Annotated in this window: 55 protein-coding genes (1 of these 55 only partly in view); 28 read left to right on the forward strand and 27 right to left on the reverse strand. The window is 66.8% G+C overall.

Annotated elements, in window-relative coordinates; genetic code table 11:
- From NO347_RS05705 to NO347_RS05715, 3 genes are all read right to left on the reverse strand, one after another.
- Positions 1 to 455, reverse strand: partial view of an energy-coupling factor transporter transmembrane component T family protein gene (locus NO347_RS05705; RefSeq protein ID WP_256288679.1) — the 5' portion only. Its footprint begins 262 nt before the window's first position; the window shows 455 of its 717 coding nt (coding positions 1-455); the start codon lies at positions 453 to 455; its stop codon lies beyond the left edge, outside the window.
- A complete protein-coding gene (locus NO347_RS05710) occupies positions 449 to 1,207 on the reverse strand; it encodes an energy-coupling factor ABC transporter ATP-binding protein (RefSeq protein WP_256288680.1) in 759 nt (252 codons plus the stop codon). Before NO347_RS05710 ends, NO347_RS05705 begins: the two co-directional genes overlap by 7 nt.
- 83 nt (positions 1,208 to 1,290) lie before the next feature.
- Positions 1,291 to 1,872, reverse strand: a complete 582-nt coding sequence (locus NO347_RS05715; RefSeq protein WP_256288681.1) for a biotin transporter BioY — start codon at positions 1,870 to 1,872, stop codon at positions 1,291 to 1,293.
- Positions 1,873 to 1,957: 85 nt separating this feature from the next.
- Here NO347_RS05715 and NO347_RS05720 point away from each other — a divergent pair, with 85 nt between their 5' ends.
- The 7 genes from NO347_RS05720 to NO347_RS05750 all read left to right on the forward strand — a co-directional run bounded on the left by NO347_RS05720 (position 1,958) and on the right by NO347_RS05750 (position 9,617).
- The gene (locus tag NO347_RS05720; protein WP_256288682.1) at positions 1,958 to 2,671 is read left to right on the forward strand and encodes a conditioned medium-induced protein 4; all 714 of its coding nucleotides are present in this window, start codon (positions 1,958 to 1,960) and stop codon (positions 2,669 to 2,671) included.
- Positions 2,672 to 2,764: 93 nt separating this feature from the next.
- Positions 2,765 to 6,448: an LAGLIDADG family homing endonuclease gene (locus tag NO347_RS05725; protein ID WP_256288683.1), complete on the forward strand. Its 3,684-nt coding sequence runs from the start codon at positions 2,765 to 2,767 to the stop codon at positions 6,446 to 6,448.
- Position 6,449: 1 nt separating this feature from the next.
- Entirely contained in the window at positions 6,450 to 6,734 is a 285-nt protein-coding gene (locus tag NO347_RS05730; RefSeq protein WP_256288684.1) for a DUF7854 family protein, read from the forward strand.
- 38 nt (positions 6,735 to 6,772) lie between these two features.
- On the forward strand, positions 6,773 to 7,111 hold the full coding sequence (locus NO347_RS05735) for a DUF7855 family protein (RefSeq protein WP_256288685.1): 339 nt from the start codon (positions 6,773 to 6,775) through the stop codon (positions 7,109 to 7,111).
- Complete coding sequence (locus NO347_RS05740; RefSeq protein ID WP_256288686.1) at positions 7,108 to 8,019, forward strand: DUF7856 family protein; 912 nt, start codon at positions 7,108 to 7,110, stop codon at positions 8,017 to 8,019. The genes NO347_RS05735 and NO347_RS05740 overlap by 4 nt, the downstream gene beginning before the upstream one ends.
- Positions 8,020 to 8,076: 57 nt before the next feature.
- Positions 8,077 to 8,952, forward strand: a complete 876-nt coding sequence (locus NO347_RS05745; protein WP_256288687.1) for a DUF7857 domain-containing protein — start codon at positions 8,077 to 8,079, stop codon at positions 8,950 to 8,952.
- Complete coding sequence (locus NO347_RS05750; protein ID WP_256288688.1) at positions 8,949 to 9,617, forward strand: MinD/ParA family ATP-binding protein; 669 nt, start codon at positions 8,949 to 8,951, stop codon at positions 9,615 to 9,617. Before NO347_RS05745 ends, NO347_RS05750 begins: the two co-directional genes overlap by 4 nt.
- 121 nt (positions 9,618 to 9,738) lie before the next feature.
- Here the strand turns inward: NO347_RS05750 and NO347_RS05755 are convergent, their stop codons facing one another.
- Positions 9,739 to 10,629 (reverse strand): transcription initiation factor IIB, encoded by an 891-nt coding sequence (locus NO347_RS05755; RefSeq protein WP_256288689.1) that lies wholly within the window; start codon positions 10,627 to 10,629, stop codon positions 9,739 to 9,741.
- Between the two features lie 163 nt (positions 10,630 to 10,792).
- Between NO347_RS05755 and NO347_RS05760 the strand changes: the two genes are divergently transcribed.
- On the forward strand, positions 10,793 to 11,314 hold the full coding sequence (locus tag NO347_RS05760; RefSeq protein ID WP_121568622.1) for a DUF7858 family protein: 522 nt from the start codon (positions 10,793 to 10,795) through the stop codon (positions 11,312 to 11,314).
- Positions 11,315 to 11,468: 154 nt separating this feature from the next.
- On the opposite strand, the gene NO347_RS05765 is transcribed toward NO347_RS05760, so the two are convergent.
- The 6 genes from NO347_RS05765 to NO347_RS05790 form a co-directional block, all read right to left on the reverse strand.
- Positions 11,469 to 12,230: an AAA family ATPase gene (locus NO347_RS05765; RefSeq protein ID WP_256288690.1), complete on the reverse strand. Its 762-nt coding sequence runs from the start codon at positions 12,228 to 12,230 to the stop codon at positions 11,469 to 11,471.
- 78 nt (positions 12,231 to 12,308) lie between these two features.
- Positions 12,309 to 12,737: an HIT family protein gene (locus tag NO347_RS05770; RefSeq protein WP_256288691.1), complete on the reverse strand. Its 429-nt coding sequence runs from the start codon at positions 12,735 to 12,737 to the stop codon at positions 12,309 to 12,311.
- Between the two features lie 49 nt (positions 12,738 to 12,786).
- Positions 12,787 to 13,455, reverse strand: a complete 669-nt coding sequence (locus NO347_RS05775; protein WP_256288692.1) for a uracil-DNA glycosylase — start codon at positions 13,453 to 13,455, stop codon at positions 12,787 to 12,789.
- A 6-nt stretch (positions 13,456 to 13,461) separates the two neighbouring features.
- The gene (locus tag NO347_RS05780; RefSeq protein ID WP_256288693.1) at positions 13,462 to 14,328 is read right to left on the reverse strand and encodes a ribose-phosphate diphosphokinase; all 867 of its coding nucleotides are present in this window, start codon (positions 14,326 to 14,328) and stop codon (positions 13,462 to 13,464) included.
- A 94-nt stretch (positions 14,329 to 14,422) separates the two neighbouring features.
- Positions 14,423 to 15,292, reverse strand: a complete 870-nt coding sequence (locus tag NO347_RS05785) for an HVO_0234 family beta-propeller protein (protein WP_256288694.1) — start codon at positions 15,290 to 15,292, stop codon at positions 14,423 to 14,425.
- A gap of 55 nt (positions 15,293 to 15,347) precedes the next feature.
- On the reverse strand, positions 15,348 to 15,713 hold the full coding sequence (locus NO347_RS05790; RefSeq protein WP_425492351.1) for a hypothetical protein: 366 nt from the start codon (positions 15,711 to 15,713) through the stop codon (positions 15,348 to 15,350).
- Positions 15,714 to 16,048: 335 nt separating this feature from the next.
- Here NO347_RS05790 and NO347_RS05795 point away from each other — a divergent pair, with 335 nt between their 5' ends.
- From NO347_RS05795 to NO347_RS05805, 3 genes are all read left to right on the forward strand, one after another.
- A complete protein-coding gene (locus NO347_RS05795) occupies positions 16,049 to 17,170 on the forward strand; it encodes a tRNA (guanine(26)-N(2))-dimethyltransferase (RefSeq protein ID WP_256288695.1) in 1,122 nt (373 codons plus the stop codon).
- A gap of 117 nt (positions 17,171 to 17,287) precedes the next feature.
- Positions 17,288 to 18,667 carry a YihY/virulence factor BrkB family protein gene (locus NO347_RS05800; RefSeq protein WP_256288696.1) on the forward strand — a complete coding sequence of 460 codons (1,380 nt, stop codon included), beginning with the start codon at positions 17,288 to 17,290 and terminating at the stop codon, positions 18,665 to 18,667.
- A 178-nt stretch (positions 18,668 to 18,845) separates the two neighbouring features.
- A complete protein-coding gene (locus NO347_RS05805) occupies positions 18,846 to 19,742 on the forward strand; it encodes a phosphatase PAP2 family protein (protein WP_256288697.1) in 897 nt (298 codons plus the stop codon).
- Between the two features lie 118 nt (positions 19,743 to 19,860).
- On the opposite strand, the gene glnA is transcribed toward NO347_RS05805, so the two are convergent.
- A complete protein-coding gene (gene glnA, locus NO347_RS05810) occupies positions 19,861 to 21,237 on the reverse strand; it encodes a type I glutamate--ammonia ligase (RefSeq protein ID WP_121568614.1) in 1,377 nt (458 codons plus the stop codon).
- Between the two features lie 126 nt (positions 21,238 to 21,363).
- On the opposite strand from glnA, the gene lrp reads away from it, so the two are divergent.
- A complete protein-coding gene (gene lrp, locus NO347_RS05815) occupies positions 21,364 to 21,822 on the forward strand; it encodes an HTH-type transcriptional regulator Lrp (protein ID WP_256288698.1) in 459 nt (152 codons plus the stop codon).
- Between the two features lie 80 nt (positions 21,823 to 21,902).
- On the opposite strand, the gene NO347_RS05820 is transcribed toward lrp, so the two are convergent.
- From NO347_RS05820 to NO347_RS05845, 6 genes are all read right to left on the reverse strand, one after another.
- Positions 21,903 to 22,817 carry an HFX_2341 family transcriptional regulator gene (locus NO347_RS05820; protein WP_256288699.1) on the reverse strand — a complete coding sequence of 305 codons (915 nt, stop codon included), beginning with the start codon at positions 22,815 to 22,817 and terminating at the stop codon, positions 21,903 to 21,905.
- Positions 22,818 to 22,854: 37 nt separating this feature from the next.
- Positions 22,855 to 23,256 carry a DUF7994 family protein gene (locus NO347_RS05825; protein ID WP_256288700.1) on the reverse strand — a complete coding sequence of 134 codons (402 nt, stop codon included), beginning with the start codon at positions 23,254 to 23,256 and terminating at the stop codon, positions 22,855 to 22,857.
- 81 nt (positions 23,257 to 23,337) lie between these two features.
- Positions 23,338 to 23,946, reverse strand: a complete 609-nt coding sequence (locus NO347_RS05830; protein WP_256288701.1) for a cysteine hydrolase family protein — start codon at positions 23,944 to 23,946, stop codon at positions 23,338 to 23,340.
- Between the two features lie 9 nt (positions 23,947 to 23,955).
- Positions 23,956 to 24,768, reverse strand: coding sequence for a YqcI/YcgG family protein (locus tag NO347_RS05835; protein ID WP_256288702.1), 813 nt, complete (start codon positions 24,766 to 24,768; stop codon positions 23,956 to 23,958).
- Positions 24,769 to 24,858: 90 nt separating this feature from the next.
- Positions 24,859 to 26,361, reverse strand: a complete 1,503-nt coding sequence (locus NO347_RS05840) for a sodium:solute symporter family protein (RefSeq protein WP_256288703.1) — start codon at positions 26,359 to 26,361, stop codon at positions 24,859 to 24,861.
- Positions 26,354 to 26,587 carry a DUF3311 domain-containing protein gene (locus NO347_RS05845; RefSeq protein WP_121568607.1) on the reverse strand — a complete coding sequence of 78 codons (234 nt, stop codon included), beginning with the start codon at positions 26,585 to 26,587 and terminating at the stop codon, positions 26,354 to 26,356. Before NO347_RS05845 ends, NO347_RS05840 begins: the two co-directional genes overlap by 8 nt.
- 362 nt (positions 26,588 to 26,949) lie before the next feature.
- On the opposite strand from NO347_RS05845, the gene dnaG reads away from it, so the two are divergent.
- The gene (gene dnaG / locus NO347_RS05850) at positions 26,950 to 28,593 is read left to right on the forward strand and encodes a DNA primase DnaG (RefSeq protein ID WP_256288704.1); all 1,644 of its coding nucleotides are present in this window, start codon (positions 26,950 to 26,952) and stop codon (positions 28,591 to 28,593) included.
- Between the two features lie 31 nt (positions 28,594 to 28,624).
- Here dnaG and NO347_RS05855 read toward each other — a convergent pair whose 3' ends face one another.
- From NO347_RS05855 to NO347_RS05865, 3 genes are all read right to left on the reverse strand, one after another.
- Entirely contained in the window at positions 28,625 to 29,071 is a 447-nt protein-coding gene (locus NO347_RS05855; RefSeq protein WP_256288705.1) for a GNAT family N-acetyltransferase, read from the reverse strand.
- A gap of 3 nt (positions 29,072 to 29,074) precedes the next feature.
- Entirely contained in the window at positions 29,075 to 30,331 is a 1,257-nt protein-coding gene (locus NO347_RS05860) for a DUF92 domain-containing protein (protein ID WP_256288904.1), read from the reverse strand.
- A 139-nt stretch (positions 30,332 to 30,470) separates the two neighbouring features.
- Positions 30,471 to 31,214 (reverse strand): potassium channel family protein, encoded by a 744-nt coding sequence (locus NO347_RS05865; RefSeq protein ID WP_256288706.1) that lies wholly within the window; start codon positions 31,212 to 31,214, stop codon positions 30,471 to 30,473.
- Between the two features lie 208 nt (positions 31,215 to 31,422).
- Between NO347_RS05865 and NO347_RS05870 the strand changes: the two genes are divergently transcribed.
- On the forward strand, positions 31,423 to 32,031 hold the full coding sequence (locus NO347_RS05870) for an undecaprenyl diphosphate synthase family protein (RefSeq protein ID WP_256288708.1): 609 nt from the start codon (positions 31,423 to 31,425) through the stop codon (positions 32,029 to 32,031).
- A 41-nt stretch (positions 32,032 to 32,072) separates the two neighbouring features.
- On the opposite strand, the gene uppS is transcribed toward NO347_RS05870, so the two are convergent.
- Positions 32,073 to 33,014 carry a polyprenyl diphosphate synthase gene (gene uppS, locus NO347_RS05875; RefSeq protein WP_256288709.1) on the reverse strand — a complete coding sequence of 314 codons (942 nt, stop codon included), beginning with the start codon at positions 33,012 to 33,014 and terminating at the stop codon, positions 32,073 to 32,075.
- 151 nt (positions 33,015 to 33,165) lie between these two features.
- Between uppS and serS the strand changes: the two genes are divergently transcribed.
- From serS to NO347_RS05890, 3 genes are all read left to right on the forward strand, one after another.
- A complete protein-coding gene (serS, locus tag NO347_RS05880) occupies positions 33,166 to 34,548 on the forward strand; it encodes a serine--tRNA ligase (RefSeq protein WP_256288710.1) in 1,383 nt (460 codons plus the stop codon).
- 305 nt (positions 34,549 to 34,853) lie between these two features.
- Entirely contained in the window at positions 34,854 to 35,153 is a 300-nt protein-coding gene (locus tag NO347_RS05885) for a HalOD1 output domain-containing protein (RefSeq protein WP_256288711.1), read from the forward strand.
- Between the two features lie 187 nt (positions 35,154 to 35,340).
- Positions 35,341 to 35,841 (forward strand): DUF367 family protein, encoded by a 501-nt coding sequence (locus NO347_RS05890; protein ID WP_256288905.1) that lies wholly within the window; start codon positions 35,341 to 35,343, stop codon positions 35,839 to 35,841.
- Between the two features lie 23 nt (positions 35,842 to 35,864).
- On the opposite strand, the gene NO347_RS05895 is transcribed toward NO347_RS05890, so the two are convergent.
- On the reverse strand, positions 35,865 to 36,227 hold the full coding sequence (locus tag NO347_RS05895) for a DUF5518 domain-containing protein (RefSeq protein WP_256288712.1): 363 nt from the start codon (positions 36,225 to 36,227) through the stop codon (positions 35,865 to 35,867).
- A 146-nt stretch (positions 36,228 to 36,373) separates the two neighbouring features.
- Between NO347_RS05895 and NO347_RS05900 the strand changes: the two genes are divergently transcribed.
- Together NO347_RS05900 and NO347_RS05905 are read left to right on the forward strand one after the other, a co-directional pair.
- On the forward strand, positions 36,374 to 37,348 hold the full coding sequence (locus NO347_RS05900) for an NOG1 family protein (protein WP_121568598.1): 975 nt from the start codon (positions 36,374 to 36,376) through the stop codon (positions 37,346 to 37,348).
- Positions 37,349 to 37,399: 51 nt separating this feature from the next.
- Complete coding sequence (locus NO347_RS05905) at positions 37,400 to 38,659, forward strand: MgtC/SapB family protein (RefSeq protein ID WP_256288713.1); 1,260 nt, start codon at positions 37,400 to 37,402, stop codon at positions 38,657 to 38,659.
- A gap of 12 nt (positions 38,660 to 38,671) precedes the next feature.
- Here NO347_RS05905 and NO347_RS05910 read toward each other — a convergent pair whose 3' ends face one another.
- Positions 38,672 to 39,439, reverse strand: coding sequence for an SIMPL domain-containing protein (locus tag NO347_RS05910; protein ID WP_256288714.1), 768 nt, complete (start codon positions 39,437 to 39,439; stop codon positions 38,672 to 38,674).
- 121 nt (positions 39,440 to 39,560) lie between these two features.
- Positions 39,561 to 40,880 (reverse strand): TIGR00341 family protein, encoded by a 1,320-nt coding sequence (locus NO347_RS05915; RefSeq protein ID WP_256288715.1) that lies wholly within the window; start codon positions 40,878 to 40,880, stop codon positions 39,561 to 39,563.
- Between the two features lie 291 nt (positions 40,881 to 41,171).
- On the opposite strand from NO347_RS05915, the gene NO347_RS05920 reads away from it, so the two are divergent.
- The 3 genes from NO347_RS05920 (at position 41,172) to NO347_RS05930 (ending at position 44,334) form a co-directional block, all read left to right on the forward strand.
- Positions 41,172 to 41,876 (forward strand): rhomboid family intramembrane serine protease, encoded by a 705-nt coding sequence (locus NO347_RS05920; RefSeq protein ID WP_256288716.1) that lies wholly within the window; start codon positions 41,172 to 41,174, stop codon positions 41,874 to 41,876.
- 40 nt (positions 41,877 to 41,916) lie between these two features.
- Positions 41,917 to 43,983, forward strand: a complete 2,067-nt coding sequence (locus NO347_RS05925) for an ATP-binding protein (protein WP_256288717.1) — start codon at positions 41,917 to 41,919, stop codon at positions 43,981 to 43,983.
- Positions 43,984 to 44,097: 114 nt separating this feature from the next.
- Positions 44,098 to 44,334 carry a DUF7385 family protein gene (locus NO347_RS05930; protein WP_121568593.1) on the forward strand — a complete coding sequence of 79 codons (237 nt, stop codon included), beginning with the start codon at positions 44,098 to 44,100 and terminating at the stop codon, positions 44,332 to 44,334.
- Positions 44,335 to 44,361: 27 nt separating this feature from the next.
- On the opposite strand, the gene NO347_RS05935 is transcribed toward NO347_RS05930, so the two are convergent.
- On the reverse strand, positions 44,362 to 45,699 hold the full coding sequence (locus NO347_RS05935; protein ID WP_256288718.1) for a ribonuclease catalytic domain-containing protein: 1,338 nt from the start codon (positions 45,697 to 45,699) through the stop codon (positions 44,362 to 44,364).
- 161 nt (positions 45,700 to 45,860) lie between these two features.
- Here NO347_RS05935 and NO347_RS05940 point away from each other — a divergent pair, with 161 nt between their 5' ends.
- The 5 genes from NO347_RS05940 to NO347_RS05960 all read left to right on the forward strand — a co-directional run bounded on the left by NO347_RS05940 (position 45,861) and on the right by NO347_RS05960 (position 51,798).
- Positions 45,861 to 46,571: an AzlC family ABC transporter permease gene (locus NO347_RS05940; RefSeq protein WP_256288906.1), complete on the forward strand. Its 711-nt coding sequence runs from the start codon at positions 45,861 to 45,863 to the stop codon at positions 46,569 to 46,571.
- Positions 46,571 to 46,906, forward strand: a complete 336-nt coding sequence (locus NO347_RS05945; protein ID WP_256288719.1) for an AzlD domain-containing protein — start codon at positions 46,571 to 46,573, stop codon at positions 46,904 to 46,906. Before NO347_RS05940 ends, NO347_RS05945 begins: the two co-directional genes overlap by 1 nt.
- A 66-nt stretch (positions 46,907 to 46,972) precedes the next feature.
- Positions 46,973 to 47,725, forward strand: coding sequence for a hypothetical protein (locus NO347_RS05950; RefSeq protein ID WP_256288720.1), 753 nt, complete (start codon positions 46,973 to 46,975; stop codon positions 47,723 to 47,725).
- Between the two features lie 92 nt (positions 47,726 to 47,817).
- Positions 47,818 to 49,800 carry an AMP-dependent synthetase/ligase gene (locus NO347_RS05955; protein ID WP_256288721.1) on the forward strand — a complete coding sequence of 661 codons (1,983 nt, stop codon included), beginning with the start codon at positions 47,818 to 47,820 and terminating at the stop codon, positions 49,798 to 49,800.
- 129 nt (positions 49,801 to 49,929) lie between these two features.
- Positions 49,930 to 51,798 carry a cation:proton antiporter domain-containing protein gene (locus NO347_RS05960; protein WP_256288722.1) on the forward strand — a complete coding sequence of 623 codons (1,869 nt, stop codon included), beginning with the start codon at positions 49,930 to 49,932 and terminating at the stop codon, positions 51,796 to 51,798.
- A 33-nt stretch (positions 51,799 to 51,831) separates the two neighbouring features.
- Here NO347_RS05960 and NO347_RS05965 read toward each other — a convergent pair whose 3' ends face one another.
- The gene (locus NO347_RS05965; RefSeq protein ID WP_256288723.1) at positions 51,832 to 52,965 is read right to left on the reverse strand and encodes a thiolase family protein; all 1,134 of its coding nucleotides are present in this window, start codon (positions 52,963 to 52,965) and stop codon (positions 51,832 to 51,834) included.
- Positions 52,966 to 53,167: 202 nt separating this feature from the next.
- Here NO347_RS05965 and NO347_RS05970 point away from each other — a divergent pair, with 202 nt between their 5' ends.
- Positions 53,168 to 54,541: an ATP-binding protein gene (locus NO347_RS05970; RefSeq protein WP_256288724.1), complete on the forward strand. Its 1,374-nt coding sequence runs from the start codon at positions 53,168 to 53,170 to the stop codon at positions 54,539 to 54,541.
- Between the two features lie 34 nt (positions 54,542 to 54,575).
- Here NO347_RS05970 and NO347_RS05975 read toward each other — a convergent pair whose 3' ends face one another.
- Complete coding sequence (locus NO347_RS05975; protein WP_256288725.1) at positions 54,576 to 55,826, reverse strand: outer membrane protein assembly factor BamB family protein; 1,251 nt, start codon at positions 55,824 to 55,826, stop codon at positions 54,576 to 54,578.
- Positions 55,827 to 55,921 lie beyond the last annotated feature (95 nt).

Here is a 55,921-nt window from a genome sequence, read left to right on the forward strand (position 1 = left end):
AAGAACCGGAATACGAGCGCGACGCCGACACCCAGGAGGTGGCCGACGCGACCCGGCACGAGCCGCTGGATCGCCGCACGCGAGTCCCGAACGGGCGTCGTGTGGAGGTACACGGCCGAGACGAATAGGATGAGGAGCACCCGATAGCTCGCTAGCAGCGGGTCGACCGCCGCGTTCGGCTCGATCCCGAGCGAGAGCGCGCTGACGTCGAGATTCACCGTAGCAATCAGCGGCCCCGCAGCCAGAAACGGGAGCGCGGGGAGGTAGCCGCGGATGGCGCGCGCAGGCGACAGCCGTCCGGCCGCGAGAAACGCGGCTGTGAGGACGGTGAGCACGGCGAGCCCCCGCGGCGCCGTGTGCGCGAACGCCGCGGCCGCGAACGCCGCCTGCGCGAGCAGTTTCGTCCGCGGATCGAGTCGATGAGCGAGCGAGTCGCCGGGGTGGTAGGTCAGCATCGGCGCTGGGGGGCCTGGTGGTTGGCGCTCCGCCGCTCGGCGTCGACTGCGCTGTCGGGCACGCGGACGTCGTGCTCGGGTAGCGACGCGAGGGCGTCAGCGGGGGCGGCGTCGATGACGACGCGACCGTCAGCCATCGCGACCACGCGGTCCGCCAGCCCGAGGACGTCGCGGAGGTCGTGAGTGACGATCACCACGCCCGTTCCCGAGTTGGTGAGCGTCCGCAGTCGGTCGAGCACGGACTCGCGGGCCGGTGCATCGAGGCCGGTGAACGGTTCGTCGAGGACGAGATGGTCCGGCTCCATCGCGAGTGCGCCGGCGATGGCGACGCGCTCGCGCTCGCCGCCGGAGAGTTCGCCGACGCGCTCGTCCTCGCGGCCCTGCAGATTCACGGCCGCCAGCGCGTCTTCGACGCGGCGATCGATCTCCGCGCGCGAGAGGCCGAGATTCTCCGGTCCGAAGGCGACGTCCGCGCCGATCGTGGCCGCGACGAGTTGATCTCGGGGGTCCTGAAACACCATCCCGATCGCGGTCCGGGCGGCGACGAGGTCGTCGCTCACTGGACGGCCGTTCACTTCCACGGTCCCCTCGTCCGGTTCCAGCAGGCCGTTGAAGTGGCGGACCAGCGTCGTCTTTCCGGACCCGTTCGCGCCCGCCAGCACGACGCACTCGCCGTCCGGAATCGTGATCGAGACGTCGTCGACAGCGACGACGTCTCCGTAGCAGTGGCGGAGTCCGTCCGTGTGGATCATCGTTTGTTGGGGGTCATCGTTTGCTCCGAATCATCGTTTGCTGCGGGTCGTTGCCGCCGAGACTCGACATCTTCCATCGCGACTCAGGCCGCTGCAGCGGCATCACTGCGGACGACGCCGACGGCCGCGGCGATCTTCACGGCCTCGAAGGGGACGAACGCGAGCGCGCTCACGGTGAACGCCTCCACGAGACCGACGTTCTGGACGACGGCGAAGCCGACGGTCCCGAGCGCGTAGATGACGACCGTCCCCGCCAGCATTCCAGCGACGAGACGGGTCGTGGCGACCACTTCGGGGTCGTCGAGGCCGTCGAATCCGTGGACGACGGCGCCAACGAGCGCCGCGGCGATCGGGTACGACCAGAGGTAGCCCGCGGTGTAGCCAACCAAGGGGCCGATTCCGGCCGACCCGCCGGCGAAGATCGGCGCGCCGGCGGCCCCGGCGGCGAGATAGAACACGATCGATACGCCGCCCCAGACCGGTCCGAGGAAAATCCCGGCGAGGAAGACGCCGAGGACCTGGAGACTCACCGGGACGGGCGAGATCGGATTCGGAAACGATACGTACGCGAACGCGCCGGTGAGCGCCGCGAACAACGCCGCCCGCGCGACGTTGCCGACGACGTCCTCGCCGACGAGTTCGACTGATTCCGTCTCTGCTGCCATACCCGCCACTGTCTCGTAAACCTGTATGAAAGATTCGGTTTACGACGCCACGCTTTAGTACGCCGGACGCTCTTAGGAACGCCTGATGGACGATAAGACGGCCGAACTCCGGGACATCTTCGTGGAGACGACTGGCGAGGAGAGCGTGACCGAGTCGCAGTCGGATTCACGGGGCTCCCTCTCGTCGACGACCGACGACGCGACCGTCGAGGAGCGACTCGCGGAGTTGGTCACGACGATGCGCGAGCGCTACGACTTCGCGTCGTCGCTGTCGGACGCGGACCTCCGCCGCGTCGTTCGTGGCTTCTTCGACCCCGACGCGGTGGGTGCAGACGCCGACTCGTGGTCGTCGGCCGCTGACGCCGCGCTCGCGGAGTCGCTGTCGGCGGACGTCGACGCCGACGAGGTGTTCCGCGCGCGGATGGACCTCCACCTCGTCGCCGACGCGGACCGCGCCGCGCCGTTTTCGTTCGATCGGTTGCGGAGCCTCCTCCAGCAGCGCTCCGCCGAGGCCGTCGACGACGACGCGGTGGCCGCCGAACTCGCGCGCGATGCCGACGCCAAATCAGACGCTGACGCTGCGGCGGACGCGGATACCGACCTCGACGCCGAAACGGTCCGCCGCTACCGCCGCGTCGCCGAGTCAGATCTCGCGTCTCGGCAGGTGAATCACCGCTTCCGCGACGCGTTCTCCGATCTGCTTACCGACGCCGACCTCTCGGCGCGACTCGCCGAAGACGCCCGTCGCGACGGCCTCGAAGAGGCGACCGAGGACATCGAAACCGACGTTTCGCTGTAGACGCTTCTTCCTGCGGGCCGTCGTCTTGGAATCCGATCACTTTCGCTCCGGGTGGCGAAGACTCTTACCCGATGAGAACCCTACTCCGGTGCGATGGCGCAGGCCCCCCAGGACTCACGCGACCTCACCGACCGGTTCATCCAGTTCTACCGCAAGTACTACCGCGACGAGATCGGCAAGCTCGCCCAGCAGTACCCGAACGAACAGCGGTCGCTGTACATCGACTACGAGGACCTCTACAAGTTCGATACGGAACTGGCCGAAGACTACAAGAAGAAACCCGACCAGATCCGCGAGTACGCCGAGGAGGCGCTCCGCCTCTACGACCTCCCGGCGGACGTCAAACTCGGCCGCGCGCACGTCCGGCTCACGCACCTCCCGGAAACGGTTGACATCCGCAGCATTCGCGTTCACGACGATCACATCGGGCGGATGATCGCGGTCCAGGGGATCGTCCGCAAGGCGACCGACGTCCGACCGAAGATCACCGAGGCCGCTTTCGAGTGCCAGCGCTGCGGGACGATGACGTACATCCCGCAGTCCGACAGCGGCTTTCAGGAACCGCACGAGTGTCAGGGGTGTGAGCGCCAGGGACCGTTCCACGTCGACTTCGACCAGTCCGAGTTCATCGACGCACAGAAGGTTCGCGTCCAGGAGAGCCCCGAGGGCCTGCGGGGCGGCGAGACGCCACAGAGCATCGACATCGACCTCGAAGACGACGTCACCGGCGAAGTCACGGCCGGCGACCACGTCACTGTGACGGGCGTCCTCCACATCGAGCAGCAGACCTCCGGCAACGAGAAGACACCTATCTTCGACCTCTATATGGACGGCGTCGCGGTCGAAATCGAGGACGAGGAGTTCGAGGATATGGACATCACCGAGGAGGACGTCGCGGAGATCGTCGACCTCTCGAACGACCCCGACATCTACGAGAAGATGGTCGGCTCGGTCGCGCCCTCGATCTACGGCTACGAGCAGGAGAAACTCGCGATGATCCTCCAGCTCTTTTCGGGCGTCACCAAACACCTCCCGGACGGCTCGCGGATCCGCGGCGACCTCCACATGCTCTTGATCGGGGACCCTGGTACGGGTAAGTCCGCGATGCTCCAGTACATCCGGAACATCGCGCCCCGATCGGTGTACACCTCCGGGAAAGGCAGTTCGTCCGCCGGTCTCACGGCGGCCGCCGTCCGCGACGACTTCGGCGACGGCCAGCAGTGGACGCTCGAAGCCGGCGCGCTCGTGCTGGCAGACAAAGGAATCGCGGCTGTCGACGAGCTAGATAAGATGCGATCGGAGGACCGGAGTGCAATGCACGAAGCGCTGGAACAACAGTCATACCATCCGAAATCGGAGGTTTTACTCTCAGACGGCCGTCGCGTCGAGATCGGTCCGTTCGTGGACTCGATGATGGACGAGCGCGAGGGGGACGTCGTCGACGGCGTCGACTGCGAGATCCTCCCGGTCGAGGATGTCGGCGTCCACACTGTCGATCTCGACACGAACGACACCGAGAAGACCTCGGTCGATCGCGTGAGCAGGCACGAAGCCCCAGAGGAGTTCGTTCGGGTGTCCTTCTCGAACGGTCGCTCGGTTCTCGTCACTCCCGAACATCCGATGTTCGTCGACGACGACGGAGCGGTCGGAACGGTCGATGCCGCGGCGATGTCTGTGGGCGATTTTGTCCCTGCGCCGCGAAAACTCCCGAACTCTGCAGCCCCACGGCCGCTCACTGACGGGGAGCACCGCGGCAAAGAGCGCGACGTCGACCTCCCGGACGAGATGTCGCCTGACCTCGCGGAGATGCTGGGGCTCTTGACGGCCGAAGGACACTCGTACTCCGGCGGTCGCACGCACGAAATCGGGTTCTCGAACCAAGACGACAGGCTCCTCGATCGGGCAGCGCAGTTGATGGCCGACATCTTCGGTCTCGAAAGCACGGACGCGGTGAACGGTGCTGGGACCACGACGAAGCGATGGGTATCGACGAAACTGTACCGGTGGTTCGAGTCCAACTTCCCGGGCGTGATGCGGAAATCGAGGGACAAACGGATGCCGGACGCCGTCCTCGGTGCCTCCGAAGAAGAGATTCGCCGGTTCCTCGTCGGTGCGTTTGCGGGCGATGGCGGCGTCGAGAGTGAAGCGATGTCGTTTTCGACCGCTTCCGAAGGTCTCGCAGCGGATTACGCCGATGCGCTCGCGAAGCTTGGTATCGGGTCGCGAATTCACTATGATTCGGCCGAAGACGCCTGGAAGACGTACGTGATGGGCGACTCCACCGAACGGTTCGTGTCGGCGGTCGTCGATCCTGCCGACGACCGTCACGAGAAGGCCCAAGCGTTCGCCGAGCGGAGCAACGAGACCGAACGGCACCACGACGTTCTGCCGACGAGCGCAGCGCGAGAGATCAGATCGCTCAAACGACTGCTCGGTGTCCCTCTCGACGGTCGATTCCGCCCCGCACTCGACGAGGGCTACGGCGTCCAAATTAGCACTGTTCAGGCAGAAGTCGAGTCGCTCCGAGATCGCATCGAAACAATCCGAAACGAGCTCGATTCGGCAGCGACGCTCGCAGAAGCCAGAGATCTTATCGGCTGGTCCGGCAGACAGCTCGCCGAGCAGCTCCCGGACGCGACGACGAGCGCGGTTCACTACGCTGAAGACGGCGGCTACACCGCTGCGAGACGGGCATCGCTCCGCACAGGTGCCCTGGACGCGATCGCGGAGGCGCTCGACGAAGCGGACGAGCGGCTCGATGCCCTCGAATCGCGATGCGACCTCCGATACTACCGCGTGACCGACGTCGAGACTGTCCCGAACGAGGGGGAACACGCCTGTGAGTGGGTCTACGACGTGACTGTCGAACCGACGAACACGTTCGTGAGCAAGGGCGTCGTCCTCCACAACTCTATTTCGGTATCCAAGGCCGGAATCAACGCGACCCTGAAATCCCGGTGTTCGCTGCTCGGCGCGGCAAACCCGAAGTACGGCCGCTTCGACCAGTACGAGCCGATCGGCGAGCAGATCGACCTCGAACCCGCGCTCATCTCGCGGTTCGACCTGATCTTCACGGTGACGGACAACCCCGACCCCGAGAGCGACGCCGAACTCGCAGAGCACATCATCAACACGAACTACGCGGGCGAACTCCACACCCAGAAGTCGAAGGTGCCGAGTTCGGAGTTCACCGATGGCGAAGTCGAGGACGCGACCGAGGAAGTCACGCCCGTCATCGACGCCGAACTCCTGCGGAAGTACATCGCCTACGCGAAGCGCAACTGCTACCCGACGATGACCGACGAGGCGAAAGCGGTCATCCGCGACTTCTACGTCGACTTCCGCGCGAAGGGGGCCGACGACGACGCGCCGGTGCCGGTCACGGCCCGGAAGCTCGAAGCGCTCGTCAGGCTCTCGGAGGCGTCGGCGCGGCTCAGACTCTCTGACACCGTCGAACGCGAGGACGCGGTCCGAGTCACCGAAATAGTCGAATCCTGTCTCCGCGACATCGGGATGGACCCCGAGACCGGCGAGTTCGACGCCGACATCGTCGAGACCGGGACCTCGAAGAATCAGCGCGACCGCATCAAGGACATCAAGCACCTCATCGAAGAACTCGAAGACGAGTACGAGGAGGGCGCGCCGGTCGACGAGGTCATCGAACGGGCAGGCGGTGATCTCGGACTCGAAGAGTCGAAGGCCGAAGACGAGATCGAGAATCTCAAACGAAAGGGAGAGCTCTACGAACCGCGGCAGAACTACCTGCGGACGACGTAGAATGGACCGCATCTCTGCCCTCCGGAACGTCGAGGAGGCCCTCAGCGACTTCGAGGCCGGCGAATCGGACCTCGCCGCGACCGAACAGCGCGTCGTGACCGTCCTGCGGACGTACGCCACCGACTTCGAGGGCGAAGGTGGGCTCCGTGCGTATCAGGCGACCGGCTCGGGCCGTGCGCACGGACTCGTCGTCGTCGCCGAGAGCGAGAACGATGCGCGCGAGCGGATCGCCGACCTCCTCGACGAACGACCGGACCACATCGACGCCGACATCTCGCCGGTGTAAGTGGGTTTTTACCGCCGCCCGGAAATTGAGGCGTAGTCGTGTTGTTGGTAGTGACGTATTCGCGTCGGGCACGCGAGACGCTGCGAAACGCCTGTCGAGCACACGAAGAGACCGTCGTCCGGAAATTCGGTCGCGCCGCGCTCCTGCGGGAAACGGAGTACGGCGCCTTCTTGGCCTGTCGGCTTCGCGAGCGACACGCCGCCGACGTGCAAGTCGAACGCACGGAACCGTTCAACGAGTTCGCCGACGCGCCCGACGCGGTGCGAGAAGCCGCTGCCGCATACGAAAACCGGGAGTCGCCGAGCACGCCGTACGACCGATTTGCCGCCGGAACCGACCATCCGGAGTCGGACGCGATGCGCGAGCGGGAACTGTGAGCGGCCGGTTCGATGCCGTCGCCGACACCGCTGTCCGTCTTCCCGACGGTTCGACGCGTGATGGGCCGATCGTCGACCTTCGTGACGTTGAACTCGGTCCCTCACGCGGTGCGCTCGATCGCGTGGTCTGCGCTGGCTGCCCGACGACGAGCGGCACGCTGGCCGTTCACTCGCCGCCTCCGCAGTCGGTCCACCGGCACGTGTCGCCACTCACGCCCGCAACGACGCTCGATCGTCGCGCTGCGCTGGCGGCGCTCGCTGCGGCGCGCGGTGTCGAGACGCCCTACGACGACGATCTTCGAACTGCGAGACGGTCGCTTCGCTCCGCGGCGCCCGCGGCGGTCGGCGTCGCAGAACTGCGTACCGCCCGTCGCCGCGCCGCAGAGGCCGGTGCCGAAACCGAACGGCTTCGGGAACGGGTCGCGACTATCCGCGGCCGGGTGAACGCGCTTCGCGACGCGGATCACGGGACGAGTGACGACGGACTCGCAGAAGCCGAAGCGTCGCTCTCGGAGACGACCCGGCGGCTCTCCGAGGTCGCGACCGAGCGCGTCGCCGCCGCCCAGCGGCTGGAACTTCTCGAACGCAACGCACGGTCCGCACGCGACACCCGGGACGCACGACTGCGACTCGAAGACCGCGCCGGAAACCTCGAACGAGCCGTTCGTGACGCTCGTATCGCGGCCGTCGAGGACGACTTTCGAGCCGCGCGCCGAACGGTTTCCGCTCGACTCTCGCGGACCCGACCCCCTGACCCCGCCGTCTCGACCGGCGTCTGCGACGCCCTCGCGGTGGCCCGGGGCGCGCCGATCCGCGCACCGGTGGTCGTCGCGCCGGACCTCGTCGGCGCACTCGGCGGACCGACGTCGACACACGACGTCCTCGACGCGCCCATCCTGATCTGCTGACGAGTCATACCCATTCTGAGACGACAGTTTATGTACCTGCCCGCGGCCAGACCGCGCGTGCAGACCGACGCTCACGCCGCACCCGCCGATACGCCGCCAGTTCGAACGACGACCACCACCTCTCGCGTCGCGGGCGTGACGCTCGTGCGCGTCGAACTTCGTAGCGACCTCGCCGTCGAGATGCGCGTACGCGTCTCGAACGAACTCGATGGGCCCGTTCTCCCGCCGCGTCGTGCGGGCGTCCCGTCTGCCGGCTGGGATGCGGACGGATTCTCGGGGACGATCCCCGCCTCGGGACGACTCGGCATCGGATACGCCTGTCCGGCGGTGAACGATCCGGATCGCTCGCCGGCTGCATCTGCAGACGACCCGGGAGAATCCTCGGACGAATCCCCGGGCGTATCCTCGGATAATCCGGACGCGTCTGTCGTCTCCGTCGACCTCCTCGGCCCCGCGGACGCCGACACCGACGAGCGTGACCTAGTCAGTTCGGCCGTCCGGACGCTCGGGCGTGCGACTCCGCCCGCCGACGCCGTGCCGACTGAGACGGCCGCTGCGCCGCATCCGGAGCATTCGCACGGTGAACCGGATGATGATGGCGGGGCTGACGCTCCGCTTCCCGACGCCCTCGACGCGTGGCTCGACGCGGTCGAAACGCGCGTGGAACACGCCGAGCGACTGACCGACGCGTCTGTTTCCGAGGCGACTGCGGTGCTCGACGCCTGCGGCGGCATCGATCCGGTTTCAGAGCTCCCCGATTCGCTCGCTGCCGATAGAAGAGCACTCCGGACCGTCGCGGCGCGGATCGACGACCTCGCCGCTCGTGCGGCTGTTGCTGACCCCGACCCAGTCGTCTCGGCGCTGGCAGAGGCTGCCGAGGGGTCAGCGGTGCGAGAGACCCCGACGGCGTCGCCGTCCACGGAGGACCGATGATCCTCGCCGTCACCGGCGGCAAAGGCGGCGTCGGCAAGTCGACGCTCTCGGTCGAATGCGGTGCGGCGCTCGACGCGACGGTCGTCGACGCCGACCTCGGGATGGCCGATCTCCCGACCGGTCCCGGCCCGGACCTCCACGACGTGCTGGCCGGTCGTGCCGATCCCCTCGAAGCGGTTCGTGAGGGGCGCGGTCCGGTACGCTTGCTCCCTTGCGGACGATCACTCGCGGGCGCTCGGGCGGCGGACGTCACGGCTCTCGACGAGACGCTTCGCGCCGTCGAGCGTGCGTACGGCGACGTCGTAGTCGACTGCCCGGCGGGAATGAAAGCCGACGCGGGCGTTCCCCTGGCGGTCGCAGACGCCTGCGTCGTCGTGGCGTCACCGCAGTCGTACGCGCTCGCCGACGCCGTTCGCTCGCGGGAGCTCGCCCGCGAACTCGACGCGGGACTCGTCGCCGTCGTGATCAACCGTGCCGTCGACGACCCACCGGAGCGAGCCTTCGAGGAAGTGCTCGGCGCCCCCGCGGTCACCGTGCCCGCCGATCCACGCATCGGAGCGACGATCGAGTCGTTCAGTCCCGTCGTCCGATCCGCGCCGTCGACACGAGCGGCTCGCGCGGTGGTGACGGTCGCCGACGCGGTCCAGCGGGCCAAGCGAGTCTAATTGGCCGCTGATATCGCCTACGAGTCTGATCGGTCGCTGAGTCGCGTCGGCTGGTGCTCCATACCGACAGCGTCGTAGAATCAGTCGAGCGTTCGTCGTCCCATTCGTCCGCCAGACCTCGCTACTCGTCGTCTCGGAGCTTCTGGTACGTCGACCGCAGCGTGACCGGTGTGACGCCGGCGGCGTCGGCGGCCTCCCGCTGGGTCAGGTCTGCGTCGCTGTCACGGGCAGCCGTATAGAGACACGCGGCGGCGACGCCGCTTGGGTTGCGGCCGACCGCGAGACCGGCGTCGACCGCTTCGGCGACGTACTCTCGTGCCCGCCGTTCGACGTCGCCGGCGAGGTCCAGTTGCGAGGCGAATCGAGGGACGTACTCCGTGGGATCGATCGGACCGACTGGCAGTCCGAGTTCGCGGTTGATCGCGTCGTAGGCGGCCGTCTGTTCGGCTTCGGTCGCTTTCGCCGCGGCCGCGACCTCGTCGACCGTCCGCGAGACGCGGGCGACACGACAAGCCGCATAGACACAGGCTGCCGCGAATCCCTCGAGGGATCGTCCGCGGAGGAGATCCTCCGACTGCGCGGAATCGAACAGCGAGCAGGCGTGATCGCGGATCCGTTCCGGCAACGAGAGCGCGCTGGTGAGGCGGCGAATCTCGGTGAACGCGTACACCTGATTCCGCTCGCGCTTCGTCGAGATCCGGGCGCGGTTGTGCTGGCGGCGCATCCGAGCAAGCCGGCGTCGCTTCCGTCCTTTCACGCGGGTCGAGCGGCCGATCTCAGTCGAGAGGCCGCGGTCGTGTCGCGAGCGCGTCAGCGGCGCGCCCGTCCGTTTCGGGTCCGTGTCGTCGTCGGCGAACGAGCGCCACTCGGGCCCGTGGTCGATCCGGTACTCCGAGAGCACGAGTCCGCAGTCGCCACACACCGTCTCCCCGCGCGTCGTCTCGGGGCGACCCTCGCATTCGGGGCAGGCGTTCGTCGTCGTACTGGCGTCGGCGGTGGGTGCTTCACTCATCACAATTGAAACTCGGTCGCGAAGGCATATTTAAAGACGGGAGAATACGGGGTATTGAGCCCGCTTCCGCCGCGTAGTACCTACCGGTAAACGATAGGTAGTGCTATCGAATCTGATATTTAGGTCGAAACCTCTTATTCGGGCTGGCGGAAACGTCTCGACGATGGGTTTGTCGGAGATCGCAGCGGGGTTGGAACTGACGACGAAGCAGACCGAGCGCGGCGTCGCGACTGTCGACGACACCGACGTCGATCTCGACGCGCGGCTCAGAACGTTCGAAGACGACCTCCCGTGTACGGCCGCGGCAGCGTCGACCGTCCTCGATCGCTACGACGCGGGCGTGAGCGTCGGCGACGCCGGAGAGGCTGCCGCGCTCGCACCGGTCACGGCCGCGAAGCTCCTCCACCGCTGCGGCGTCGAGGGCGTGACACCGATTTCACCCACGGCGCGCCGCGTGCTCCGGGACTGGCTCGACGGTCGGATCGCGCGTGCGGACGCACTCGAACTGACGAACGCTGAAGAGTCGGAGTTCGCACTCGCGGCGTACGTCGAAACGCACGAACCGATTCCCGAACTGGCCGAGGCCGTTCGACGCGACGCGTCGGCACCGATCGCTGGCGACGCGCTGGTCTCGAAGCGCGACGCGCTCGCCGAGACGATGAGCGCCGGCGCCGACTTCCAGTAGTCGTTCCGGTCGCCGCGCAGGGCCTCGCTTTCGTTTTGCGGTTCTCGGAGTGGCGCTATAGTAGCATTTGCAAGTCTTCACTCATCGGATCGTACGCTGTCGTGCGATCGGATGCACAATCAGTTGCAAATGCTACTATAGGAGTGTCTCCGCTCTACCGACCGACGTACTCGCCGACGGTACCGAGGAGCCCGCTCTGTTCGGTGTCGGTGCCCGCAATTTCACGCCCTGTCACCGCGGCCGCGACGCGCTCGATCGCCGCGGCGAATGCGCTGTCCTCGTTCGGGACCCGTGGTTCCGTCTGTACGTCGAGCGACCCCGCGTCGGGGATCGAGACGTCGGCCGTTTCGAGTTCGCCGCGCGTCGACACGACGAGCGACGCTTCTGCGCCGACGTCGGCGAGGCGCTCGTGGGTCCGCTGGATTGCGGTCGCGCCGCGGTCGCTCGCCGGTGCGACGACGGCGACGCGGTCTGCAACATTCACCGCGGCGACGGCCTGGTTCGCCGCGACCGGCGGGACGTCGAGGAGGACGTGGTCGAACCGCGACGCCGCAGTCGCGATGCGGGATTCCAACGCCTGTACGGCGCCCACGCGCTTTGCGCGAGCCAGGCGCTCGAAAGGCGCGTGCGCTGGACAGACGGCGATGCGACCGGCGACGTCGCGGCCGACGTCGAGTTCGGAGAGGCCGGTCGAGAGATCGGCGCCCTCCTCGTCGGTCACGAGCGCCGTCACGTCGGGATCGATTCGCCCCGTGAGGTAGTCGCTGAGTCCTTGCGTTCCGAACGCGGCGTCGACGACGGCGACCGTCCGGCCGTCGGTCGCGAGCGCGGCGGCCACCTCGACGACCGTTCGGGTCGTTCCCGCGCCGCCCGTCGCGCCGACGAACGCCGCAACGCCTGGCGGTTGTGCAGACATACGCCACGTGGCCGCGCACTCGGATTTAAGTGATCCGGTCCCGCAGTCGTGCGGTTCGACCGCTGTGTGCGACGCCCGCTACTCGCCGGACTCGATGGAGTCGGCGATGTCGTCGAGTTCGTCTTCAGAGAGGTCCGGTCGGTCGCCCGCGACGGCGTGGATCGGACCGCCGCCGTCGCCCTCGAACCGCGGCACGACGTGGACGTGGACGTGTGGGACTTCCTGACCGGCCGCTTCGCCGTTGTTCACGCCGATCGTCGTCGCGTCGGCATCGACGGCCGCTTCGATGCGAGGAGTCAGCTCCTGCACCGCGGCCCACAGGTCGGCGGCGATGTCCCCGGGGATCTCGTCGAGCCGCTCGTAGGGCTCTTTCGGCACGACGAGCGTGTGACCGGGCGCGAGCGGGTTCGCGTCGAGGAAGGCCGCGACGGTCTCCGTCTCGTAGACGATGCGCGCCGGGATGTCGCCGGCGATGATCTGCTCGAAGATGGTCGGGTCTCCGCTCATAGGCGTCACGTCGGACGGATCGCCGAAGTAGGTTCGGGTCTCTGAAAAATCAGTCGTCGCCGACAGCCTCGCCGATCGCCGTACGGACCGCTGCCCGGTACTCGCCGTCGTCGTAGCCGAGTCGGGCGCGCCAGACGTCTTGGTACGACGGATGGAGAACCGGGAGCAACGTCGCGTTCACCCGCTCCAGTTCGGTGGGCTCCAGCACCCGATCGACAAAGCCGTCCAGTTCCCGCCCGTCGAGTGCGAGCGCGCTCGCGGTGGCGTGTTTGCCCGTCGCGACGATTACGGCGGGATCGACGGTATCGATCTCCGTACGCAGGTGCTCGCGGCAGTTCGCGCGCTCGGCCGGCGTCGGTTCGCGGTTCGATCCCGCGCCGTCGCAGGGGAAGCACTTCACGGCGTTCGTGACGTAGGCGTCGGGATGACCGGCGTCGGCGAGCAGTTTCCGGACGCGACGCCCCGAATGCCGCGTCGTGTACGCCCGCCCCGTCCAGTTGCCGCCGCGCCACGTCTCCGCGTCCGGTTCGCCCGCGCCGGGGGCTTCGCCGACGACCAGTACTGCCGCGTCGCGGTCGCCGGTGCCCCACGAGATTCGCTCGCGACACGCGACGAGCGCGGGACATCGCGCGCAGTCGGCTTCCAGCACGTGCCGGTCGTCGGGGTAGTACGGGTCGGCGTCGGTTGTTCCGCTGGACGAAGGATCCAGGTCGCTCATCCGGCGTTACGCGGCTTCGACGGCGTCGACGGCGGCAGCGACGAGCGGCGCGACCGAGACGACGCTCACGTCGCGCTCGATGGTGTCGGTACCGATCACGCGCTCGATGCCGGCGCGTTCGAGTTTCGTTCGGGCGTTCTGTGCGAGCAGCGGATGGACGCACGCCGCGAAGACGCGGGCTGCCCCGTCGTCGTCCAGATGCGACACGGCTTCGCTCATCGTCGTCCCGGTCGCGACGATGTCGTCGACGATGACTACGTCCCGGCCCTCCGTGTCGGCATCGCTCGGCGCGATCTCGACCTCTGTCCCGGAGTGGCGCGTCTTCTCGAAGTAGTCGGTTTCGCCGCTCCCGTAGGCTTCACACGCCGCTTCGGCGAGTTCGGTTGCACCGGCGTCCGGCGACAGAAAGAGCGGGTCGGCCAGATCGTCCGGAAGCGGTTCGGCGAGTCGCCCCGCGGCGTCACAGATAGTCACGTGTGCGTCGAAAAAGTCGGAAATCGACTCCTCGTGAGGGTTCACGAGCACCACGCGATCCGCGCCGGTCGAGACGGCGCGAGCCATCGCGCGTGCGGAGACGGGTTCGCCCGCCTCGAAGGCGCGGTCCTGTCGCGCGTAGCCCATATACGGGATCACGGTGACGACCTCGGACGCACCGGCCTCGCGAACGGCGTCCTGTAACTGCAGCAGTTCGACCCACGCGTCGTTCGAGTCCGTCGTCGCGACCACGACCGCGCGCTCGGCGTCGAACTCGGGGACGGCGGCGAGCGTCTCGCCGTCCGGGAAGCGATTGTACTCTACGGCCGCCAGCGGTTCACCCAGTTCCGCCGCGAGCGCGGCCGCGAGCGCCTGTGAGGATGCGCCGGGTACGATCATACTGGTGTTCTCACGATCCGCGCTAAAACCCCTTTCCGTCTTCGCGCCGCGTGCGAGTGGGGCGCACTGCTCTGCGAACAGCCGCGATGGTCCGTCAGACCGCGGCCGCTGCGACGTCTCTCACCCCGAGTCCGCGGTGCCGCCACTCGTCGCCTTCCAGCCGCACGGCGAGCGTCCCGTCTGCCGTGACCGCGTACGAGGACTCCGCGCCGTGGGTCACGGCCACGACGTCGCTGTCGATCGGCAGGGCTTCTTCGTGCCAGGCCTCCTCGTGGGTGTCGGCATCGGGGTCCCGCGCGTACAACGTCCCCTCGCTCACGGCGTGCGCTCGGGGGCCGACGGCGTCGACGGCGTCGACCGGGTCGGAAAGCACGTCCATCCAGCCGTTCCCGAGTTTGAACAGTCCGGAGCCGGTCGCCACGAGCGGTTCGGCGTCGACGTCGCGGGCGTCGTCGAGGCCGGCGTGCGTCGCGCCCGAGTCGTCGACGCGATAGACGCCGTCGGCGGCGGCGACGAGGCCGCCGTCGATCGCGCGCACCGCGCCCGCGGATCCGACTTCCGTCCAGGTCGCGTCCGCGTCGCTGGCGGCGTCATCCGGGGCCGCACACCGACCGATCCGTCCCTCCTCGTCGCCAGCGAGAAGCGCGCCCGCGTCGAGTCCGACAGCGGTCGCGGGTCCGAAGCCAGTCGCGGCGAAATCGAGCGCGTCGGACGGGCCGGCGGTGGAGGCCGCGTCGCCGTCCGCTGCGCTCCGATCAGCTACCAGGACGTCCTCGTCGGTCGCGACCGCGACGAGCGGGCCCGCCGTGGCGACATCGCGGGCGTGACACCGCTCTGCGACGCCGAACTCCCCGATCAGGTCGTCGGAGACGGAGACGGCGACGACGCCGAGCCCCGTCGCGAGATAGACCGTCTCGGTCCCGGAGTTGTCGGTGTACACTCGCTTCTCGTCGATCGTTGGCATACCCGAAATTCGCCGAGACGTGGTAAAAACGGTGCGGAGCGCGTCTCGACGGGGTCTATATGAACTCCCGAACCTCGGAGTACCACATCTCGTGGTAGTCGACTTCGCCGATGCGTTCGGCGATGGCGACCGCGAGCACGTGCCAACAGCGCTCGTGGGGGTCCTCGGGATCGAGGTTGTACGCGCTGTCCTTACAGGTGCACCCGCCGTCCTCGACGACGTACTCGTCTTCGTGGCCGACGACGACGGTGAAGTCGCGGTAGCGCTTGATGCGACCCTCCGAGACGGCCTCGATGGCACGCGCGCCGCGGCCGTCGTGGAGTTTGATCAGCGTGTCGACCGCGTTCGGCGTGAGTTCGCCCGCCTCCGCCAGTTCGCGCCGCCAGGCGGTTTCGGCGTCACTGTCCGTCTCGGTCGGCACGGCGTAGCCGTCGTGGGCGTTCTCACCAGGGTCGGCGTTCTCACCAGGGTCGGCGTTCTCACCAGGGTCGGTGGTGGAGGCGCTGTCGGTGTCGTCGGTGGCGTCGCCCGCTGTGTCGCTGCCCGCGTCGCTGGCGACCACGTCGAACCCGTCGGTGTCGTCCGTCGACCCGCGCTCGTCGGTCGGGCCGCCGTCGCCGTCACTCACGCCCGTCGCTTGCTCGGGGGCGGACAAAACGCCACCGGTGCCCACTTCGGCCGTCGACCGCTTCTCCCGGGAGGTTCTCCGGACCGTGCATCGCATCGCTTTTCGCCGCGGGGCGTCCGAACCGAGGTATGGACGTTCGTGAGGGCGATGTCGAGCTTTCGGTCCCCGACGCCCGCGACGGCGCGTCGGAGGGTGCGGGCGACGGCGTGTTCTACAACCCGACGCAGGAACTCAACCGCGACGTGACGGTGGCGACGCTGCGGGCGTACCGCGAGCGCGAACCGCGCCTCACCTCGTATCTCGACGCGATGGCGGCCAGCGGGGTCCGGGGCGTCCGCGCCGCCGCCGAGGGACTCGACGTCACGTGCGTCGACGTCGACGCCGACGCGGTCGCACTCGCACGCGAGAACCTCGCGCGTAACGACCTCGACGGCGACGTGGTCGAACGCGACGTCAACGCGCTCCTCCACGAATCCGTGTTCGACGTCGTCGATCTCGATCCGTTCGGCACGCCGATCCCCTTCGTCGACGCCGCGTTCGCGAACACGCGCAACCTGGTCTGCGTCACCGCCACGGACACCGCGCCGCTGTGCGGCGCCCACCAGCGCTCTGGCATCCGCAAGTACGCGACGCTCCCGCAGAACACCGACTACCACCCCGAGATGGGGCTTCGCGTTCTCCTCTCCGCGCTCGTCCGCACCGCCGCGCGGTACGACAAGGCCGCGGTGCCGATCCTCTCGCACGTCACGCGCCACTACGCCCGCGTGTACCTCGAACTCGACGCCCGCGCCACGCAGGCCGACGCACTCATCGATCAACTGGGCTACGTCCACCACTGCGAGGACTGCCTCCACCGAACTCACGAGTTCGGCCTGATCGCGCACCCGCCCGAGACCTGTGCCGCCTGCGGTGGCGACCGCCTGCTCACCGCCGGGCCGCTCTACCTCGGGCCGATCTGCGAACCCGACTTCGTCCGTGCGGTCCGCGAGCACGTGACCGAGGAGATGGGCGAGGCGGCGCGCGCTCGGCGGATGCTAGACACCGTCGCGGGCGAACTCGACACGCCGACGCACTACGACCAGCACCGCCTCTGCAAGCAGTGGAGCCGCTCTGCACCAGCGATGGACGACTTCCTCGCGGACCTCCGGGACGCCGGGTTCGAGGCGACGCCCGCCCACTACTCTGGCACGTCGTTCAAGACCGATGCGACGGTCCAAGAGATTCGCGACGCGACGGTCGACGCCGAGTAGTCGCCGCTCGAACGCATCGCTCGGGCCGCTCCGGTTCGCACACCGGGCCCGATGACCTCCGCGACGCACGCCGATCTACCACCTACACTCTTGTGTCAGTCCGGCGAACAGACTCCTGTGAGCGTCCGGACTCGTGACCCACTCGTCGCAACGCGTGCGATCGTCGATACCGTCCGTGAGCGGGAGGTGACGTTCCTCGCAGCGAGTATCTCCTATTACGTGCTCGTTTCGCTCGTCCCGCTTCTTACGCTCGCTGTCGTCCTCGCGACCGTCATCGGCGGGGCGGAACTCGCAGACCAGATCCGGACGATCGCCCAGCAGTATCTGCTCCCGTCGGGGGCCGACCTCGTGGAGAACGCGCTCGCAGACCGTACCGGACAGGGCACCCTCTCGATCGTGAGCCTCCTCGTCACGGTCTGGGGCGCGCTGAAACTGTTCCGCGGCATCGACGTCGCGTTCTCTCGGGTCTACGGCTACCCGACCAGTTCGATGGTCGACCAGATTCGCGATGGCCTCTTGACCCTCCTCTCGCTCGGCGGGGCGACCATCGGAGTCGCCGTCGCTGCGACCGTCATCGCCATCGTCGACGTGCCGTTCGTCGGGATCGTGAGCCCGCTCGTCCTCCTGGCGTTTCTCGTCGTGGCGTTCGTCCCGCTGTACGCGCTCATCCCCGACGTCCCGATCACGCTCCGACAGGCACTCCCGGGAGCGCTGTTCGCAGGCGTCGGCTGGGCTATTCTCGGCGTCGTCTTCGGCTTTTACGCGCAACTGTCAAGCGGGGTCGCGGGCGCGCTCGGAGCGGTGTTGTTACTCGTCACTTGGTTTTACTTCTCGGGCATTCTCGTGCTCACCGGCGCGGTGGTCAACGCCGTCCTCGCAGGGGAGGTCGACGCCGCAGACCGAGAGACTGCGGAGTCGGACGGCGACGCCGACGAGCGAGACCGGCAGGTACAACACCCGCGGGGCCGACGTGACGAGCGGACGATGAGTGCGGACGACGCGACGACACCCGACGACGACGCCGCGGAGGATGCGACGACGCCCGAGGAGGACGTGGAGGGCGCCGCGAGCGCCGGCAGCGGACCACGTGGGGGCGACGACACCGACGTCGAACCCCGCGGCGCGCCCGACATCGAGGACCTCGATCGCCGCATCGAGGAACTGCGCGCCGACCTCGACACGTTCGAGGAGGACGTCCAGTCGCGCACGGTCGAGCGCCCCGACGTCGAATCCGAGATGCGCCGCTACGTTCGCGGGCGACTCCGCCGGGGGAAAGCCCGCGGCTGGGGGCCGTATCTCGTCTTGCTGTACGGGACGGCGGCGACGATCGGTGCGTTCTATCTGCTCGACGACGACCTGCTCGCGGTGGTCGCGATGCTCGTCATCTACCTCTCGACGCTGGGACTCTACGCCCTCTTCGTGATCTTCGGCGTCGGACTGAACGCGCTCGGCGTGCCCGGGCGGCTCGTCGACTGGGTTCGCGATCGGCGCTCCTGAACGGGCCAGTCCGCGATATCCCGCGACGTGCGCCGTCCGCGCTCACTTCACACTCGCCACGTTCGATCCCGCCGCGTTCGATCGCTGCGTCCCGCTTTTCTGCCCTGCTGTTCCCTCGAAAGCGGTGACAGCGACGAACCCGACGATATTTGTCGTTCGCGCAGTGAGAGACGCACCGATGACCCCGACCACGACGCCGCTCGCCACGCGCGGTATCGGCGAAGTCGCGTTCGCCGAGTCGCTCCCGGACGCCATCGTCGCGGTGTTCTGGGCGCTCACGCACCTCGGAAATCCCTATCTCCTGCTCGCGTGCGTCGCCCTCGCGTACCTCCTCGGCGACCGCGTCGGCATCCCGCGCCGCGGGGCCGCGTTCGCTCTCGCGCTTGGCCTCTGTGCGATCGGTCTCACGATCGGACTGAAACACTTCTTCGGCCTCCCGCGCCCGCCGATCTCGTATCGCGACGGACTCGGCTTTCCCAGCGGGCACGCGCTCGGCTCGACGATGTTCTGGGGCGGCGTCGCCGTGCTCGCGACGTGGGGGCGCTGGCGACAGCGACTCACCGTCGCGGGGGTCGTCGTCGGCGCCGTCGCCCTCTCGCGCGTGCTGATCGGCGTCCACTACCTCGCGGACGTCGTCGCCGGCGTCGCCATCGGGGTAGCGTTCCTCGCAGCGGCCTTTGCGCTCGGACCCGGATTCTCGCCGAAGTCACCGAGCGGTGCGCTCGCGACGCCCGAACACCGCCACGTCACCGCGCTGTTCGTCCTCGCGGTCGCACTCGGACTCGCGGGGCTCCTCGTCGCTCCCGGGGAGAGTGAACTGTTCTTGGGCATCGGCACGGCCGCTGGCGGGGTACTGGCGTGGCAGCGCTTCGGCCGCCGCGCGGCCGCGGTGACTGTCGAACTGTCGACCCGGACGTTCGCCCTCGGCGGCGGCGGACTCCTCGTCGCGCTCGGGGTGATGAGCGGCACCGCGAAACTGATCGAGAACGGCCCGCTCATCGCCGTCGCCGGGGCGGTCGGCGCCGTCGGACTGCTCGCGCTGCCGCTCGTCGTCGACGCTCGCGACGTGGCTTGAGTCGACATTCGGCCACGAACGGCGCCCGCTCCGCTACGGCGTCGGAGAACGGCAGACGAAAGAACCGAAGAAGGCAAGAACGAAAACGGAAGAACCCGCAGTCAGGCGTCGGCGTCGCTCAGTACTTTTCGAGGTAGCGGTCGAGTTCCCACTGGGAGACGTCGATGCGGAACTCGTCGTACTCCTGGGTCTTCGCCTCGATGAACTTCTCGGAGACGTGCTCGCCGAGGGCCTCCTTGATGACCTCGTCGTCTTCGAATTCGGCGACGGCCTGACCGAGGTTCGCCGGCAGCGTGTCGATACCGTACTCCTCGCGCTTGGCCTCGTCGAACTCGTAGATGTTCTCCCGGACCGGGTCGGGGGCTTCCAGGCCCTTCTCGATGCCTTCGAGACCGGCGTGGATGATCGCCGCGAAGGCGAGGTAGGGGTTACACGACGGGTCGGGTGAACGCAGTTCGATGCGCGAGGCTGCCGGTACGCGTGCGGCCGGCTTGCGGATGAGCGCCGAGCGGTTGCGGTCGGACCACGCGACGTACACCGGCGCTTCGTAGCCGGGGACGAGGCGCTTGTAGCTGTTCACCGTCGGGTCGGCGACGGCCGTGATCGCCGGGGCGTGTTCGAGGACGCCGGCGAGGAAGGCGTGGGCGGTCTCCGAGAGGTTGAACTCGTCGTCGTCGTCGTGGAAGGCGTTGTTGCCGTCCTCGTCGAACAGCGAGACGTGGGTGTGCATCCCCGAGCCGTTGATCTTCGGGATCGGCTTGGGCATGAACGTCGCGTGGAGGTCGTGCTGGGCCGCGATGGCGCGGACGACCGTCCGGAACGTTCCGACGTTGTCGGCGGTGGTGAGGGCGTCGTCGTACTCGAAGTTGATCTCGTGTTGGCCCTCGGCGACCTCGTGGTGGCTGGCTTCGATCTCGAAGCCCATCTGTTCGAGGCCGTAGATGATGTCGCGGCGGACGTCGGAGGCGAGGTCCTTCGGCGCGAGGTCGAAGTAGCCGCCGGCGTCGTTGGTCTTCGTCGTCGCGCGGCCTTCTTCGTCTTCCTCGAAGAGGAAGAACTCCGGCTCGGGGGCGACGTTGACGGTGTAGCCCATCTCCTCGGCGCGTTCGAGCGTGCGCTTCAGGACGCTCCGCGGGTCGCCCTCGAAGGGCTCGCCCGTCGTGGTATTGATGACGTCACAGATGAGACGCGCCGAGCGGCCGTCGCGCCACGGGAGGATCGCGAACGTCTCGGGGTCGGGTTTGAGCCGCATGTCGGACTCCTGAATGCGGACGAAGCCCTCGATGCTCGACCCGTCGAAGTAGATCCCGTCGGTGAAGGCCTTCTCGGCCTGCGTCGCGGGTACGGCGACGTTCTTTACGGTGCCGAGGATGTCGGTGAACTGCAGGCGGAGGAAGTCGACGTCTTTCTCCTCGATCTCGTCGATGACGTGCTGTGCTTCGGCGGAGAGGCCACCGTCTGCGACGGCGGCACCGGATTCATTTTGGTCCGTCATGTCCTGGACAATCGAATCCGAACACTCCCAGTATAAAGACGTTATCGCTTAGTGCAAATGCCCGCAGTCGCTATCCTAATTGGATATTCGTAAAATTCTAATGTACCCAGACGCATCGTGAGTGTAATGACGTACGAAAACCTGGATGCAAAACTGATCAACGCATTACTTGGCGACGGACGCGCGAGTCTTCGGAGCCTCGCCGAGGAACTCGACGTCTCGGTCACGACAGTGTCGAACCACCTCCGCGACCTCGAAGATCAGGGCGTGATCGAGGGCTACACCCCCCGTGTCAACTACGACGCACTCGGCTACGACGTCACGGCGATCATCCAACTGAAGGTCGAAGGGAGCGCGCTCCCCGAGATCACGGATCGACTCCGCGGCCACAAACAGATGACCACCGTCTACGAGGTGACGGGCGATTACGACGTCATCGCGGTCGGCAAATTCGAGGACACAGACGGGATGAACGCACAGATCAAAGAACTCCTCACCGACGCGGACATCCGCGAGTCGAACACGAGCGTCGTCCTCAACGCCGTCGTCGAAAACGAGCAGTTCGACCTCGACGTCGACGAGTAATCTCGGATTCCGGAGTCGCGACGATCGGACGTTCAGCTGGTCGATCCTGTTCCGCTTGCCCTCCCCTCTGAGGGCGGCGGTCAGTCGTCCGCAAGTACGTCGTCTTCGGCGTGAGCGCGCACCCAGAGTTGCCCGATGCGCGAGAGCCGCGTCCGGTAGGACTTCCCGTGTTCTTCCTGTTCGATGTAGCCCTTCCCGCCCGGCCCCAGCCGGTCGACGTTGTAGATGACTTTCGAGCGGAAGGAGTCGGTGTACTCCTCGTTCATATCGCGCGCCAGCGTCTCTGCGAGTTCCGACACGGAGTCGAACTCGCCGTACTCGCCGAGTTCGAAGAGAATGACCTCCTCGAACGGTTTGACGTTCCGGAACGAGGCGACCGGGAGTTCGACGATGTGGCTGTCGCCGATGCGCTTCGCGCCGATGGTCGTCCCGCGCTCGTCGAACTCGTCGAGGAGGTCGGTCGCCGACTCGTAGCGCTCGCGGACCCGGTCGTCGTCGACGTCGACTCCTGCGAGGACCTCACCCAACAGGTCTTTCGCGGCGCGGACCTCCTCGGCCAGTTCGGTTTCGAGGTACTTCTCCGGGGCCGTGTAGTAGGTGTGAATCCGCTCGCGGTCCTCTTGGCGCTCGACCATAATCGAGTGGGCGGCGGTGGCGAACGCGAACGAGACGGGGCGGGGCATCGCCGAGACGTTCACCCACACCTCCGAGTCGTCGGCGGCGTCGAGTTCGGCGTTGATGAGATCGTAGGCCTGCTCGAACGCGGCGTCGTAGTCGTAGACGTCGGCGACGACGACGCGCTCCGTATCGGCGCCCAGGAGGTTCTGGAAGTCCTTCTCTAACTTCCCCGAGAGGTTCCGAGAGTACTCGACGTTCGACTCGCTGCCGACTGCGCCCTCGAGAAGAATCACCCGGTCGACGTCCTGCTGGTCCCGGATGAGCGGGGCGATCAGCCGGTCGTAGTCGAAGCCGACCGGCACGATGTGGGTCTGCATACGCCGTCGTAGGAGCGACCGGATCTTAAACCGACCGTCACCTGTTCGGGTCGCAGTCGAGACGTTCGACCCCGTGAACGTAGCTGAGCCCGACGGACGCCAGGGCGAGCGTCCCGACGCCGTCGCCGACCGAGATCGAGCCGAAGACGACGCCGACCTGCGGGCCCGAGACTCCGAGCAGACCGGGGAGCGCCACTGCGAGCGCGCCGATGGCGAGCGCGAGATCGCCGGCCCCGGCGAAGACGTACCAGGGGACCGACCACGACCCGATCCGGACCCGCTCGCGACGCCCCGCGACGACGAACGCGACGCCGGCACAGGCGGTGCAGGCGACGAAGACGCCCATCGGCACGTCGATAGCTGGGCCGCCGACGACGAGCACACCGCCGACGACGAGGACCAACCCGGTGCCGAGGAGGGTCAACAGGGCGCGGGGCATACGTAGCCCATCTCACGCGGCACAAAAATGCGTATCGGCGGTAGAGAGGCTCTAATATCCCGTTACTGCCGTAATGCGTGACTACCGGCGTGTGCGTCTCACGGCCGCGAGCACATCGTCGGTGCTCGCCACGTCGGCGAACTCACGGTACAGATGCGTCAGCGCCGTGCGGTGGATCTCCGCGGCAGCGTAGTGCGTCCCGTCGGGTGCCTCGCGCTCGAACGTCGCCGTCGCGTCCGAGACGACGATGGGGTCGAACCCGAGGTTCTCGGCCAGCCGCGTCGTCGTCGAGACGCAGTGGTCGGTCGTGAGCCCGACGATGACGACCGTCTCACAGCCGCGTTCGCGGAGCCACTCCTCCAGGTCGGTCCCGACGAACGCGGCGTTCACGCGCTTTGTCATCACGGTTTCACCGCTCTCGGGCGCGGTTTCGGGCTTCCACGCGAAGCCGGGAGCGTCGCCGCGAAGTGGCGATTCGGACTCCGTGGAGTCGTGCCGGACGTGGACCACTGGCAGGTCCGCGGCGCGCCAGGCGTCGAGAAGCGTCGCAGCGTTCGCCTCGGCGTCGGGGTTGTTGCGGTCGCCCCACACCGGGTCGTCGAATCCGGTCTGGAGGTCGACGAGGAGCAGTGCAGGCCGGTCACCGAGCGCGAGCGCGTCGGCAGTCTCCACTGGTGTGTCGGTCGTCATCGACGGATTTCAGTCGTCCGCCGGTGTCGGCCGCGACCGGGGATCGGCGGCCTTCGGGTGTTCGCGCGTCACTTCGATCGGGCACTCGTCGGGTGACTGCTCGGGATCCTCTCGGAACAGATACTGGGTCCACTCGCGGTCGCCCTCGACGCCCCAGTCGCCGAGGTCCGCGTGGGGGCAGACGCCGTCGTACTCCTCCAGGCGACCCTGGATCTGCTCGCGAGCGCGCTGGCCCGCCTCGGTGTCGTGCGTGATCCCCTCGAAGAGCGTCCGCGGCTGGAAGGTGATCTCCAGTCCGATCGGGCAGTACCGGCTCTTGCGGTCGTCGTAGAAGGGGGCGCGACAGGTCGGGAACATCGACTCGCCGCCGAAGGAGAACTCCCAGTGGGGATCGTCGGGGTCAGTGGGAATGTCTTCGGGCCACGGTTCCGGATCGTGGACGTGGAGGAACTGGAGGAGATGCCACAGCGTCTCGTGGTAGTCCGCTTCGGTGAACCCCCGCTCGGGTGGTTTGAAGAACGTCACGAACGACGCCTGTCCCGGCGCGTCGCGATAGGTGTCGAGGTATTCGAGCAGGGTGTCTCGGAACGACAAGAGCGCGTCGGGATCAGTCATCGACGGGACCGCGGTGTAGAGCGGTTCGCCGTCGCGCACCGACTGCGCGCCGAAGTGACACGGGAACGACGTCCCGTTCCGCTCGCCGAGGAGTGCCTCGGTGAACGTCTCGAAGTGGCGCCGAACCCACTCGGGGGTGTCCCCGGATTCGACGCGGGCCGCCAGCGTCTCTTGATCCATCAGCGACTGGATGCCCGGCTCGTTCATACTTCAGACTTGGATCGATCGACCAAGAGCGCTTCGCTCCGCGTCAGTTCCCGAGAACGGGCCGACACAGCGTGACGCTGTCCGATTGCGTCAGTCCGCGCGCGAGCCCACAGTGAACGTGTCGGCGCGCTCGTCGGCGTCGGCGGTCGTCAGGAGCGACCCGCCGACGGTGAGGACGAGCGAGAGAGCCATCCCGTAGAGCGCGAAGTCCCAGGTGAAGTACGTCGCGCCGAAGAGCGTCACGCCGCCGAGCGTGATCGACGGGATGAACACGTGCGCGACGTAGTAGAGTTGGGACCCGGCGATCCCGGCGAGCATCCCCTGTCGCGTCGTCTTCGGCCAGTAGAGCGCGACCATCACCGGCAGCGCGAGTTGTGCGAAGCCGCCGAAAGCAGTGTCGCCGACGGTGATGAGCGTCCCGGGGCGGAACAGGCTGACGACGAACGTCCCGATCGCGAAGGCGGCGACGCCGAGGCGGGCGACCCACGCCTCGCGCTCTTCGCTCGCGTCCGGATTCACGAACGGGCGGTAGAGATCGCGCGTGAGGTACGACGATCCCGAGAGCAGCATCGAGTCCGAGGAGGACATCATCGCCGCCATCGCGCCGGCGACGACGAGCGCCGCGAACCACCCGGGCGTGTACGCGTTCAACAACACCGGAACGACGTTCGAACCCTCCGGTACCGACACGCCGAGGCCCGCCGCCCAAGTCCCGAGCAGGAACGCCGGCACGAACAGCAGCACGACGAGGATCGGCCACAGCGCGAACGAGCGCTTCAGGACGCGGGCGTCCTTTGCGACGAAGAAGCGCTGGTTGATCTGCGGGAACATCGTCACGCCGAACGCGATAGTCACGGCGGTCGAGATCATCCACTGCGGCGAGTAGAGGCCGCCGCCGAGCGCGAGGAACTCGGGCTTCGTGTCCGCTAGCGACGACGAGACAGTGCCGAGCCCGCCCGCGTTCGTGAGTACCCAGACGACGGCGATCCAGACGACGGAGAGCATAAACAGCCCCTGGATCGTGTCGGTCCACGCGACGCCGCGGAGTCCGGCGAGGACGACGTAGACGATCATAAACAGGGTGATGAGCGCCGCGCCGACCCAGTAGGGGATCGCACCGTTCGTGAGGCCGACGATCGCCTCGCCCGCGCCCATCTGCTGGAGCATCACGTAGGGAAACAGCCAGAACAGCGAGACGCCGGCGACCAGCGCGCGGAGACGCGTCGATCCGAACCGGTCACCGAGCATCTCGCCGAGCGTGACGTACCCCTGGAACTTCCCGATCAGCCACTGTCGGTAGCCGATCACGTACCACAGGATAGCGAACAGGATGCCGTCCATCAGCCCCATCACGAGGATCCACTCGGGGCCCGCCCCGTACGCGAGGTTCGGGCCGCCGAAGAAAGTGAACGCCGACAGCAGCGTCGCGAACGTCGTAAACAGGAGGACGACCGTTCCGATCGAACGGCTCGCGAGGTAGTAGTCCTCGGCGTCACGACCGGTCAGTCGGTACGCGAAGACGCCGACCGCGAGCGCGACGAGGAGGTACGCGCCGACGACACCGAGTTGGACGAGCAGTTCCGACTCAGCCATCGAAACCCACCTCCTCGGGATCGACGTTCATCCCGCGGTCCCACGCACCGCGCGCGAAGAGCGCGAATGCGAGCGACGCCAGTCCCATCCAACCGACGTGCCACCAGAGCCACACCGGCAGTCCGAGCCACGTGCTCGCGTCCCGCCAGAGGAACCACGGGATTGCGAACGTAACGAGGACTGCGAAGACCCCAATCCACAGGTAATCTGTCTTCTGTTGCGTCATCGAATCTCACTCATCACTCAGTATATGTAAATATTGCTCTCCCAGATTCGATCTGGACTTGTGAAGAACATTTTTCTTCGTTGCCGGGGGGACGGTGGATTTCTAACGCCAAGGACGCTCTCTCTCTCGCTCCACTGTCACTCGATAGCCGGTGCTCGCGGCCGAGAGAGGGGCCTACCGAGCAAAAAGAGACGCTACGGCCGCCGAAACGGTTCTTCCGGACTCCTGTGAAAGGACAGAAAGGCGGCGTTATTCTCGGGTACGATAGATATTTGCCGAGAGCAGCCCATATATAAGCACGTCATCGGGTTTCCCATGACACGCACATCACCATCACCCCTCCATACCGGGGGAATCCACCAATGGAAGACACGGAAAAATATCTCATCCACGCAGCGATCACCGCAGACGGCGTCGTGGAGCGCTCCGACGTCGTCGGGGCCATCTTCGGGCAGACCGAAGGGCTCCTCGGCGACGACCTGGACCTCCGCGACCTCCAGCAGTCGTCGAAAGTCGGCCGCATCGACGTCGAAATCGACTCGCAGAACGGTCAGTCGTTCGGGACCGTCACCATCGCGAGCAGCCTCGATCGGGTCAAGACGGCCATCCTCGCCGCCTCCCTCGAAACGATCACTCGCGTCGGTCCCTGCCGGGCCACCGTCGAGGTAACCGACATCGAAGACGTCCGGGAAGCAAAGCGCCGAGAAGTCGTCGAGCGCGCGAAGGAACTCCTCTCGGAGTCGTTCGACGAGAGCGTGATGTCCTCGACGGAGATCCTCGACGAGGTCAAAGAGAGCGTCCGCATCGAAGACATCAGCGAGTACGAGGGCCTCCCCGCCGGTCCGCACGTCGCCGACTCGGACGCCGTCATCGTCGTCGAGGGGCGCGCAGACGTGCTCACACTTCTCGGATACGGCATCAAGAACGCCATCGCAGTCGAGGGCACAAACGTCCCGGACGCCGTCGCCGACCTCACTAACCGGCGGAACACCACCGCCTTCTTCGACGGCGACCGAGGCGGGAAACTCATCCTCCGCGAACTCGCGCAGGTGGGCAACGTCGACCACGTCGCGTTCGCGCCCGAGGGCCGCTCCGTCGAGGATCTCAAGCGCCACGAGGTGTTCGCGGCCCTCCGTGATAAGGCCCCGGTCGAATCCGTCGAACTGGAGGAGACATTCGAGTCGACGACTTCCGACGAAGCCGAGGCCGAGGCGAGCGTGGGCGGTGAGCGAACGGACCCTCGCGAGGGGTCGCCGACGACTGAGTCGGTGACCCCCGGCCCGGGAGCCCTGGACGCGGTGTCCGAGACGAAATACGACACCGCCGAAAGCTCGGGGGCCGACGTCGATCTATCCGACGCCTCGGCCGGTGACGTCGTCGCCGACGGAACCGCAGCTGACGGCGCGTCGCTCGAAAACGACCGCCCGAGACGGTGTACGCCGAGCGGTCCGATCGGTGAGCCGACAGCGTCCTCGACGAGCGATTCCGTCGCGGACGAGACCGCCGAAGGGGTCGGGACTGCCGAAACGACCGAGACTGCCGAAACGACCGAGACCGCCGAAACGACCGAGACTGCTGACGCAGCGGCCGAGGAAGCCGAAGACATCGACGCGGTGTCGGACGCCGAGACGGAGACTGAACCGGACGCCGAGGCTGCTGACGCAACCGCCGAAGAAGCCGACGACGAGCCCGCTCGTCCCCAGTCGCTCAACGATCACGTCCGCGAGGTCATCGACGCCCAGAGCGGCACGATCCGCCTCCTCGACGACGACCTCGTCACTGTGACCGAGCAACCGGTCGACGACGCGTTCGACGTCATCGCCGACGCCGACCCCGCACCGTACGCGGCGGTCGTCGACGGGGAGTTCACGCAGCGCCTCCTCGACGTGGCGGCCCAGCGCGGCGTCGATCACGCCGTGGCCGCCTCGACCGGCGAGTTCGTCAAGAAACCGGTCGGCGTGCGACTGCTGACGGCCGATCAACTGGCCAACTCGGTCAGGAGCTGAACGGTCACGAGTTCACCGAACGCAGGCGAGGTCACGGCTCGGCACCGTCGCGACCGACGTCGTAGGCGTAGACGACGGCGTCGGTCGCTTCACCGTTTTCTGCCTCGTAGAACTCCGGTCGGTGCTCGATCTCTCGAAAGCCGAGCGATTCGTACAGCGACCGCGCCGGATCGTTGTCGGCGGCGACGACGAGGGTCACTCGCGTGCCCGGTGCCGAGCGCTCGATCGCCGCTTCGAGCAGTGCCCGCGCGTGTCCCTCGCGTCGATGCTCGGGATGGACGACCAGTTCCGCGAGGTGGGCGTCCTCTCCGTCGATGACGAGCAGGTAGCCGACGGGCCGGTCGTCGCTCTCGTCGACGGCGACGAGACACGTCCCGACGGCGGCGAACGAGGCGAGCAGTTCGGGTGCGGGCGCGTCGAGATACGACTGAAGCGTCGCGAGCGCCTGCGCGTCAGAGGGGCGCGCGGGACGGATCACGGCTCAGAACAGGACGAACGCGGCGAGGGTGCTGACGACCGCGCCGACGAGCGTCGCGACGAAGTTGACCGCCTCGTTGCCGAACTGCGGCCCTTCGACGGTCGCTCCCAGGACGCTGTCGGCGGTCATCCCGAGGAAGCCGCCGACCGTGACGACGGCAGCGCCAAGCAGCGTCACCTCCGGGAGGAGCGCGAGCGCGACGCCGCCGACGATGCCCGCGCCGAGGAGCCCGAACACCTCGCCCTGCCAGGTCACGCCGCCGTCGGTTCCCGGGGAGACGGGTTCGAGCGTCGTGATGAGCCGCGGGTCGTCGTAGAGGCCGCCGATCTCCGAGGAGAGCGTGTCGCTCAGTGCGGCCGCCATCGACCCGGCGAAGGCGAACTGAAAGAGCGTGCCGTCCACCGGCAGCGAGTGGCTGGCGGCGAAGCCGATCACGCAGACGAGCGCGACCGTGGCGTTTCCGAGGACGTTGCCGGTGCCGCGCGCGCCTTCGTTCTCCTCGGCGACGCCGCGGCGCTTCTTCTCCTCGTATTTAAATTTCGTCGAGAGCGCGCCGATGCCGAAGAAACTGATGAGCACGGCGAACCAGCCGAGGCCGCCGAAGACGATGACGAGGAGACCCAGCAGGACGCCCGAGAGCATTCCGGCGACCGAGGCGGCCCCGAGCGCGTAAGAGGCGTACCCGAGGAGGATCGTGACGCCGAGTGCGGCCGCCACGTCGACCGTCCCGACCGAGACCGCGAGCGCGTCGAACAGCCACAGCAGCAGGCCCGTCGAGAGCATCACCAGCGGATCGTCGCGCTCGAAGAGCATCTCACGGAAGAGCGCGGCGACCAGCGATCCGGCGACGGCGAGGAAGGCGAACCGCGGGGCGACGATCGGCGCGGCCGTCAGCGAGGCGACCGCGGCCTGTCCGGCGACGCCGGCGACGCTTCCGCCGATCACGAACCCGGCAGCTCCGAGGAACGGCTCGTCGGAGGTTTCGGCGACGAGTCGCTTGCCGAGGTTTCCGTACGCGAGGACTAACACGGCGGCGACGAACAGCGGGACCGGGAGTCCGATTTCGGTCGCGAGAATTGCGAGTCCGGCGGCCGCCAGCGCGAAGCCGGCGAGCCCGTTCAGCCGCCCCTCCCGTCTGTCGCTGGGGCGGGCGAACAACTCGAACAGCGGGCCGTCCGTGATCACGAACGCCGCAAAGAGCGCGACGGCGGCGAACGGGACGAACGCCGCCCGGCCGAGCACCGGCGCGGCAACCGCCATCGTCCCCACCAGGGCGAACCCGCTCGCCCGCCGGAGCGTCGATTGCACACCCCCGGATACCCCCGACGCGCACTTAACCCTCCCGACATCGGGTGTGGTACTGCGTCGACGTCGCGGTCGTACCCCCGACTTGAACCCGTTAGAGTGTCGTCGTCACCTGTTCGGCGCTCGCGATCTCCGGGATGATCACCTCGTCGGCTCCGGCGCGGCGAGCGAGCGGTTCGTACATCTCGTCGCCGACCCGAACGACCAGTCGCACGGTCGGCGCGATCTGGCTCGCGGCCATCGCGATCTGGATGTTCGCGTTCGAGTCGTCGATCGCGCCGACGACGGTCGAGGCCTGCTTGACGCCGGCATCAGTCAGGGTCTCCTCACGCCGCGCGTCGCCCTGGATTGCGAGGATCTCGTCGTCGAGCGCGCGCTGGAACGGGGCGTTCTCCTGCTCGATCACGACGACGTCCGTTTCGGCGTCCTGCATCGATTGAGCGACCGTCTTCCCGAACGTGCCGTATCCGCAAATGATGATGTGCCCGTGCAACTCGTCGACCGTCCGTTCGATTTGCATCTCTTTCAGCTCCGTCTGAATCTGTCCGCCGAACGCGGCCGAGAAGACCGTCTCGCCGATCCACAATCCGGCGACGACGAGTCCCGACAGCACGACGACCGCGTATCCTTTCACCAGCGTCTCCGGCCCCTCGTGCGCCTGAAAGTGGAGTTCGATGCTCGTCGGGTCCAGCAACCAAAAGAGCGCGTCGACGATGCCGATGCCGCCGAGCGAACTGAACCCGGCGACGCCGACCGCGACGACGCCTCCAAAAGCCGCTACCGGACGCAGCAGATACCGCAACAGCGGTCGCTGCAGCACCTCTCCGAGTGGGTTCATCGGGCGTGGATCCCCCGAACTGCTATTCGCGTAAATTCAGATTGATTCACTATCGTTCGCATTCCTATTTGCTTCCGCGATTTATCCGCAAATCACCGTGCATACTTAAACATAATAGGGCTTACTCAAACATCATTAATTGCTATACTTCAATCCGCGTTGCGGGCGAACCCGGAGGCATATATCGCTCCGGGGCGCACGCTCTCGCGTGGGACTGTACGATCGCTATCTCGCCCTCCGCCACCGACTCCACGACGCCGACCCGCCCGCACACGTCGCCGTCGTGATCACCGAGCGCGACCTCTTAGAGCAAGGCGCCTACGAGACGCTCTCGGAGTTTCTCGGGTGGGCCTTCGAGTACGGCGCCGAGCGCGTCACGATTTCGGTGAGCGTCCTCGACGAGGCCGTCGTGCCGACGCTGGAACGCGAACTGCGGACCGTCGACGGCCCCCGCCCGGTCGCCGTCCGCGGGCCGGGCGACACCGAACGCGCCGACGCACCGATCCGGATCAACATCGGCCTAGGAGGAAAGCGCGAGTTCGCCGCCGCCGTGCAGGGCATCGCCGAATCGGTCGACTCGGGCGACCTCGATCCCGAGTCGGTCGACGCCGAACAGATCGAGGACCGACTCGTCTTCGACGACGAACCCGACCTCCTCATCAAGACCGGCGCCGAGCGGCTCTCGGACTTTCTCATCTGGCAGTCCGTCTACTCGGAACTGTACTTCACCGACGTGAACTGGCGTGATTTCCGCCGCCGGGACTACCTCAGGGCCGTCCTCGACTACCAGAATCGGCAGCGACGGTTCGGTCGCTGACTGCGCGCCGGCCGACCGCTGATCGTGCGTCGATTCGGCCGTCAATCGGCGCGCTCGACCGGCTCGGACCCACGCTGGCGCTCCAGTTCGGCAGACACCTCGCGCGCGCCTGCGGAGGGGAGTTGGCCTCGGAGCCGCGTGGCGACGGCCTTCGCGTCGGCGAGTTCGGTCTCGGTGACAGCGCGGAGGAGCGCGACCGCGCGTTCCGTTCGCGACTGCCGCCAGGACTGCTCGCGCGACTCGTACGTGCGGAGGCCGCGCAGGAAGTCGACCTTCGAGAACTCCGGCCAGTAGGGCGCACAGAAGTAGACGGCGGCTTCGTTGCCGTTGGCGTGCCACGGCAGGAAGTTCGAGGTCCGCTCGTCGCCGCCGGTCCGGATGATCAGGTCGACGTCCCGCGTGGTGTGCTTCGCGAGCCGCCGCTCGACGGCGTCGACGTCGACGTCCTCGGGGTCGAGGTCGCCGGCGGCGACCTCGCGGGCGACCTCTCTGGCCGCGCCGAGCAGTTCCGAGCGGCCGCCGTACGCGAGCGCGATGTTGAGTCGAAGCTGGTCGTAGTCGGCCGTTCGCGACTCTGCGTAGTCGACGGCGTCGCGGACGCGCTCGGGGAGTTCGTCGACGTCGCCGATCGCGCCGATCCGAACGCCGTTCTCGTGGACGCGGTCGGAGTCGGCGAACTCGTGGAGTTTCGACTCCAGCAGATCGAAGAGCGGCTCCAACTCCCCGTCGGGGCGCTCGAAGTTCTCCGTCGAGAAGGCATACAGCGTCAGCTCCTCGATTCCGAGGTCGTCGCACCACTCCAGGACGCGCTCGGTGGTCTTCGCCCCCTCGCGGTGCCCGTCGGGAGCGTCGTCGCCGCGTTCGCGGGCGTACCGGCGGTTGCCGTCCTGGATGATCGCGACGTGAGTCGGCGCGACGTCGAGCTGTCGCCGGAGCATTCGCTCGTACGCGTCGGTGAACCGTCGACGGAGCCAATTCGACATATCTGGGTTCACTCCGCCCTCGGGTATGTGTCTTTTCGTTGTCCACCCCCGATAGCGTCCCGTTCAGCCGGCAGATTCACAGGCCGACCTCCCGACCGACGCCGCTCGCGGATGCGACACGGTTTTGCCGGGTCCCGAAGAAGCGACTGGTATGATCGGGAGACAGTTCCTCCGCGAGAACCCCGAGGCGGTTCGCGCGGCTCTGGAACAGAAGGGCGTCGAGGACGTCGATCTCGACTCCGTCCTCGCAATCGACGAGGAGTGGCGGGAGCTCAAACAGCGCGGCGACGACCTGCGACACGAACGCAACCAGATCTCCTCGAAGATCGGCGATCTGAAGGCCGAAGGCAACGAGGAGGAGGCCCAGGAAGCCATCGAGCGCTCCCAGGAGCTGAAAGCGGAACTCGAAGAGATCGAGGAACGCGCCGACGAACTCGAAGCCGAACTCGAAGCGGCGCTCCTAGAGATCCCGCAGATCCCCGACGACGACGTCCCGATCGGCGACGACGAGTCCGAGAACGTCGAACGCCGTCGCGAAGGCTTCGACGACTTGCGGAGCCTCCCCGAGGAGGTCGTCCCTCACTACGACCTCGGCGAGGAACTGGAGATCCTCGACTTCCAGCGCGGCGCGAAAGTGACTGGTGGCGGCTTCTACTTCACGAAGGGCGACGGCGCGCGACTCGAACACGCCCTGGTCCAGTTTATGCTCGACGTCCACCGCGAGCAGGGCTACACCGACGTCTTCCCGCCGATCCCGGTCAACTCCCGGTCGATGATCGGCACCGGCCAGTTCCCGAAGTTCACCGAGGACGCCTACCGCATCGGCGGGGCGAACGAGGACCCGTGGGACGACGACGACCTCTGGCTCTGCCCGACCGCGGAGGTCCCGGTGACGAATATGTACCGCGACGAGATCCTCCTCGACGACGACCTCCCGCTGAAAGTGCAGGCGTACACGCCGAACTTCCGGCGCGAGGCGGGCGAACACGGCACCGAAACCCGCGGTATCGTTCGCGTCCACCAGTTCAACAAGGTGGAGATGGTGAACTTCGTCCGACCCGACGAGAGCGAGGAGCGCTTCGAGGGCCTCGTCGACGAGGCCGAGGAGGTCCTCCGCCGACTCGAACTCCCGTACCGCATCCTGGAGATGTGTACGGGCGACCTCGGCTTCACTCAGCGGAAGAAGTACGATCTCGAAGTGTGGGCACCCGGCGACGATATGGAAGACGGCCCCGCAGAGGGCGGCCGCTGGCTCGAAGTCTCCTCGGTCTCGAACTTCGGCGCGTTCCAGGCGCGCCGGGCCGGCCTGCGCTACCGTCCCGAACGCCACGAATCGGCCGACTACCTCCACACGCTGAACGGTTCGGGGCTCGCAATCCCCCGCGTGATGGTCGCCATCCTCGAATACTATCAGAACGACGACGGCACCGTGACCGTCCCCGAGCCGCTCCGTCCGTATATGGGAGGTACTGAGGTCATCGAGGGTCACGAACCGGTCGGCGAGTCGGCCGTCGGCGCTGGCAAGCGCGAGTGACCGGCCATCTGCGACCGAACTATAGTAGCGTTTGCAAGTCTTCACGCACTGAATCGCACGCAGTCGTGCGATTGGCTGTGTAATCATAGGGATTATCGTAACTGTTCGGAGATTCTCGCCGTACCGTCCGGCGAGAAATCTACGAGGACTTACGATAGTCCCTATCAGTTGCAAACGCTACTATAGCCTCGATTGCCCGTTCTTGGCATCATAACGTCTCGTTAACGTCGACACCCGGCTGAACTGGGCTAAATCCGGACGCACTGTCGCGCCGTTTCTTGGGATCGACAGCGGTAGTCCCTGCTATGACCGATCGATCCGGACACAGACTGGGCGCGACCGACTGGGAGTTGATCGCCCGTCACGACTTCGGGGGCACGCAGGAACTCGATGCGACGATTGTCGGCGCGCTCGGTGAGGACGGCTGCTGGGACGGAGCGCCGCTCTACACCGCCGCCGACACCGAACGCGCCGAGCAGTTCCTCGCGTCCGTCGACGGCGACGACGCGCGCGTCGTCTTCACTGTCGCGGGCCACACCGTCCGCGTGTCGGCAGACGGCACCGTCGAGGTGCAGGCGACAGACGGTGGACCACGAGAGGCCTGATACTGTCGGACAGCAGTTCGTGAATCATTTTGGCACCCACGGGGTGCCGAAAATTTTCACATAGTTCTGCCCGACAGTATGACCCCCGCGACGTCGCGGCCGTGACGAACGCCTTTTCTCCGCTGCGCTCGTCGGATCGGACGTGACTGTCGACGCTGCGGACGCTGCACCGGACGACGCTGCCGAGGTGCTTCACGTGCGCTACGAGGGCGACGACGACCCCGACAAGTGCACGGCCCGAAAGCTCGCGCGCTTCGATCTCGTGGAACTCCACCGCTCCGACCGAGCGACGCCGTACGGCGTCGTCTTGAACCCCCACGCCGAGCGTGCGCTCTCGCCTGCAGACGCCGACGCGGGCCCGCTCGTCGCGCTCGACTGCTCGTGGGAATCTGCGGGGGAGGCCCGCTTCTCACTCCCCGGCGAACACCGCGCGCTCCCGTACCTCGTGGCCGCGAACCCGGTCAACTTCGGGCGGCCGATGCAACTGACGACCGTCGAGGCGCTCGCCGCCGGACTCGTGATCTTCGGCCGCCGCGAGCGAGCCGAGCAGTTGCTCTCGAAGTTCACGTGGGGCCACACCTTCCTGGAGCTGAACGAGGAACCGCTCCGGCGGTACGCCGACTGCGAGGACTCCTCGGAGGTCGTCGCCGTCCAGCAGGAGTATCTCGACCGGGGCGAAGGCGAGTAGATCGGGATTCAGAGACCGTCTAACTACCCGCTGATCAGGCCACCGATCGCTCCGCCGATCGCGCTGTCGACGGCGAACAACACCGTGAGGACGACCCCGACGATGAAGACGCCCGCACCGCCGAGGAATCCGCCCAGCGGACCGCCGGCGAGGCCGAGCAGGCCGCCGATCGTCGCGGCGAGCACAGAGAGCACGATGCCGGAGATCGAGCCAGCGATTAGCCCGTTCCACGCGCCGTTCCCGACGCCGCCAGCCAGATAGCCCGCGACGAACCCGCCGATGAGGCCCGCACCGACCTGGCCGACAAACGGAAGCGAGAGGCCGACCGCGCCGACGACGAGCATCACGAGGAAGCCGATGCCGACGGCACGCCAGTCTGTGTTCATACTCGTGTCCACGCTTCCGAGCGGCAAAACGTCGGCGGGTGTCCGACGGATCGCTCTCAGGGCCGCGTTTCCGACAACGTCGCCGCACGGCCTGTGACAGGGTCGAACGGACGCGCTTTTACGGTTCGGCCGAGTACGGACCGCATATGATTTTCGAGTCCCTTCCGACGACGCCCCGGTCGGAGGAACTTCTCGACAAGGCGTTCTCGCGGGCGGCCCGCGCGGGGCGCGCGAAGTCCGGTCTCGAGGCCCAGCAGTCGATGCTGCAGACGGCCTCGTCGATCCTCTCGGACAACCTCGAGAACGTCGTCACGCAGTGGCCCGACTTCGGCACGGTCGATCCCTTCTACTACGAACTCGCGGACGCGATCGTCGATGTCGACGAACTCCGCCAGAGCCTCTCGGAGGTGACGTGGGCGAGTCGGCAGATCGCCGAACTCCGCCGCGAGTACCAGCCGAAGCTCCGCAAGACCGATCCCGAGACGGCACGCAAACACCGCAAACAGGCGTTCGCGCGGATGGCGGACGTCGTCGAGGAAGTCGCAGACGACCTCGAACGGATCGGTGAGGCCCGCGACGCGCTGAAGACGCTCCCCGACATCCGACCGGACGAACCGGCGATCGTCGTCGCCGGCTATCCCAACGTCGGCAAATCGTCGTTCGTCAACGGCGTCACCCGCGCGAAGAACGAGATCGCCCGCTATCCGTTCACGACCAAAGGCGTCCACGTCGGACACTTCGAGCGCGACCGGGTCCGCTATCAGATCATCGATACGCCGGGCCTGCTCGATAGACCCGAAGACGAGCGCAACGACATCGAGCGGCAGGCCGTGAGCGCGATCGAGCACCTTGCGGACGCGGTCGTTTTCGTCCTCGACGCCAGCGGGGCGTGCGGCTACCCGCTGGACGCGCAGTTGGAACTCCGCGACGCTGTCGCCGAGCGGTTCCGCGAACGCGACGTCCCCGTCCTCACTGTCAACAACAAGTGTGACCGCTCGCGGGACGTCGAGGCGGACCTCCAGATGAGCGTCGAGACCGGCGAAGGAGTCGACGAGGTGCTCGACGCGGCGGTCGAGGCGGTCGGTTGGGAGCCCGACATCCCGCCGTCCCGGCAGGAGTAGTCCCGAATTACTTTCCTCACTGGGACTGACAGGTCCGAGTACGTGTGACTGATGTTTGATCCGCTTACTGCACCCTTTGTCGACGTCCTCTGGCGTCTCCTGGTCGCGCTCGGTCTCGGCGCACTCGTCGGCCTCGAACGCGAACAGAGTGAATCCGGCGGCAAGTTCGCGGGGAGTCGAACGTTCCCGTTGTTTGCACTCTATGGGGCGCTCGTCTTCACTTTCTTCCGCAGCACCTTCCCGGTCGCACTCGGTCTCCTCATCGTCCCGCTCACCGTTGCATACGGCGCGAAGGTCTGGTACGAGGGAGACATCGGGCTGACAACCCTCGTTGCGGCGTTGCTCACGACGCTTCTAGGCGCGATGACGATGCACTCCGATCGCGGTGCGACGCTTGCAATCGTCGTTGGAGGGGTCGTCACGATCCTCCTCTCGGTGAAAGAGCCCATCCACACGTTCGCGGACCAGATCGAGGAACACGAACGACGAGCGTCAGCGAAGTTCATCCTCGTCGCGTTAGTCGTTCTCCCGGCGCTCCCCGACCGATCGATGGACGTACTCTACGGCCTCAATCCGCGGTTCGTCTGGCTGATGGTCGTCTTCGTCAGCGGCCTCGGGTCCGCCGCGTACCTGCTCGGTCGCTTCTTGGGGCCGGAGCGTGGCATCGCACTCACCGGCGTCATCGGCGGATTCGTCTCCTCGACGGCGACGACAGTCTCGATGGCGGGCAAGACGGCCGAAAACGAGACGCTGTACCGCATCTGTGGCTTTGCGGTCGTCACCGCGTCGGTCGTGATGTTCCCCCGCGCTCTCGTCGAGGTGTCCGTCGTCAACCCCCAATTGCTCCCGAGCGTCGCGCTACCCCTGGGAGTGATGACGGCCGTCGGGGCCGTCTCGGCAGCGTTCCTCTACTGGTGGACGGCCACCACCGAGACCGTCGAGGTCGACGAACTCAAGAATCCGTTTCGACTGCAACCGGCGCTCGTTTTCGGCGCCGTCTTCGCGATCGTGCTTCTCGTTTCTGAGTCCGCCAACGAGTGGCTGGGCGCGTCTGGCGTGTACGCGACGGCGTTTTTCTCCGGGCTCGCCGACGTCGACGCAATGACGATCACCCTGAGCCGACTCGCTGCCGAAGGCACCGTCTCGACCGAGGTCGCGACGACGGGGATCGTCATTGCGGCGATCGCCAACACGTTCGTCAAGGCGGTGCTCGCGCTGTTTCTCGGCACGTACCGATTGGGACGACTCGTCGCGGTCGTTCTCGGTGTCGTCGTTCTCAGCGGCGTGGCGGTTCTCTTTCTGATCGTCTGACCTCGGCGTGACTTACGCGGCGGTGTACGTCACGTCGACTCGCGCCGTGACAGTGACCGATCCGGCGTCGAACTGTGTCGGCGCGCCACCTGCGTCGGACGCGGTCTCACGGACTGCGTAGACGGGGCCGTAGTCACCGCCGGTCGACGCGGACTGGACGCCCGTCACGGTGAGATTGGCTGCGGCGGCAACCGCGTCGGCGTCGGTCCGAGCGGCGTTCATCGCCCGTTCGAGTGCCCGCTCGCGGAGCTCGGCGCGTGTCTCCGCACTGAGCGTGAACTGCACGCCGTAGACCTCGCTGGCGCCGTTGCCGATGGCGGTATCGACGACAGTCCCGGCGGCGTCGGGTGTCGTTTCGATCCGGTACGCGTGGACAGCCTCATAGCCGGCGACGTCTCGCTCACTGGTCTTGCGGTCGACGTCCGCGTAGTAGGGCTGGAGTCGGTAGGACGCGGTCGTCACCGACTCGTCGTCGACCCCGGCGTCACGGAGCGCGTCGCGCATCTGCGTCGCGTTCTCGGCGACTGCGCTACGGGCCGCCTCGGCCGTGTCGGCGCGAGCGGTGACCGCGACTGTCACCACTGCTCGATCGGCGTCTGCCGACACCTCGCCGGTGCCGGTCGTCGAGATCGTTCGTGTCACGTCTCCGGCCGCTGTGCCGTCGGCTGCGCCTCCGGTCGGTGCCGCGTCGGTCGTCGTGGACTGGAGCGGTCCGCTACATCCGGCGAGGAGGACGAGCGCTGCAACGAGGACTGCTGTAAACCCGATTCGACGGTTCATACACACCCGTTCGTTCGCTCGGCTATTGAACGCGCGCTTGGCGCAAGGAACTCTTTGAGCCTTTAACGCTGAATTTGGCGCATCTTACTCCGGTGGCATCCGGGTTCCGTGGCCGAATTGGCTACGCCGTCGAGCGGTCGACGCCGACGTAGCGGATCTCGACGCGGATCTCCTCGTGGCCGAACGGTCCGATCGGATCCGGGGCGAGCGCCGAAACTCGGTCGCGTATTGCCGTGGCGACCGGCGGCGGCGACGACGACGGTGGGTGGCCGACGGTCACGACGATCGTCTGCGGCGTCTGGAGCGGAAAGCCCTCGTAGGTCACTTCGAGATCCAAGAGTATGGCGTCCGGCGGCAGCTCGGCTTCGATCGCCGCTGTCGCGTCTTTCTCGAAGTCGTTCGTCCGATAGGAGCTGTAAGTGAACGCGCCGAGCATCCCTGTGAGAAGTAGGAGGGCTATCGCGAGCGCCGCGATCCGCTGTATCGTCGTCGAGCGAGCCTCCTCCTCGCGGAACCAGAGCTTCGGGCGGTAGCCCAACCGCCAGAGCACGACGAGCGCGACGAGGTTGATCGCGAGGATGTTCACGAGCACGAGCACCGCAGACCCGACGACTGACTGCGGCTCGCCCCACGCGATGCCGATGCCGACGACTGCCGTCGGCGGGACGAGGGCGGCGGCGATCATCACGCCGACGAGCGCCGAGGAGACGCCCGAGGCGAGCGAGACCGCACCCGCAGTGCCCGCACCGAGCGCGATCACGAGTGAGAGGACGTCGGGAGCGAGACGCTCTCTGACCTCACCGATCGCGAACACCTCCTCGGCCGTGAGCGGGACCACGTTCGTCACCCGCAACAACACGGCGAAGAGCGCCGCGGCGGCGATCGCGAGACCGCCGCCGAGTGCCTGGAGCTTGATGCCACGGATCGCGAGGTCGCGATCGTCGACGACGGTGCCGACGCTCGCGGCCATCGCTGGGCCGATCAGCGGCGCGATGACCATCGAGCCGACGACGACGGCGGGCGAGTCGAGGAGCAAGCCGGCCGTCGCGACGACGGCGCTGACGGCGGTCATCAGCACGTACGGTCGGACCGTAGGTGCCATCTCGTCCGCTCGCGCGACGAGTTCCTCGCGGGCGATCCGGTCGCCGTTGCCGTTCTCTTCTTCTTCTGCCTCGTAGCGTTCTTCGAGCGCCTCGAACCGATCGGACACGACGGTCTCGGCCTGGATGACGACAGTGTAGGCGTCCCGCTCGATACCGACGCCCCGCAGTTGGTCCAACACTGGTTCGACGGCCGCCGTCGGGAGCGGGAACGTGACGACGGCGGTGTAATCGCGGCCGCTGGTCTCGTCGGAAACGGCGTAATCGACGTCCTCCTCGTCGAGAACGTCGAGTACGGCCTCTCGCTTCCCGGTCGGGACCATCACCTGGACGAGTCGCACGTCCGAGCCTCACGCTGGGACGACAAGAATCCGACGGGTCGACTGGTGAGTGCAGACGACCGTACACTGGGGCGAACAGCCGACACGCCGGTCCTCGACCGGGTTCGGTGGGGGTAGGTTGCGCTACCGCCGGTCGACCGCTCCCGCGCCGGTGTGCCGGACGATCGCGACTCGGCGCGGGGCGAACACTACGTCACGGCGTGGCTGGCCGTACCCTCGTATAAAAACCTACGCGAGCGACCTGAGCGCTCGCCCAAGCACTCATAGCGGTTCGGGTTCGACGTACAGACGATGCGGCGCGTCTCGGTGACGAATCTGCTTACCCCCTTCGCCAACGGGGTGCGGCCGGTCCTCGCCCAACACCGTTCGCTGTCCGCTCCGATCACGGACTTCCTCACGGTGGCGGTGTGCGCAGTCTATGCGCTCCAGGCCTTCCAGACCGTCCTGTGGGACGCGCCGTCGGTGTTCGTCACCACAAACTACGTGTACCTCCGCGCGCCGTGGCTCGCCTGGCCGCTGTCGCCGTTACTCCACGGTGGATTAGCTCACGTCGTCCCCAACGTCCTCACGCTGTTCGTGTTCGGGCGGATCGCGGAGGCACACCTCTCGAAGATCCGATTCGCCGCGATGGCGATTCTGGCGGCGGCTGGCTCGATTGCGGCGCTGGCCGGCTGGGGAATCGCTTTCGGATCGGACCCGAACGTCGCCGTCTACGGTATCAGCGGCGTCGTCTTCGCTGCCGCCGGGTTCGCCCTAGTGCACGTGCCGCAGCACGGGCGGGTGACCGACCTCGAACTCCTGGCGCTTTTGTTCGGCGTCTGTGCCGCCGGACTCGTCGGAATCGAGGTTTTCACAGCCGTACTCCTCCGATCTCCCGCGAGCATCAACGTCGGCCACGCAGCAGGCCTCCTCGTTGGCCTCGGGACGGCCGGCGTCACCCGGGGTTGTGGAGACGCCCGCCAGCGCCCTTCGTCCGCCGAAACCCGTCAGCGGTGAATCAGTACATTCAATTCTCCGGATCAAATGCTGGGAGGTAGTGAAGATCAAGCGTGCGTTCTTGCTCTCGATACTGATCGTCGCGATCATCCTCTCGGGAGCCGTCTTTGTCGGGTTTCAGCAGTACAAAGACACCCTGTACGCGCACGAGGAGATGGAGGTCCAGCGGTCGGCCGAACACGTCAGCTCGGAGCTCCAAAAGCAGTTCACGGCGCTGGAGCGGACTGTCTCTGTCGCGGCCGCGAATTCGGCCATCGGAGACCACGGGAGCACCGCACAACAGCAGGCCTTAGCGAGGTTCGTGAATCGGTCGGGATTCTCGGGCGCGTCAGTCATCGCGGCCAACGGGACGATGACGAACATCGTCTCCGACGTCTCTCCGGAGACGCGTCGGGAACTCGTCGGATCGGAGTTCGGCGACCGCGAGTACTTCCAGCGCGCGATGAACGGAACGACGTACGTCAGCGACCCGGTCGAAGCCGAATCCGGCAACCACATCATCACGGTCAGTGCGCCGATCTACCGTGACGGCCGCGTCGTCGGCACGCTGAACGCCGTGTTTCACCTCTCGGAAGACGAGTTCTTCTCCCGGTTCGCGTCGACGCTCGACGGCGAGGAGTGCTTGCGGCTCTACTCGCGGGACGGGACGCGAATCTTTGCCAGCGGCTCGCCGACGAGCACTGACTTCGTTCACAACGTAACCGTCTCGGAGACGGGTTGGACGGTCAGCGTGCGCGAGGACCGCTCGGAAGTGGAATCGACGATCCAGATGGTGACGTTCGTGCAGATCGGGTCGCTCCTGGCGGTTCTCAGCATCCTCTTCGGGTTCGGGTGGTGGATCTACCGGCAGAGTATCCAGCAACTCACGCGCCTGCTGGGCGGCTTTCAGGCCCTCGAAGACGAGCAGTACGGCACCACGGTCGACCTCGACGACACCGACGAGTGGCAGCACGTCGAGCACGGATTCAACCAACTCAGCAACGCGCTCGCCCAGTCGCGCGCCGAGCGCCGGGAGCGCGAGCGCGAACTCAGACGCGAACGCGACCGTTTCGAGGCGCTGTTCGAAGGCGTCCCGGAGCCGATCGTCACCGTCGAACTCACCGACGGCGGGGCGGTGCTCTGCGACGTCAACGAGGCGTTCGAGACGACGTTCGGCTACGACGCCGAGGCGGCGATCGGCGAAGACATCAACGACCTCATCGTCCCACCCCATCAGGAGGCAGCAACGGAGGCCGAACTGCTCGACGAGAAGGCAGCCGACGGCCGGCGCTTGACGCGCGAAGTGCGGCGCAGGGCCCGCGACGGCGTCCGGGACTTTCTCTTCCGGTCGGCCCCGATCGAACACGACGGCGACGTCACGCACCAGTTCGGCGTGTACATCGACATCACCGACCGCAACGAGTACGAACAGCGCCTGCGCGAGCAACGCGACAACCTCGACACCCTGAATCAGGTGGTCCGCCACGACATCCGAAACGACCTCCAGTTGGTGACCGCCTACGCGGACTTGCTCTTGGAACTCCGCGAAGCGGAACTCGACGACGCGGAGACGAACGAAGAGCGCGAGTACATCCGGAAGATCCGCGAAAGTTCCGCCCACGCGGTCGAACTCACCCAGACCGCGCGGGATATGGCGGAGGTGATGCTCACAGACGAGAGCGAGCGTCGGCCGGTGAGTCTCCGCGCCGCAATCGAAAGCGAACTCAGCAATCTCACATCCGAGACCGACGCCGTCGTCGCCACTCAGGGGCCGATTCCGGAGGAGAAAGTGCTGGCAAATGGCATTCTCGGCTCGGTTTTCAGGAACCTCCTGACGAACGCCGTTCAGCACAACGACAAGGAGGTGCCCGAGGTGACCGTCTCGGCGACCGTCGACGACGACGCCGAGGTGGTGCAGGTCCGCGTCGCGGACAACGGGCGGGGCGTGCCCGAATCCCAGAAGGAAGCCATCTTCGGCAAGGGCGAGAAAGGCCTCGAGAGCAGCGGGACGGGCCTCGGTCTGTATCTCGTCCAGACGCTGGTCGACACCTACGGCGGCGACGTCTGGGTCGAAGACAACGACCCGGAGGGTGCGGTCTTCGTCGTCGAACTGCCGATCGCCGAGTAACGAGGTCGGTCTCGAAGCCGTCTCACCACGGGTCGCCCGCGTCGCGGAGTTTTTTGCCTCCCGACCCCGCCGCGAGGAGTAGAATTATGAAGGATCACCTCGTTCGTGGGGACGATGGAGGACAGCGAGTACGACGACCTCACTTCGTCGCTGACGCCGCACGAGTCGGCGGGCGGGGTGACGACGTATCGGAACACTGTGAGTATCGCCTGTCCCGCGTGCGGTGACCCGTTCGACGATCTGGTCATCTGCGAGGACGAGTACAACAGCCTCGAACTCAGTATGCTGCTCGATCTCTGCGTAACGACACACGAGGACGAGGTACTTCTCTTTACGCACAAAAAGCAGTAAGCGGCCCGGCCGCGCGGTCGGAGACGCTTACTCGTCCCGCAGATCGATCCGCTCGGGCGGAAGCCCTTCTTCGTTGACCACGTTCCCGTCGTCGTCGACAGTGACCACGCCGCGGTTGTTGACGGCGTGTGGGTCCAGATGCACCTCTTCGAGGAACTGTTTGTAGAGCCGTTCGGCCGTCTCGCCGTCCTTCTGGCGCTCGGACGCGCGGTCGCACAGTTCGACTAAGTCCTCGGGGACGTCGTTCTCGTGGACGATCCAGTGGTTGATGAGGTCCGACAGTCGCCGGATGGGCGAGGTGAAGTGTCCGTAGATGTCGAAGTTGAGCGCGTAGTGACCGCCGAAGGGATCGTTCATATACTTCGCGCGCGGCATCACCTTCAGCACCGCCCGCTGGATCTTGTTGAGCGCTCGCGAATCGGAGTTCTCTAAGGCGTCGTTGACGGCTTTTCGGGGGTCGTCCCAGGAGGCACCGGAGATGTTCACGCCGTCGAGTTCGGTGATTTCGCGGAGCGCCTCGTCCCACTGATCCGGGGTCGGCTGGGGGTGGACGCGGTACATCGCCTCGACGCCGCGGTTCCACATCAGTTCGTGCGTGACGGCCTTGTTGGCCTTCAGCATACACTCCTCGATGATCGTGTGGGCGCGGTCGCGGCTCGGATTCAAGACGAGCGAGCCGTCTTCCTTCCGCTGTTCGTGGAGCTGATCGGCGAGTTCGTAGACGAGCGCGTTCTCCTCGTGGAGCGGCGCCTCGGGGTCGTCGAGGCGGTTCTCACACTGCGTGTAGGTCAGCCGCTCGTTGGAGTGGATGACGGACTTGTAGATGTCGACCTCCTCGAAGGAGAGCGTCTCTTTGTTGATCTCCATCTCGACTGTGTGTGCGAGACGGTCTTCCTCGGGGACCAGAGAACAGACCGTCTCCGCGAGGACCGGCGGGAGCATATGGATCGTGTAGCCGGGGAGATAGACCGTGTTCCCACGCTCGACGGCTTCGTTCCACATCTCGGACTCCGGGTGGACGTAGTGGGTCACGTCGGCGATGTGGACCCACAGCGTGTACGTCTCCTCGCTCTCGCGGATGCTGAGGGCGTCGTCGAAGTCCTGAGCGTCGATGGGGTCCGTCGTCCAGGTCGTCAGATCGCGGAGGTCCTTGCGCTCGTCGAGTTCGTCTTCGATCTCGTCTTGGATGCCTTCGGTGCGCGAGCGCGCCTCCGAGAGCACCGGCGACGGGAACTGATCGCGGATTCCGAACTCCTCGAAGAGTTCCGCTCGCTTTTCTTCCAACTGCCGGGCGACGTCGATAGAGATTTCGACGGGGCCTTGCCCCTCGGCCGTCCCGGCCTGCGACTGCGCGTCGTTCGACATACCGCTTCTTACTGGGGAGAGGTAGTTAGTGGTGTCGCACGTGAGTCCCCAGCGAGTCGAGGACGGCGAGCGCCGGGATCGCCCGGAGCGGCGAAACGGTACCGGTTTAATTGCCCCGCTCGGAGCACTCTGTCGTGTCCCGCGTACCGCTCCCCGCAGAGATGCGCCGCGGCGTCCGCGATGCAGCGCCGATTCTGATCGGGATCGCCCCGTTCGGGCTCGTCGCGGGCGCGGCCGCCATCGACGCCGGACTGACGCCGCTGCAGGCCGTCGGGCTGTCGGTCGTCGTCTTCGCGGGGGCCTCACAACTGGCCGCTATCGACTTGCTGGGGAGCAACGCCGAACTGCTGGTCGTCCTCGTCACAGGGCTCGTGATCAACCTCCGGATGGTGATGTACTCCGCGTCGATCGCGCCGCACTTCCGGCCGCTCCGAACCTGGTGGAAGTCGCTCTGTTCGTACGTGCTCACCGATCAGGCGTACGCGCTCTCGATCGCGCGCTATACGGACCGCGACCTCGACTCCACCGAGCGGCGAGACTACTACCTCGGCGTCGCGGTGTCGCTGTGGGTCGTCTGGCAGTGTTGTACCGTCCTGGGGATCGTCGTCGGCGCGCGCGTCCCCGACTCGTGGGGGCTGGAGTTCGCCGTCCCGCTGGTGTTCTTGAGCCTCCTCGTCCCCGCTGTCACCACGCGGCCGAAACTCGTCGCGGCGGTCGTCGGCGGCAGCGTCGCCGTCGCCGGCGACGTCTTCGGCGTGCCGTTCAACCTCGGCCTCATCGCCGGTGGCCTGGCGGGCGTCGTCGCCGGCGTGATCGCGGACGAGCGACTGGCGACGGCGAGCCGTGACACCGACGACGGAGGTGCTCACTGATGCCGACCGACTACGGCCCGCTCTCGGTCTGGGGCGTCGTCGTCGCGCTCGGCCTCGCCACGTTCGGCATCCGCGCGTCGTTCATCTACCTGTTCGGTCGGATCGACGACGTCCCCGAGCGAGTGACCGGTGCGCTTCGCTTCGTACCGCCGGCGGTGTTCGCCGCACTCGCCGTTCCATCGTTCGTCGCGCCCGGTGGCGCGGTCGCGGTCGTCGGCAACGAGCGACTGTTCGCGGGTATCGTCGCGGGTGCGGTCGCGTGGTACGTCGACGACGTCTTCGCGACGATATTCGCCGGGATGGCGGCGCTGTGGCTGCTCCGGTTCGGTCTCTGATGCTGAGACGCGCCCGCCGTCGCGCGCTCCCAAACGTTTTCAGCGGCTCTTGTGAACCGGTCGGGCGTGCCCTCCCGCTCGTTCCGTTCCACCCTTGGTTCCCTCTGCGTCGGTAACGACCCTTACGCCACCTCGAAGCGTCGCCGGCTCGCTGCAGCGAGTCTCGTCGGCGGTTTCACTGTCCTCCTCAGTGTTGCGCTCGTGGCCTGCTGGCTCGTCTTAACGACTGCTGGCCCGCTCGGGCGACTCAGCGCGGTCACGACGATGACCGGCGGAAAGCCGGTCCCGGCAGCGTTCGTTCCCGTTTGGGCCTACGGGGGAGCGATGGGGTTGCCGGTGACACTCGTCGAGACGACAGGCGGCGGCCGAACGATGGTCGTCCGCAACACCGTCGAACTGCTCGATGGTCCTGGCTCTGTGATACTCGGCGTGCTCCCTGCGACCCTGCTCGTCGGGGCCGGCGCGGTCTCCGCACAGTGCGTCTACGCGGTACGGTCGAACGCCGGCGGATTCGCCGGCGGCGCGGCTGTCACGGGCGGCTACGTCACTGTCGCCGTCCTGCTCGCACTCCTCGCCCGTGTCGGTGTCGGAGATGCACCTGTCGGCGCGCAGGGGTACGTCAGGATCGGCGTGACGGGCTTTCCGCCCGAAACGCTCGCCGGTGACACCGTCGGACTGCCACCGTGGCGAAGTGCGTTCACGACGCTCGTCGCGGCGATCGGCTTCGGCGGCTTCGGCGGCGCACTCTCGTCCGTCTTCGAACGAACCAGCAGTTCAGGCTCGGGAGAGACAGCATCGGCACGCGATTCAGACGCGTAAACGCGAGACCCGCCTGTGGACGTTCAACCACGAACAACGGACTGCGTCCGGAACGGCTGTACCTTTAATTCGTCCGGGTGTGTCGTACCGCTATGAATTGGCGGGAGGCGGAAGCGGCGTTCGACGACGACGTCCTCGGGGAGACGACGCTGGCACGGCTGTTCGACGAGAGCGCGGCCCGGAACGCGGACGCCGTCGCCCAACGGTACAAAGGCGGCGTCTACGACCGCTCGCTCGTCGCAAGCGGCGTCGTATCCGCCGCGCCAGACGGCGATTACGCCGGGGTGACGTACGCGGAGATGCGCGAGATCGTCCGCGCACTCGCCGCCGGCTTTCGCTCGCTCGGCGTCGACGCCGGGGACCGCGTCGGTATCTTCTCGGGCACGCGGATGGAGTGGGCACAGACCGACTTCGCACTGCTCTCGGCGGGCGCCGTCGTCACGACCGTCTACACCTCCTCCTCGCAGTCGCAGGTAGAGTATCTCCTCTCCGACCCCGACGCGAGCGGCGTCGTCGTCGAGAACGACGAGTTGCTCTCGCGCGTGCTCGCCGTCGAAGACGACCTCGATCTGGGGTTCGTCGTCGTCGTCGACGAGATCCCGGACGGCAGCGGGATGGCCGGCGCCGTCCGCGACCGCGACGACATCTACACGCTCGCAGAGGTCTACGACCGCGGAACCGAGGCCTTCGACGAGACCGCCTACGAGTCGTGGCTGGACGAACGCGACCCCGAAGACCTCTCCTCGCTGATATATACGTCGGGGACGACCGGCCAGCCGAAAGGCGTCGAACTCACACACCACAATTTCCGGTCGAACGTCAATCAGTGCTACCGGCGGTTCGGTCCGCGACCAGACAAGACAGGCGGCGTGATCTCTGCGGGATCGACGACGCTCTCGTTTCTCCCGCTCGCGCACGTCTTCGAGCGTCTCGCCGGACACTTCCTGATGTTCGCCGCGGGCGCGACCGTCGCCTACGCCGAGAGCCCCGACACGCTCCGGGAGGACTTCCAACTGGTCCGGCCGACGGTCGGCACGAGTGTCCCGCGGGTCTACGAGAAGCTCTACGACGCGATCCGCTCGCAGGCGGCCGAGTCACCAGTCAAACGCCGGATCTTCGCGTGGGCGGTCGACGTAGGGCAGGCGTACCACGCGGCCGACGATCCGGGCGCGGTGCTGTCGGCCAAACACCGCCTCGCGGACCGCCTCGTCTTCGAGCAGGTTCGCGAGGCGCTCGGCGGGCGCGTCGACTTCTTCATCAGCGGCGGCGGGAGCCTCTCACCGGAGCTGTGTCGGCTGTATCACGCGATGGGTCTGCCGATCCTCGAAGGCTACGGCCTCACCGAGACCGCCCCCGTCGTCGCCGTCAACCCACCTGAAGAGCCGAAAGTGGGAACGATCGGCCCGCCGCTTCCGGACGTCGAGGTCGACCTCGATCAGAGCATCGTCGGCGACCAGTCCGGCGCCGCCGGCGGCGACGTGGGTGAACTGCTCGTCCGGGGGCCGAACGTTTCCGACGGCTACTGGAACCGCCCTGACGACACTGCCGCGGCGTTCTCCGACGACGGGTGGTTCCGCACTGGCGATATCGTCGAACTGCGGCCGGACGGGTACATCACCTTCCGCGAGCGAGCGAAGCAGATTCTCGTGCTCTCGACGGGTAAGAACGTCGCTCCGGGACCGATCGAAGACGCCTTCGCCGCGAGCCCCGTCGTCGAACAGTGTCTCGTCGTCGGCGACGGCCGGAAGTTCGTCTCCGCGCTCGTCGTCCCCAACTTCGAGGGCGTCCGGGAGTGGGCCGACAGCGAGGGCGTCGACCTTCCTGCAGACCGAGCCGAGATCGCACGCGACGATCGCGTCCGCGAGCGGATCCAACGCGAGATCGACGCCGCCAACGAGAACTTCGAGTCCTACGAGCAGATCAAGCGCTTCCGCATCCTCTCCGAGGAGTTCTCCGAGGAGAACGACCTGTTGACGCCGACGATGAAGAAAAAGCGCCGGAACATCCTGGCTCAGTACGGCGATCAGGTCGAGATGCTCTACGATCCCGACGCGGATACGACGTTCTCGCAGTAGAACCGGACATTCGTCCACCAATTATACGAGCAAAATTCGCATTCACCACCTATTGTCGGTCGAAAGCCGGCCGGAATGTGTGGATTTATACCCTTCGGGGGATCAAAACGGAGGTATGGAGGTGTCCTAGTGGCGACCGCAGGCGGGGCGAATCTCATCCCCATCGTAGCCGCGATCATCGGAATCGGCGTAATTTCACAGATCCTCTCGGATCGCTTTCGCATCCCGAGCGTCGTCTTTCTGATCGCGTCCGGAATCCTCCTCGGCCCGGAAGTGCTCGGCGTCGTCGGACCGGACTCCTTCGGCAACGCGCTGAGTGCGATCGTCGGCCTCTCGGTCGCGATCATCGTCTTCGAGGGTGCGTTTCACCTCCGCATCCAGAAGCTCCGGGAGGCCCCGGCGGCGACACTCAAGCTTATCACGCTCGGGGCCGCCATCGCGCTCGTCGGGACTGCCGTCGCCGTCCACGTCCTGCTCGCCGCCTCGTGGTCCCTCTCGTTCCTGATCGGAGCCCTGCTCGTCGCGACCGGGCCGACGGTCATCACGCCGATTCTGGAAGTCGTCCCCGCACGCGACCGCGTCGAGGCCGCCTTAGAGACCGAGGGGATCGTCAACGACGTGACCGCGGCGATCCTCGCGGTCGTCATCTTCGAGGCGATAATCTCCGGTGTCACGGAACCGATGGCGCTGCTGACGCTCTTCGCCGAGCGCCTGGGCGTCGGCGTCGTCATCGGCGGCATCGTCGCGGCCGTGCTTCTCTATGCGCTCCGGTACGTCGACCTCTCGCCGGGGAACGCACCGCAGAACGCCCGCCTGCTCACTCTCGCCGGCGCGCTCGTCGCCTACGGAGCCGCAGACACAATCGCGACGGAGGCGGGGATCGCCGCCGTCGCCACCGCGGGCATTCTGATGGGCAACGCCGACATCCCGTACGAAGAGGAGATTTCGGCGTTCAAAGGCGACGTGACGCTGCTCGTCCTCTCGTTCGTCTTCATCGCGCTGGCGGCGCTGTTGCAGTTCGACATCCTGCGGACGATCGGTCCCCCCGGACTCCTCGTCGCCGCCGTCGTCGCACTCGTGTTGCGCCCGGCGCTCGTGTTCCTCTCGGCGCGCGGCGATCGCTTCAGCACCGGCGAGAAGTGGTTTATGAGCCTCGTCGGTCCTCGGGGGATCATTCCGGCCTCGGTCGCGACGCTTTTCGCGATCGAACTCCGGAACGCCGGCCTCGACGAGGCGGCGAACACGCTCGTCGGCACGGTCTTTCTCGTCATCCTCGTCACCGTCGTTCTCGAAGGCGGATTCGCCCGACAGATAGCCGAATACCTCGACATCATCCCAATGCGCGTACTCATCATCGGAGGCGGGAAGGTGGGCCGAACGCTCGCCGAACGCCTCGAAGGCCGCGGAGAGAACGTAGTGCTCATCGAACAGGACCAAGAGACGGTCGAAACCGCGCGGAACGCCGGCTTCACCGTCCACCACGGCGACGGCACCGACACGGACGTCCTCCGGTCGGCCGGCGCGGAGAACGCGCGGATCGTCGTCGGCGCGACCGGCAACGACGACGTGAACCTGCTCGTCTCACAGCTCGCCAGCTCGAAGTTCGGCCCCGAGACGATCCTCGCGCGGGTGAACAACCCCGACAACGCCGAAGCGTTCGAGGAACTCGGCGTTCGCACGATCTCGGCGACGCTGGCGACGGCGCAGGCGATGGACAACTACATCGAGCGGCCGTCGATGATGGACTGGATGGGCGAGATCGGTCGCTCCGGCGACGTCCAGGAGATCGAAGTCACGTCCGAGGAGATCGTCGGCCGCACGATCCGCGAGGTCGGGCCCGAACTCCCGGACGACTCGCTCATCGTCCTCGTCCAGCGCGAGGGCGAGACCCACGTCCCCGACGCGGACTTGACGCTCCAGCAAGGCGACCGGATCACGATCATCGGTGGGCGCGAGGAGGTCCGCGAGGCGATCCAGTACGTCCACCCCGACAAGTAGCGTGCGCCGCGCTCCTCGTTCGCGTCCGGACGACTACCGCAGGAACTCGATCGCTTCGCCCTGTCCGAACCCGACGCAGAGCGTCGCGAGCCCGCGGTCGACGTCTCGCTTTTGCATCTCGTGAATGAGTGTCACGGGTAGTCGCGCGCCGGACGCGCCGAGCGGGTGGCCGATCGCGATCGCGCCGCCGTTGACGTTGTACCGCTCGCTCTCGACGCCGAGTTCTCGCCGGGCGTAGACGCACTGGCTGGCGAACGCCTCGTTGAGTTCGACGAGACCGTAGTCGTCGATGCCGGTGCCGGCGCGTTCGAGCAGCGCGCGCGTCGCCGGCACCGGGCCGATTCCCATCACTGTCGGATCGACGCCGGCGACGGCGTTGGTGCCGACCTCTGCGAGGATATCGAGGCCGTGTTCCTCGGCGAACGCTTCAGAGGTGACGAGCACGGCGGCCGCACCGTCTGTCACCTGCGAGGAGTTGCCGGCGGTGACGGTGCCGTCACCGGTGAACGCCGGCGAGAGCTCCGAGAGCACCTCAAGGGAGGTGTCGGGGCGGATACCCTCGTCTTCGGTGACGGTCCCGTCGTCGGTCTCGACGGGGACGATTTCGTCGTCGAAGCGCCCCGATTCGGTCGCGTCGGCGGCCAGCTGGTGTGAGCGGAGGGCGTACTCGTCTTGCGCCTCGCGGGAGACCTCGTACTCGTCTGCGACCTTCTCGGCGGTCATTCCCATCTGGAGCTGGAAGACGTTGTACTCCTCCGTGAGATCGGGGTGGAGATGCTGATAGGAGTCGCCGTCCATCGGCACGCGGCTCATATTCTCGACGCCGCCCGCGACGATGCACTCGCGGTTGCCCGCGGCGATGGCGTCGGAGGCGGAGACGATCGCCTGCATCGAGGAGGCGCACCAGCGGTTGATCGACGTCGCGGGCACGTTCTCTCCCAACTCCGAGAGGAGCGCAATGACGCGGGCGAGGTTGTTGTCCTGCTCGCCGCGCTGCTGGGCGACGCCCCACATCAGGTCGTCGACGTCGTCGCTTTCCACTCCGGTCTCCGCTAAGATGTGGTCGATCAGCGTGACCGAGAGGTCCTCACTGCGGACGTCCGCGAAGACGCCACCGGCCTTTCCGAACGGCGTGCGGTACGCAGCGGCGATGACTGGCGTTGGCATAGCATACGATGACACCCCCGTCGGGATAAAAGGGTACGAACGCGCAGGACTGCACACAGAGTTGTACGGGCGTGCAGTTCTTCGACGGGCGTACAATCTTCTCTGTACGCAGTGCCGCGATCACTCTGTCGCGCCCGTTGTCGATTCTTCTCTCACCGTCGTTTCGACGCGCTTATGCGCGTGAGTGGGTAACGTCTTCGGGATGAGTAACCGGGCTCTCGAAGTGGTCGAGTTCCTCCTCACGGCACATCTCTACACCGAAGACCGTGACCTCGACGAGAACGATCTCCCGCCGCGGTACCGCCGAGTTTTCTGGACGGATCCGTCCGACGAGGACGGCGATGACGACGACGAAGAATCGAACGTCGTCGGCATCGAGCGGCCGCTCGTCGTCACCAACAGCGTCGCGCGAAAGGCGACCGGGGTCGAACACCCCTGGGAAGCGGTCTCGGATCTGCTCTTTACCCAGCGCGAGGAGTTCTCCGGGCGCATCTCGCTGACGCAACCCGAGATGGCGATCGAGTGGTTCCTCGACCGGGCCGACCGCGAGCGACTGGCGACGAATCCGACGATCGCGGCCGCCGTCGAGGACCACGACGGCGTGGACGTGACCCACGCGGAAGCGCGCGAGCAGACCCGTCCGATCCAGGCCGACCGCGTCTGGATCGACAGCCTCCTCGACGAGTATTTCGACGAGGAGGAAGACGCCGAGATGCTCGATCTCGTGCACGTCCGCGCGCCCGAGGAGATCGAGATGACGCTCGACGACCTCGTGTTGACCACCGACCAGGAGGGAGAGATACAGAAGCTGATGCAGGCGATCGAACACCGCGAGTACCTCGCCGAAATCGGTCTCCGCGAGATCGGGAAGATCCTCTTCGTCGGGCCGCCGGGAACGGGGAAAACGACCGTCTCACGCGCCCTCGCGCACGAGCTCGGCCTGCCGTTCGTCGAGGTCAAACTCTCGATGATCACGAGTCAGTACCTCGGCGAGACGGCGAAGAACGTCGAGAAGACCTTCGAGGTCGCAAAGCGGCTCTCGCCGTGTATCCTCTTTATCGACGAGTTCGACTCCGTCGCGAAGACGCGCCGTTCCGACGAGCACGCGGCGCTGAAGCGCGCGGTCAACACCCTCCTGAAAAGCATCGACGACATATCGCTGATCCGCGACGAGGTGATCCTCATCGGCGCGACCAACCACCCCGACCAGCTCGACGCGGCGGCGTGGCGGCGCTTCGACGAGATTGTCAACTTCCCGAAACCCGACAGCGGGATGCGGGCGGACATCCTCCGCATCATCACAAAGCGGATGGACATCGCCGAGTTCGACCCCGAGGCGGTGGCCGAGCGAACTGAAGGGCTCACCGGATCTGACCTCCGGATGGTGCTTCGGGAGGCCGTCCTGGAGGCGCTGACCGAGGAACGGACGACGCTCACCCAGGAGGATATCGTCGAAGCCGTCGAGGACTTCGAGGAGCGGGACAACCTGAAGAATATGGATATGATGTCGGACGGCGAACAGCTCGTCGCGGGCGACGGCGACGGGCACTCACACGACCACGCGCACGATCACTGATCGACGGCGTCGGTCGATTCGTTTTCACCACCAGTCACCCGTCGTCTGTTTCTAGAACGAGCAGCCCGAACGGTCCCGCGACGAACGCGCGGCCGGCCGCGACCACGGGCGAGGCGTACGCGGTCGCGTGGACTGAATCCTCACGCCACCGGAGACGCTCCGGGCCGAGCAACCCACCGGCGTCCCGCCGGAACGCGCGGACGCCGCTCCCTGCGACGAGGACGTCCTCGTCGGTCACGACGGGCGCGGCCGTCCCTTCGCTCGGCACGTGTGCCTGCCAGTTCGTGTCACCTGTCTCTCCGTCGAGTTCGTGGAGGTCGCCGGCGACGACGTAGACGTCGCTCCCGTCGACCGCAACTGGGGCGCGGCTCTGGAGGTCGCGTCGCCAGCGCACCTCGCCCGCGCGGTCGACCGCGACCGTCTCCTGCCACCCGGTCTGGATCACGCCGGACTCGTCCGCGACGGCGGCGGCGTACGGCGTATCGACCGGCACGCGGAAGCGCTCCTCGCCGCCCTCGCGGTCGAGTTTCACGAGCGCGTTTCGATCCGGGACGTAGACGCCGTCGTCGGTCACGGCGGGCGGGATCTGCGTCGCGGTCGAGTCGCCGAGGTTGTACTCGTCGTAGACGAGTCGAGCGAGCGAGCGCCGCCAGCGCTCGGTGCCGTCGGGGGCGAGCCTGACGCACGCGGTTGCGCTCCGGACGTAGACGTCGCCGTCGGCGACGGTGACGCCGTACGTCCGCTCGTCGCCGACGCGGTGGGAATCGAGGACGTCGCCCTCAGCCGTCGAGAGGACCGTGACCGACGCTCGTTCCGGTCCGGTTTCGCCTCCCTCGGCGTCGTCTGCCCGCCCCACTTCTCGTGTCGGGACGTACAGCCGTCCGCGCTCGGGGTCGAGAGCGGGCGCGCCGGACACCTCGCGGTCGAGGTCTCGCGTCCACTCGTCTCGCCCGTCGATTCCGATCGCGACGACGCGCCGCTCCGCGGCGAAGTACACGATCCCGTCGTGAACGACCGGCGGTGCGTACGGCCAGTCGGCCGGAACTAACGGCGCGTGCTCGTCAGGCGCCGGCGCGGCGCCCGCGACGCGGTTTGCGTTGCCGGGGCCGTTCCCGTACACGAGCCAGTCGCCGTCGTGAAACCCCGTCCGCTCGCCGCCGGTCAGCGCGCTGCAACCGGCCAGAGACGTTACAGAGGCGGTTACCGCGAGTGCGAGAAACCGTCGGCGGGAGGTCACAGAGTGCGAGCGGGCCGCTTCGCTGTGAGGCGCATCCGTGGGGACCATACTGCCCCGATTCAGTCACCGGCGAAAAGTGCTTTCCGCTCCCGCGACTCCGCCGCGGTGAGCCAACAATATATCACTCACCGGTCCCCTACCTC

Source organism: Halobellus inordinatus (assembly GCF_024464655.1).
In the GTDB taxonomy this organism is placed as follows: Archaea; Halobacteriota; Halobacteria; order Halobacteriales; family Haloferacaceae; genus Haloquadratum; species Haloquadratum inordinatus.

What these genes read in the sequence shown, in the direction of transcription:
- NO347_RS05710 (WP_256288680.1), bottom strand. Translation starts at nt 1,207, where the DNA reads ATGATCCACACGGACGGACTCCGCCACTGCTACGGAGACGTCGTCGCT.
- NO347_RS05715 (WP_256288681.1), bottom strand. Translation starts at nt 1,872, where the DNA reads ATGGCAGCAGAGACGGAATCAGTCGAACTCGTCGGCGAGGACGTCGTC.
- NO347_RS05720 (WP_256288682.1), top strand. Translation starts at nt 1,958, where the DNA reads ATGGACGATAAGACGGCCGAACTCCGGGACATCTTCGTGGAGACGACT.
- NO347_RS05725 (WP_256288683.1), top strand. Translation starts at nt 2,765, where the DNA reads ATGGCGCAGGCCCCCCAGGACTCACGCGACCTCACCGACCGGTTCATC.
- NO347_RS05730 (WP_256288684.1), top strand. Translation starts at nt 6,450, where the DNA reads ATGGACCGCATCTCTGCCCTCCGGAACGTCGAGGAGGCCCTCAGCGAC.
- NO347_RS05750 (WP_256288688.1), top strand. Translation starts at nt 8,949, where the DNA reads ATGATCCTCGCCGTCACCGGCGGCAAAGGCGGCGTCGGCAAGTCGACG.
- NO347_RS05755 (WP_256288689.1), bottom strand. Translation starts at nt 10,629, where the DNA reads ATGAGTGAAGCACCCACCGCCGACGCCAGTACGACGACGAACGCCTGC.
- NO347_RS05760 (WP_121568622.1), top strand. Translation starts at nt 10,793, where the DNA reads ATGGGTTTGTCGGAGATCGCAGCGGGGTTGGAACTGACGACGAAGCAG.
- NO347_RS05765 (WP_256288690.1), bottom strand. Translation starts at nt 12,230, where the DNA reads ATGTCTGCACAACCGCCAGGCGTTGCGGCGTTCGTCGGCGCGACGGGC.
- NO347_RS05770 (WP_256288691.1), bottom strand. Translation starts at nt 12,737, where the DNA reads ATGAGCGGAGACCCGACCATCTTCGAGCAGATCATCGCCGGCGACATC.
- NO347_RS05775 (WP_256288692.1), bottom strand. Translation starts at nt 13,455, where the DNA reads ATGAGCGACCTGGATCCTTCGTCCAGCGGAACAACCGACGCCGACCCG.
- NO347_RS05780 (WP_256288693.1), bottom strand. Translation starts at nt 14,328, where the DNA reads ATGATCGTACCCGGCGCATCCTCACAGGCGCTCGCGGCCGCGCTCGCG.
- NO347_RS05785 (WP_256288694.1), bottom strand. Translation starts at nt 15,292, where the DNA reads ATGCCAACGATCGACGAGAAGCGAGTGTACACCGACAACTCCGGGACC.
- NO347_RS05795 (WP_256288695.1), top strand. Translation starts at nt 16,049, where the DNA reads ATGGACGTTCGTGAGGGCGATGTCGAGCTTTCGGTCCCCGACGCCCGC.
- NO347_RS05805 (WP_256288697.1), top strand. Translation starts at nt 18,846, where the DNA reads ATGACCCCGACCACGACGCCGCTCGCCACGCGCGGTATCGGCGAAGTC.
- glnA (WP_121568614.1), bottom strand. Translation starts at nt 21,237, where the DNA reads ATGACGGACCAAAATGAATCCGGTGCCGCCGTCGCAGACGGTGGCCTC.
- lrp (WP_256288698.1), top strand. Translation starts at nt 21,364, where the DNA reads ATGACGTACGAAAACCTGGATGCAAAACTGATCAACGCATTACTTGGC.
- NO347_RS05820 (WP_256288699.1), bottom strand. Translation starts at nt 22,817, where the DNA reads ATGCAGACCCACATCGTGCCGGTCGGCTTCGACTACGACCGGCTGATC.
- NO347_RS05825 (WP_256288700.1), bottom strand. Translation starts at nt 23,256, where the DNA reads ATGCCCCGCGCCCTGTTGACCCTCCTCGGCACCGGGTTGGTCCTCGTC.
- NO347_RS05830 (WP_256288701.1), bottom strand. Translation starts at nt 23,946, where the DNA reads ATGACGACCGACACACCAGTGGAGACTGCCGACGCGCTCGCGCTCGGT.
- NO347_RS05835 (WP_256288702.1), bottom strand. Translation starts at nt 24,768, where the DNA reads ATGAACGAGCCGGGCATCCAGTCGCTGATGGATCAAGAGACGCTGGCG.
- NO347_RS05840 (WP_256288703.1), bottom strand. Translation starts at nt 26,361, where the DNA reads ATGGCTGAGTCGGAACTGCTCGTCCAACTCGGTGTCGTCGGCGCGTAC.
- NO347_RS05845 (WP_121568607.1), bottom strand. Translation starts at nt 26,587, where the DNA reads ATGACGCAACAGAAGACAGATTACCTGTGGATTGGGGTCTTCGCAGTC.
- dnaG (WP_256288704.1), top strand. Translation starts at nt 26,950, where the DNA reads ATGGAAGACACGGAAAAATATCTCATCCACGCAGCGATCACCGCAGAC.
- NO347_RS05860 (WP_256288904.1), bottom strand. Translation starts at nt 30,331, where the DNA reads ATGGCGGTTGCCGCGCCGGTGCTCGGCCGGGCGGCGTTCGTCCCGTTC.
- NO347_RS05865 (WP_256288706.1), bottom strand. Translation starts at nt 31,214, where the DNA reads ATGAACCCACTCGGAGAGGTGCTGCAGCGACCGCTGTTGCGGTATCTG.
- uppS (WP_256288709.1), bottom strand. Translation starts at nt 33,014, where the DNA reads ATGTCGAATTGGCTCCGTCGACGGTTCACCGACGCGTACGAGCGAATG.
- serS (WP_256288710.1), top strand. Translation starts at nt 33,166, where the DNA reads ATGATCGGGAGACAGTTCCTCCGCGAGAACCCCGAGGCGGTTCGCGCG.
- NO347_RS05885 (WP_256288711.1), top strand. Translation starts at nt 34,854, where the DNA reads ATGACCGATCGATCCGGACACAGACTGGGCGCGACCGACTGGGAGTTG.
- NO347_RS05895 (WP_256288712.1), bottom strand. Translation starts at nt 36,227, where the DNA reads ATGAACACAGACTGGCGTGCCGTCGGCATCGGCTTCCTCGTGATGCTC.
- NO347_RS05900 (WP_121568598.1), top strand. Translation starts at nt 36,374, where the DNA reads ATGATTTTCGAGTCCCTTCCGACGACGCCCCGGTCGGAGGAACTTCTC.
- NO347_RS05905 (WP_256288713.1), top strand. Translation starts at nt 37,400, where the DNA reads ATGTTTGATCCGCTTACTGCACCCTTTGTCGACGTCCTCTGGCGTCTC.
- NO347_RS05910 (WP_256288714.1), bottom strand. Translation starts at nt 39,439, where the DNA reads ATGAACCGTCGAATCGGGTTTACAGCAGTCCTCGTTGCAGCGCTCGTC.
- NO347_RS05920 (WP_256288716.1), top strand. Translation starts at nt 41,172, where the DNA reads ATGCGGCGCGTCTCGGTGACGAATCTGCTTACCCCCTTCGCCAACGGG.
- NO347_RS05930 (WP_121568593.1), top strand. Translation starts at nt 44,098, where the DNA reads ATGGAGGACAGCGAGTACGACGACCTCACTTCGTCGCTGACGCCGCAC.
- NO347_RS05935 (WP_256288718.1), bottom strand. Translation starts at nt 45,699, where the DNA reads ATGTCGAACGACGCGCAGTCGCAGGCCGGGACGGCCGAGGGGCAAGGC.
- NO347_RS05940 (WP_256288906.1), top strand. Translation starts at nt 45,861, where the DNA reads ATGCGCCGCGGCGTCCGCGATGCAGCGCCGATTCTGATCGGGATCGCC.
- NO347_RS05945 (WP_256288719.1), top strand. Translation starts at nt 46,571, where the DNA reads ATGCCGACCGACTACGGCCCGCTCTCGGTCTGGGGCGTCGTCGTCGCG.
- NO347_RS05955 (WP_256288721.1), top strand. Translation starts at nt 47,818, where the DNA reads ATGAATTGGCGGGAGGCGGAAGCGGCGTTCGACGACGACGTCCTCGGG.
- NO347_RS05965 (WP_256288723.1), bottom strand. Translation starts at nt 52,965, where the DNA reads ATGCCAACGCCAGTCATCGCCGCTGCGTACCGCACGCCGTTCGGAAAG.
- NO347_RS05970 (WP_256288724.1), top strand. Translation starts at nt 53,168, where the DNA reads ATGAGTAACCGGGCTCTCGAAGTGGTCGAGTTCCTCCTCACGGCACAT.
- NO347_RS05975 (WP_256288725.1), bottom strand. Translation starts at nt 55,826, where the DNA reads ATGGTCCCCACGGATGCGCCTCACAGCGAAGCGGCCCGCTCGCACTCT.